This is a genomic window from Haloferax marisrubri (assembly GCF_001469875.2).
Taxonomy (GTDB): domain Archaea; phylum Halobacteriota; class Halobacteria; order Halobacteriales; family Haloferacaceae; genus Haloferax; species Haloferax marisrubri.
Window position 1 is genome coordinate 55,262 of record NZ_LOPW02000001.1, and the last position, 54,504, is coordinate 109,765.

60 protein-coding genes (2 of these 60 only partly in view) are annotated in these 54,504 nt (G+C 67.6%); 29 read left to right on the forward strand and 31 right to left on the reverse strand.

Annotated elements, in window-relative coordinates; genetic code table 11:
* The 6 genes from AUR65_RS00270 to metG all read right to left on the reverse strand — a co-directional run.
* Positions 1-673, reverse strand: partial view of a DUF7282 domain-containing protein gene (locus tag AUR65_RS00270; protein WP_058565821.1) — the 5' end (the start) only. 1,085 nt of this gene lie to the left of the window's left edge; the window shows 673 of its 1,758 coding nt (coding positions 1-673); the start codon lies at positions 671-673; its stop codon lies off the left edge, out of view.
* A 139-nt stretch (positions 674-812) separates the two neighbouring features.
* A complete protein-coding gene (locus AUR65_RS00275) occupies positions 813-1,049 on the reverse strand; it encodes a DUF7312 domain-containing protein (RefSeq protein WP_058565822.1) in 237 nt (78 codons plus the stop codon).
* Positions 1,050-1,090: 41 nt separating this feature from the next.
* A complete protein-coding gene (gene pyk, locus AUR65_RS00280; protein ID WP_058565823.1) occupies positions 1,091-2,851 on the reverse strand; it encodes a pyruvate kinase in 1,761 nt (586 codons plus the stop codon).
* 114 nt (positions 2,852-2,965) lie between these two features.
* Positions 2,966-3,253, reverse strand: a complete 288-nt coding sequence (locus tag AUR65_RS00285; protein ID WP_058565824.1) for a hypothetical protein — start codon at positions 3,251-3,253, stop codon at positions 2,966-2,968.
* Between the two features lie 71 nt (positions 3,254-3,324).
* The gene (locus AUR65_RS00290; protein WP_058565825.1) at positions 3,325-3,630 is read right to left on the reverse strand and encodes a hypothetical protein; all 306 of its coding nucleotides are present in this window, start codon (positions 3,628-3,630) and stop codon (positions 3,325-3,327) included.
* Between the two features lie 129 nt (positions 3,631-3,759).
* Positions 3,760-5,931, reverse strand: coding sequence for a methionine--tRNA ligase (metG, locus tag AUR65_RS00295; protein WP_058565826.1), 2,172 nt, complete (start codon positions 5,929-5,931; stop codon positions 3,760-3,762).
* Between the two features lie 347 nt (positions 5,932-6,278).
* Here metG and AUR65_RS00300 point away from each other — a divergent pair, with 347 nt between their 5' ends.
* Positions 6,279-6,632, forward strand: a complete 354-nt coding sequence (locus tag AUR65_RS00300; protein WP_058565827.1) for a hypothetical protein — start codon at positions 6,279-6,281, stop codon at positions 6,630-6,632.
* A gap of 18 nt (positions 6,633-6,650) precedes the next feature.
* On the opposite strand, the gene AUR65_RS00305 is transcribed toward AUR65_RS00300, so the two are convergent.
* The 4 genes from AUR65_RS00305 to AUR65_RS00320 all read right to left on the reverse strand — a co-directional run bounded on the left by AUR65_RS00305 (position 6,651) and on the right by AUR65_RS00320 (position 11,112).
* Entirely contained in the window at positions 6,651-7,217 is a 567-nt protein-coding gene (locus AUR65_RS00305) for a YqaA family protein (protein ID WP_058565828.1), read from the reverse strand.
* A 49-nt stretch (positions 7,218-7,266) separates the two neighbouring features.
* Positions 7,267-8,340 carry a tyrosine decarboxylase MfnA gene (gene mfnA / locus AUR65_RS00310; RefSeq protein WP_058565829.1) on the reverse strand — a complete coding sequence of 358 codons (1,074 nt, stop codon included), beginning with the start codon at positions 8,338-8,340 and terminating at the stop codon, positions 7,267-7,269.
* 129 nt (positions 8,341-8,469) lie between these two features.
* Entirely contained in the window at positions 8,470-10,746 is a 2,277-nt protein-coding gene (ppsA, locus tag AUR65_RS00315; protein WP_058565830.1) for a phosphoenolpyruvate synthase, read from the reverse strand.
* A gap of 117 nt (positions 10,747-10,863) precedes the next feature.
* Positions 10,864-11,112 (reverse strand): hypothetical protein, encoded by a 249-nt coding sequence (locus AUR65_RS00320; RefSeq protein WP_058565831.1) that lies wholly within the window; start codon positions 11,110-11,112, stop codon positions 10,864-10,866.
* 77 nt (positions 11,113-11,189) lie between these two features.
* On the opposite strand from AUR65_RS00320, the gene AUR65_RS00325 reads away from it, so the two are divergent.
* Complete coding sequence (locus AUR65_RS00325) at positions 11,190-11,789, forward strand: J domain-containing protein (protein ID WP_058565832.1); 600 nt, start codon at positions 11,190-11,192, stop codon at positions 11,787-11,789.
* A gap of 38 nt (positions 11,790-11,827) precedes the next feature.
* Here the strand turns inward: AUR65_RS00325 and AUR65_RS00330 are convergent, their stop codons facing one another.
* Complete coding sequence (locus AUR65_RS00330; RefSeq protein WP_058565833.1) at positions 11,828-12,607, reverse strand: DUF7839 domain-containing protein; 780 nt, start codon at positions 12,605-12,607, stop codon at positions 11,828-11,830.
* A gap of 141 nt (positions 12,608-12,748) precedes the next feature.
* Here AUR65_RS00330 and AUR65_RS00335 point away from each other — a divergent pair, with 141 nt between their 5' ends.
* The gene (locus AUR65_RS00335; RefSeq protein WP_058565834.1) at positions 12,749-13,441 is read left to right on the forward strand and encodes a metallophosphoesterase; all 693 of its coding nucleotides are present in this window, start codon (positions 12,749-12,751) and stop codon (positions 13,439-13,441) included.
* A 46-nt stretch (positions 13,442-13,487) separates the two neighbouring features.
* Here the strand turns inward: AUR65_RS00335 and AUR65_RS00340 are convergent, their stop codons facing one another.
* Positions 13,488-14,765, reverse strand: a complete 1,278-nt coding sequence (locus tag AUR65_RS00340) for an NAD(P)/FAD-dependent oxidoreductase (RefSeq protein ID WP_058565835.1) — start codon at positions 14,763-14,765, stop codon at positions 13,488-13,490.
* A gap of 94 nt (positions 14,766-14,859) precedes the next feature.
* On the opposite strand from AUR65_RS00340, the gene AUR65_RS00345 reads away from it, so the two are divergent.
* The 4 genes from AUR65_RS00345 (at position 14,860) to AUR65_RS00360 (ending at position 18,305) form a co-directional block, all read left to right on the forward strand.
* Positions 14,860-16,029 (forward strand): threonine synthase, encoded by a 1,170-nt coding sequence (locus AUR65_RS00345; protein WP_058565836.1) that lies wholly within the window; start codon positions 14,860-14,862, stop codon positions 16,027-16,029.
* Positions 16,030-16,113: 84 nt separating this feature from the next.
* Positions 16,114-16,809 carry a metal-dependent transcriptional regulator gene (locus tag AUR65_RS00350; RefSeq protein WP_058565837.1) on the forward strand — a complete coding sequence of 232 codons (696 nt, stop codon included), beginning with the start codon at positions 16,114-16,116 and terminating at the stop codon, positions 16,807-16,809.
* Entirely contained in the window at positions 16,806-17,507 is a 702-nt protein-coding gene (locus tag AUR65_RS00355; RefSeq protein WP_058565838.1) for a TMEM165/GDT1 family protein, read from the forward strand. The genes AUR65_RS00350 and AUR65_RS00355 overlap by 4 nt, the downstream gene beginning before the upstream one ends.
* Positions 17,508-17,657: 150 nt before the next feature.
* Positions 17,658-18,305 carry a LysE family translocator gene (locus tag AUR65_RS00360; RefSeq protein WP_058565962.1) on the forward strand — a complete coding sequence of 216 codons (648 nt, stop codon included), beginning with the start codon at positions 17,658-17,660 and terminating at the stop codon, positions 18,303-18,305.
* 27 nt (positions 18,306-18,332) lie between these two features.
* Here the strand turns inward: AUR65_RS00360 and AUR65_RS00365 are convergent, their stop codons facing one another.
* The gene (locus tag AUR65_RS00365) at positions 18,333-19,205 is read right to left on the reverse strand and encodes an alpha/beta hydrolase (RefSeq protein WP_058565839.1); all 873 of its coding nucleotides are present in this window, start codon (positions 19,203-19,205) and stop codon (positions 18,333-18,335) included.
* A 187-nt stretch (positions 19,206-19,392) separates the two neighbouring features.
* Between AUR65_RS00365 and AUR65_RS00370 the strand changes: the two genes are divergently transcribed.
* The 3 genes from AUR65_RS00370 to AUR65_RS00380 all read left to right on the forward strand — a co-directional run bounded on the left by AUR65_RS00370 (position 19,393) and on the right by AUR65_RS00380 (position 22,514).
* On the forward strand, positions 19,393-20,439 hold the full coding sequence (locus tag AUR65_RS00370) for an NAD(P)-dependent glycerol-1-phosphate dehydrogenase (RefSeq protein WP_058565840.1): 1,047 nt from the start codon (positions 19,393-19,395) through the stop codon (positions 20,437-20,439).
* Positions 20,440-20,708: 269 nt separating this feature from the next.
* Positions 20,709-21,350: a DUF420 domain-containing protein gene (locus tag AUR65_RS00375; protein WP_058565841.1), complete on the forward strand. Its 642-nt coding sequence runs from the start codon at positions 20,709-20,711 to the stop codon at positions 21,348-21,350.
* Positions 21,351-21,455: 105 nt separating this feature from the next.
* Positions 21,456-22,514, forward strand: a complete 1,059-nt coding sequence (locus tag AUR65_RS00380; RefSeq protein ID WP_058565842.1) for a glycosyltransferase family 4 protein — start codon at positions 21,456-21,458, stop codon at positions 22,512-22,514.
* A gap of 90 nt (positions 22,515-22,604) precedes the next feature.
* Here AUR65_RS00380 and AUR65_RS00385 read toward each other — a convergent pair whose 3' ends face one another.
* Positions 22,605-23,228, reverse strand: coding sequence for a halocyanin domain-containing protein (locus AUR65_RS00385; protein WP_058565843.1), 624 nt, complete (start codon positions 23,226-23,228; stop codon positions 22,605-22,607).
* 144 nt (positions 23,229-23,372) lie between these two features.
* Positions 23,373-24,419 (reverse strand): M42 family metallopeptidase, encoded by a 1,047-nt coding sequence (locus tag AUR65_RS00390; RefSeq protein WP_058565844.1) that lies wholly within the window; start codon positions 24,417-24,419, stop codon positions 23,373-23,375.
* 152 nt (positions 24,420-24,571) lie between these two features.
* Here AUR65_RS00390 and AUR65_RS00395 point away from each other — a divergent pair, with 152 nt between their 5' ends.
* The 7 genes from AUR65_RS00395 (at position 24,572) to AUR65_RS19810 (ending at position 30,238) form a co-directional block, all read left to right on the forward strand.
* A complete protein-coding gene (locus tag AUR65_RS00395; protein WP_058565845.1) occupies positions 24,572-24,829 on the forward strand; it encodes an MTH865 family protein in 258 nt (85 codons plus the stop codon).
* A gap of 13 nt (positions 24,830-24,842) precedes the next feature.
* A complete protein-coding gene (locus AUR65_RS00400; protein WP_058565846.1) occupies positions 24,843-25,565 on the forward strand; it encodes a hypothetical protein in 723 nt (240 codons plus the stop codon).
* A gap of 39 nt (positions 25,566-25,604) precedes the next feature.
* Positions 25,605-27,431 (forward strand): S9 family peptidase, encoded by a 1,827-nt coding sequence (locus AUR65_RS00405; RefSeq protein WP_058565847.1) that lies wholly within the window; start codon positions 25,605-25,607, stop codon positions 27,429-27,431.
* 58 nt (positions 27,432-27,489) lie between these two features.
* On the forward strand, positions 27,490-27,909 hold the full coding sequence (locus tag AUR65_RS00410; protein WP_008092303.1) for a cobalamin B12-binding domain-containing protein: 420 nt from the start codon (positions 27,490-27,492) through the stop codon (positions 27,907-27,909).
* 2 nt (positions 27,910-27,911) lie between these two features.
* A complete protein-coding gene (gene meaB / locus AUR65_RS00415; RefSeq protein WP_058565848.1) occupies positions 27,912-29,024 on the forward strand; it encodes a methylmalonyl Co-A mutase-associated GTPase MeaB in 1,113 nt (370 codons plus the stop codon).
* Positions 29,025-29,126: 102 nt separating this feature from the next.
* Positions 29,127-30,053 (forward strand): alpha/beta fold hydrolase, encoded by a 927-nt coding sequence (locus tag AUR65_RS00420; protein WP_058565849.1) that lies wholly within the window; start codon positions 29,127-29,129, stop codon positions 30,051-30,053.
* Positions 30,054-30,094: 41 nt separating this feature from the next.
* On the forward strand, positions 30,095-30,238 hold the full coding sequence (locus AUR65_RS19810) for a hypothetical protein (protein ID WP_004064320.1): 144 nt from the start codon (positions 30,095-30,097) through the stop codon (positions 30,236-30,238).
* 14 nt (positions 30,239-30,252) lie between these two features.
* On the opposite strand, the gene AUR65_RS00425 is transcribed toward AUR65_RS19810, so the two are convergent.
* Both AUR65_RS00425 and AUR65_RS00430 read right to left on the reverse strand, forming a co-directional pair.
* A complete protein-coding gene (locus AUR65_RS00425; RefSeq protein ID WP_058565850.1) occupies positions 30,253-30,633 on the reverse strand; it encodes a Zn-ribbon domain-containing OB-fold protein in 381 nt (126 codons plus the stop codon).
* Positions 30,630-31,796 carry a thiolase domain-containing protein gene (locus AUR65_RS00430; RefSeq protein WP_058565851.1) on the reverse strand — a complete coding sequence of 389 codons (1,167 nt, stop codon included), beginning with the start codon at positions 31,794-31,796 and terminating at the stop codon, positions 30,630-30,632. Before AUR65_RS00430 ends, AUR65_RS00425 begins: the two co-directional genes overlap by 4 nt.
* Before the next feature lie 201 nt (positions 31,797-31,997).
* On the opposite strand from AUR65_RS00430, the gene AUR65_RS00435 reads away from it, so the two are divergent.
* Positions 31,998-33,305 (forward strand): M28 family peptidase, encoded by a 1,308-nt coding sequence (locus tag AUR65_RS00435; protein WP_058565963.1) that lies wholly within the window; start codon positions 31,998-32,000, stop codon positions 33,303-33,305.
* 135 nt (positions 33,306-33,440) lie between these two features.
* On the forward strand, positions 33,441-34,172 hold the full coding sequence (locus AUR65_RS00440) for an NAD(+)/NADH kinase (RefSeq protein ID WP_058565852.1): 732 nt from the start codon (positions 33,441-33,443) through the stop codon (positions 34,170-34,172).
* A gap of 116 nt (positions 34,173-34,288) precedes the next feature.
* Here the strand turns inward: AUR65_RS00440 and AUR65_RS00445 are convergent, their stop codons facing one another.
* The 8 genes from AUR65_RS00445 to AUR65_RS00480 form a co-directional block, all read right to left on the reverse strand.
* Positions 34,289-34,732 carry a DUF7313 family protein gene (locus tag AUR65_RS00445; RefSeq protein ID WP_058565853.1) on the reverse strand — a complete coding sequence of 148 codons (444 nt, stop codon included), beginning with the start codon at positions 34,730-34,732 and terminating at the stop codon, positions 34,289-34,291.
* A 140-nt stretch (positions 34,733-34,872) separates the two neighbouring features.
* Positions 34,873-35,154, reverse strand: a complete 282-nt coding sequence (locus AUR65_RS00450; protein WP_058565854.1) for a DUF7314 family protein — start codon at positions 35,152-35,154, stop codon at positions 34,873-34,875.
* A complete protein-coding gene (locus tag AUR65_RS00455) occupies positions 35,147-35,536 on the reverse strand; it encodes a DUF7315 family membrane protein (RefSeq protein ID WP_058565855.1) in 390 nt (129 codons plus the stop codon). Before AUR65_RS00455 ends, AUR65_RS00450 begins: the two co-directional genes overlap by 8 nt.
* 39 nt (positions 35,537-35,575) lie before the next feature.
* Entirely contained in the window at positions 35,576-36,340 is a 765-nt protein-coding gene (locus AUR65_RS00460) for a cytochrome b family protein (protein ID WP_058565856.1), read from the reverse strand.
* A 10-nt stretch (positions 36,341-36,350) separates the two neighbouring features.
* Positions 36,351-37,145, reverse strand: a complete 795-nt coding sequence (locus AUR65_RS00465) for a cytochrome b (protein WP_004044094.1) — start codon at positions 37,143-37,145, stop codon at positions 36,351-36,353.
* A 3-nt stretch (positions 37,146-37,148) separates the two neighbouring features.
* Positions 37,149-37,538, reverse strand: a complete 390-nt coding sequence (locus AUR65_RS00470) for a DUF7318 family protein (protein ID WP_058565857.1) — start codon at positions 37,536-37,538, stop codon at positions 37,149-37,151.
* Entirely contained in the window at positions 37,538-38,176 is a 639-nt protein-coding gene (locus tag AUR65_RS00475) for a halocyanin domain-containing protein (protein ID WP_058565858.1), read from the reverse strand. Before AUR65_RS00475 ends, AUR65_RS00470 begins: the two co-directional genes overlap by 1 nt.
* A gap of 86 nt (positions 38,177-38,262) precedes the next feature.
* A complete protein-coding gene (locus AUR65_RS00480) occupies positions 38,263-39,093 on the reverse strand; it encodes a DUF7319 domain-containing protein (RefSeq protein ID WP_058565859.1) in 831 nt (276 codons plus the stop codon).
* 240 nt (positions 39,094-39,333) lie between these two features.
* Here AUR65_RS00480 and AUR65_RS00485 point away from each other — a divergent pair, with 240 nt between their 5' ends.
* On the forward strand, positions 39,334-39,816 hold the full coding sequence (locus tag AUR65_RS00485; RefSeq protein ID WP_058565860.1) for a DUF7321 family protein: 483 nt from the start codon (positions 39,334-39,336) through the stop codon (positions 39,814-39,816).
* Between the two features lie 4 nt (positions 39,817-39,820).
* Here AUR65_RS00485 and nth read toward each other — a convergent pair whose 3' ends face one another.
* Positions 39,821-40,504: an endonuclease III gene (gene nth / locus AUR65_RS00490; protein ID WP_058565861.1), complete on the reverse strand. Its 684-nt coding sequence runs from the start codon at positions 40,502-40,504 to the stop codon at positions 39,821-39,823.
* 144 nt (positions 40,505-40,648) lie between these two features.
* Between nth and AUR65_RS00495 the strand changes: the two genes are divergently transcribed.
* Together AUR65_RS00495 and AUR65_RS20415 are read left to right on the forward strand one after the other, a co-directional pair.
* Positions 40,649-41,389: a DUF998 domain-containing protein gene (locus AUR65_RS00495; protein WP_084816374.1), complete on the forward strand. Its 741-nt coding sequence runs from the start codon at positions 40,649-40,651 to the stop codon at positions 41,387-41,389.
* 78 nt (positions 41,390-41,467) lie between these two features.
* Positions 41,468-41,602 carry a hypothetical protein gene (locus tag AUR65_RS20415; protein WP_269844085.1) on the forward strand — a complete coding sequence of 45 codons (135 nt, stop codon included), beginning with the start codon at positions 41,468-41,470 and terminating at the stop codon, positions 41,600-41,602.
* Between the two features lie 79 nt (positions 41,603-41,681).
* On the opposite strand, the gene pan1 is transcribed toward AUR65_RS20415, so the two are convergent.
* Positions 41,682-42,899: a proteasome-activating nucleotidase Pan1 gene (gene pan1 / locus AUR65_RS00500; RefSeq protein ID WP_058565862.1), complete on the reverse strand. Its 1,218-nt coding sequence runs from the start codon at positions 42,897-42,899 to the stop codon at positions 41,682-41,684.
* A 171-nt stretch (positions 42,900-43,070) separates the two neighbouring features.
* Between pan1 and AUR65_RS00505 the strand changes: the two genes are divergently transcribed.
* Positions 43,071-43,340, forward strand: coding sequence for a helix-turn-helix domain-containing protein (locus AUR65_RS00505; protein ID WP_004972579.1), 270 nt, complete (start codon positions 43,071-43,073; stop codon positions 43,338-43,340).
* Here AUR65_RS00505 and AUR65_RS20140 read toward each other — a convergent pair.
* Positions 43,337-43,591 (reverse strand): hypothetical protein, encoded by a 255-nt coding sequence (locus tag AUR65_RS20140; RefSeq protein ID WP_233194304.1) that lies wholly within the window; start codon positions 43,589-43,591, stop codon positions 43,337-43,339. The two genes, AUR65_RS00505 and AUR65_RS20140, sit on opposite strands and share 4 nt — an antisense overlap.
* 185 nt (positions 43,592-43,776) lie before the next feature.
* Here AUR65_RS20140 and mre11 point away from each other — a divergent pair, with 185 nt between their 5' ends.
* Complete coding sequence (gene mre11, locus AUR65_RS00515; RefSeq protein ID WP_058565864.1) at positions 43,777-45,156, forward strand: DNA double-strand break repair protein Mre11; 1,380 nt, start codon at positions 43,777-43,779, stop codon at positions 45,154-45,156.
* Positions 45,153-47,834, forward strand: coding sequence for a DNA double-strand break repair ATPase Rad50 (rad50, locus tag AUR65_RS00520; RefSeq protein ID WP_058565865.1), 2,682 nt, complete (start codon positions 45,153-45,155; stop codon positions 47,832-47,834). The genes mre11 and rad50 overlap by 4 nt, the downstream gene beginning before the upstream one ends.
* A gap of 36 nt (positions 47,835-47,870) precedes the next feature.
* On the opposite strand, the gene AUR65_RS00525 is transcribed toward rad50, so the two are convergent.
* Genes AUR65_RS00525 through AUR65_RS00535 form a run of 3 tightly spaced genes read right to left on the reverse strand, consistent with a single transcriptional unit; the run spans position 47,871 to position 49,124 of the window.
* Positions 47,871-48,299: a DUF7346 family protein gene (locus tag AUR65_RS00525; RefSeq protein WP_058565866.1), complete on the reverse strand. Its 429-nt coding sequence runs from the start codon at positions 48,297-48,299 to the stop codon at positions 47,871-47,873.
* A gap of 27 nt (positions 48,300-48,326) precedes the next feature.
* Entirely contained in the window at positions 48,327-48,890 is a 564-nt protein-coding gene (locus AUR65_RS00530; protein WP_058565867.1) for a DUF7322 domain-containing protein, read from the reverse strand.
* Positions 48,891-48,938: 48 nt separating this feature from the next.
* Complete coding sequence (locus AUR65_RS00535; protein WP_058565868.1) at positions 48,939-49,124, reverse strand: DUF7331 family protein; 186 nt, start codon at positions 49,122-49,124, stop codon at positions 48,939-48,941.
* Between the two features lie 105 nt (positions 49,125-49,229).
* On the opposite strand from AUR65_RS00535, the gene AUR65_RS00540 reads away from it, so the two are divergent.
* From AUR65_RS00540 to sufD, 4 genes are all read left to right on the forward strand, one after another.
* Positions 49,230-51,926: a DNA-directed DNA polymerase gene (locus AUR65_RS00540; RefSeq protein ID WP_058565869.1), complete on the forward strand. Its 2,697-nt coding sequence runs from the start codon at positions 49,230-49,232 to the stop codon at positions 51,924-51,926.
* 218 nt (positions 51,927-52,144) lie between these two features.
* Positions 52,145-53,050 (forward strand): Fe-S cluster assembly ATPase SufC, encoded by a 906-nt coding sequence (sufC, locus tag AUR65_RS00545; protein WP_058565870.1) that lies wholly within the window; start codon positions 52,145-52,147, stop codon positions 53,048-53,050.
* Positions 53,051-53,062: 12 nt separating this feature from the next.
* Complete coding sequence (gene sufB, locus AUR65_RS00550; protein WP_008577757.1) at positions 53,063-54,493, forward strand: Fe-S cluster assembly protein SufB; 1,431 nt, start codon at positions 53,063-53,065, stop codon at positions 54,491-54,493.
* Positions 54,494-54,496: 3 nt separating this feature from the next.
* Positions 54,497-54,504, forward strand: the start of a protein-coding gene (sufD, locus tag AUR65_RS00555) for a Fe-S cluster assembly protein SufD (protein ID WP_058565871.1). Its footprint extends 1,201 nt past the window's final position; 8 of the gene's 1,209 nt are visible here — the first part of the coding sequence; the start codon lies at positions 54,497-54,499; the stop codon falls past the right edge of the window.

Sequence of the window (54,504 nt, forward strand, 5' to 3'; positions counted from 1 at the left end):
GGTTCGGTCGGACTTCGAGCTGATTCAGCGTGATTTCGATGCCGTTAGCGTTCGCGCCGCCGGTCACGTCCTCCGGGTTCAGCGCCGATTCGAGCCCGCTCTCGTTGAGGCGGATGACCGCGAGGTCGCCCTTGGCGACGGTCGTTCGCTCTGTGACCACGTCCCGGATGTCCCCGGGCGACAGCGACGAGTCGGAGTCGTTCAGGCTCGCGGGCGCGACGTTGGTCGTCGCCGACGTGTTCCCGCGCTCCGCGACGTCGAGTTGGCCGATGGCGCGCTCGACGCCGTCGATGGTGACGTTCATCATGTACGTCGCCGGCTCGATTGGCTCGCTGAGTTGGCCGGTGTGGAGCGTTTTGTTGCCGCCGCCGGAGACGTACGTCTCGGGCGCGCCGGTCGAGTTGTAGGTGTCGATGGTCAGGGTGGTCGTCCCCGACCCGACGAGGGCGACGCTCAGGTGGTAGCCGTAGCCGTCGCCGCCGATGTGGAGCGTGCCCGGTTGGGAGTGCTGGACACGTATCTCGACGACGTCGCCGCGGGTGACGGTGGTGACGTCCTCGCCGAACGACGCGGTCGGCTCGTCGGCGGCGACTGCGGGCGTCGGAACCCAGAGCGCCGCGAGGAGAATCGACGCGGCGAGCAACACGGAGGGTGCGCGGACTGCGTAACTCATTTCGTATGTCCCGGTCGGGGGGTTGACGGTGGTTCCCCTCGGGGTCACATAAATCAACAGTCCCGATTATCAAAACGGAAAGTCGGACGGGTCGAAATCGGTCCTCGCGGCGGGTCGCGGTCGGCGTGTGGCGAGGCGGTCAGAACGCGCCCGGGAACACGGTGACGGCGATGAGCCCGACCGCGAGGAGGACGCCGAGGAGGACGAACGCGATGTTCTCCGCCCGCGGCGACTCGGGCTCGATGGGGAGCTGTTCGATCTCGGGCTCGTCGTCGATGATGCCGTCGGGACCGACGTCGTCGACGCCGAAGCGCCACTCGCCGTCGCCGTCACCATCGCGGTCGTCTTCGGCCTCGGGAGAGGGTGCGCGGGACATCGATTCGTGACTAGGCGTCGCGGCGGGAAAGGGCTACCGCACTACTGCCGGTTGCCGCGGTCGTGGCTGATGACGTCGCCCTCGTAGACGATGCCGCGCTCGGCGTGGAGCGTGACGGTCGCGCCCTCCGCGATGGTTTTCGGGAGCGGCGCGCCCGACACCATCGGGATGTCGAGTTCGCGCGCGACGAGCGCCGGGTAGCCGGTCATGCCCGCGCGGGCGTCGACGATGCCGGCGAGCTTGTCGGCGTCGCCGTTGAACTCGCCGTCGAACTCGGCCGACAGCGCGAGAATCGCGCCCTCGGGGACGTCCGTGAGGTCGCCGTCCTCGGTGCGGTAGAGGGGGCCGGCGACGCGGCCGCTGACGATTTTCCGGCCCGTGGCGACGGGCTCGGCGGCGACGTGGACCTTGAGCATGTTCGTCGTGTTCGTGCCTTCGAGCTCCGTCATCATGCCGGAGAGGACGACGATGGTGTCGCCGGACTCCGCGACGCCGGCGTCGAGCGCGGCGGTGACGGCGTCGTCCATGACGCCCTCGACGCTCGGGCTGTAGTCGGCGTACTGCGCCGAGACGCCCCACGAGACGGCGAGCTGGCGGCGCGTTCGGTCGTTCGGCGTGACGGCGACGACGGGGACGCCGGGGCGGAACTTCGCGGTCTTCCGGGCGGTGTAGCCGGACTCGGAGACGGCGACGACGGCCGCGGCGTTCACGTCGCGGGCGAGGTAGCGCGCCGAGCGGGCGAGCGCCTCCGTGCGGGAGCCCTCGTCGGCGGTCGGGACGCGCTGTTCTTGACTCTCGTCGTACTCGGGGCTTTCCTCGACTTCCTCGACGATGCGGGACATCGTCTCGACGACGCGGACGGGGTGGTCGCCGACGGCGGTCTCGCCGGAGAGCATCACGGCGTCGGTGCCGTCGAGGACGGCGTTGGCCACGTCGGACGCCTCCGCGCGGGTCGGGCGGCGCGAGCGGACCATCGAGTCGAGCATCTCGGTCGCGGTGATGACCGGCACGCCCGCGGCCTGCGCTTTGCGGATGGTGCGCTTCTGGATGATGGGAACCTCTTCGAGGGGGCACTCGACGCCGAGGTCGCCGCGGGCGACCATCACGCCGTGGGCCGCCTGGATGATTTCGTCGAGGTTGTCGACCGCGCCGGCGCGCTCGATTTTGGCGATGATGGGAATCTCCGCGCCGAGGTTCTCGAGGGTGTCGCTGATGGTGTAGACGTCCTCCGCGTCGCGGATGAACGAGGCGGCGACGTAGTCGACTTCCTTCTCCGCGGCGAGCTTCAGGTTCTCGTAGTCGGAGTCGGTGATGAGGTCGATATCGAGGTCGACGCCGGGGACGTTCACGCCCTTGCGCGAACTGAGCTTCCCGCCGGAGACGATGGTCGCGTGGACCGCGTCGTCTTCGACGTACTCGACGGTTGCCTCGATGCGGCCGTCGTCGAGGAGGATGGTGTCGCCGGCCTCCGCGGCGGTGATGGAGTACGACAGGCCGACGGCCTCGGGCGTGGCGTCGTCGCCCTCGTAGAAGCGGACCTCGCTTCCGGTTTCGAGGTAGATGTCCTCGTCGATGTCGGCGGTTCGTACCTCGGGGCCCTGCAGGTCGAGCATGGCCGCGAGCGGTTCGTCGGTCGCGTCGTCGACGGCGCGAATGCTGTCGATGACGTCGGACCGGTGTTCGACGTTGCCGTGGCTCGCGTTCATCCGAGCGACGCTCATGCCGGCGTCGGCGAGCCCGCGAATCGTCTCTCGGTCGAAGGACGCGGGACCGAGGGTGCAGACGATTTTTGCGTTTCTCATGGCGTCGCCTACGAGTGACTGATAAAAAAGCCCGATGATGAACTCGGTGCCGAGTAACGGGTTCGCATACGTACTCTCTATAGTTCGCCTATCGAACTGACCGCTCGGTCGGCCTCACGGAACTATAATGGTTGTTTGGTAAATTTTGCCGTCGTACCGGACGTAACCGGGGTCGCGGAACTCGTTTCTGTCCGTTCCCTCCCGAAGCGTCACGGTCTCGCCCCCGAGCGCCTCCCGAAACGCCGACTGCTGGGCCGGCGCGAGATTCTGGTACGAGACGGCCCCCTCGCCCTTCGGGAGGTCGTCGACTTGGGTGACGCTCAGCCTCGCGGTCCCGCTTCCGCCGCCGAGACAGCCCGTCGAGACGACGAGCGCCACGGCGAGTAGCACGCTGGCTCGCATGGGCGGCGCTCCAGCGTCACCGCTCAAATCGACTCCGATTACGGCGCGGGATTCGAGCGTCGAACGCCGGTTCAGTCGGAGACGGTCGTCCGGTAGATGCCGCCGTCGTACCGGACGTAGCCGGGGTCGACGAACTCGTTTCTCGCGGCTTCGTTCGGTATCGCCGTCGGTTCGCCGGTCGAGACTGCCTCCTCGAACGTCTCGCGCTGGTCGGGGTCGAGGTTGCCGAAGGCGACCGCGCCCTGTCCCTGCGGGAGTTCGTCCACGCGTTCGACGGTCAGCGTGCCCGCGCCCCCGCCGGTGACCGCGGCGACGACGCCCGCGAACACCGCGAGCGCGACGACGATGCCGACCGCTTCCCGTCTTCCGATTCGCATGGGCGACGCTCGGGGGTCGGCGCAGTTAGGCGCTGTGGTCCGCGTCTGACACGGGGACGGTGTGGGGTGAAAACAGCGCGGCGAAAAATAGGGTCGTGGGGAGTCGTTTATCGGGTCACGGGCGGCCGTCTACTGAACTTTCGTGCCGGGGACGGCGTCGCCGTGGGTCGTCAGGATGTCGGCCTCGTCGCCCGCGGCCAACAGCATCCCGTTGGACTCGACGCCGAACAGTTCGGCCTTCTCGAGGTTGGCGACGATGATGACCTTCGACCCGGCGAGCGAGTCGAGGTCGTGGAGCTGTTTGATGCCGGCGACGATTTGGCGCTCTTCGACGCCGATATCGACGGTGAGCTTGGCGAGTTTGTCCGCGCCGTCGATGCCCTCGGCGGCGACGATTTCGCCCACGCGGATGTCGAGTTCCTGGAAGTCCTCGAAACTGATGCGGTCGTCGGCGATGGGTTCGAAGTCGATGTCGGCGTCGGTGTCAGCGTCCATATCTTCCTCCGCGTCCTCGTCGGACTCGTCGCTTTCGGATTCCGTCTCGGCCACGCGCGCTTCGAGCTTCTCGTTGAGTTCCTCGACGCGCTCGTCTTCGATTTTCTCGAACAGCGCCTCGGGCTCGCCGAAGGACGCCGGCGGGGCCTCGAAGGCGGCGTCGACGCCGGTGCCGGCCACCGAGCCGTCCTCGCCGAGTTGCTCCCAGAGCGCCTGCATCTTGCCCGGCGCGACGGGGAAGAACAGCACGGCGATGGCCTTCGCGATTTGGACGCAGTCGCGGATGACCTGCGCCGCGGCCTCGGGGTCCTCGTCGGTGAGCTTCCACGGCTCGTTGCGCTGGATGTACTCGTTGCCGAACTGCGCGAGGCGGACGGCGGCGTTGCCGGACTTCCGGACCGAGTAGTCGTTGATACCGGCTTCGAACTCGTCGATAGCCTCCTCGATGCGGGCTTCGACTTCCTCGGACACCTCGGCGTCCGGCGTCCCCTCGAAGTTGCGGTACGCGAAGAGCATCGACCGGTAGAGGAAGTTGCCGACCGTGCCGACGAGTTCGCTGTTCACGCGGTCTTTGAACTTCGACCACGAGAAGTCCACGTCCTGCTGGAACCCGCCGTTGGTGGCGAGGTAGTACCGCAGCAGGTCGGGGTGGAAGCCCTCGTCGAGGTACTCGTCGGCCCAGACGGCGCGGTTGCGCGAGGTGGAAAAGCCCTTGCCGTTGAGCGTGATGAAGCCGGAGGCCATGACCGCGCGCGGTTCGACGTAGCCCGCGCCGCGGAGCATCGCCGGCCAGAACACGGTGTGGTGCTGGATGATGTCGCGGCCGATGATGTGGACGATGTCGCCGGACTCCTTCCACGCGGCCTCCCAGTCGAACGTGTCGGCGCCGACGCGCTCTGTGTACTGCTTGGTCGAGGAGACGTACTCGATTGGCGCGTCGACCCAGACGTACAGCACGAGGTCGGAGGTGTCGGACGGCGACGAACTGCCGTCCGACTCGTCGCCCTCGTCACGCCCAGACTCCGTCCGGTCTGCCTCCGAATCCTCGGCGGATTCGGAGACGCCGGGGTAGTCGATGCCCCAGTCCATGTCGCGGGTGATACACCAGTCCTGCAGTTCGCCCTCAATCCACTCGCGGGGCTGGTTCTGGGCGTTCGAGGTGCCTTCGAGGCGGTCGATGAACTCCTGGAGGTAGTCCTGGAGGTCGGAGACGGCGAAGAACTTGTGCTCGCGCTCGCGGTACTCCGCGGCGTTACCGGTGAGCGTCGAGGTCGGGTCTTCGATTTCGCCGGGTTCGAGGTGGCGGCCGCACCCCTCGTCGCACTCGTCGCCGCGGGCGTGCGCGCCGCAGTACGGACACGCGCCCTCGACGAAGCGGTCGGGGAGCCACTGGTCCGCGTCGGGGTCGTAGGCGACCGGAATCTCCTTCTCGTAGACGTAGCCCTCGGCCTCGAGCGTGCGGACGATTTCCTGCGTCAGTTCGGTGTTCGTCTCGTCGTGGGTGTGGCCGTAGTTGTCGAACTCGATGTTGAAGCGGGGGAACGTCGCCTCGTACTTCTCGTGGTGGCGGAGCGCGAACTCCTCGGGCGTGACGCCCTCCTTCTCGGCGTTGACGGCGACGGGCGTGCCGTGCATGTCCGACCCGCTGACGAAGGCCGTCTGCTGGCCGAGTGCTCGCAGCGAGCGACTGTAGATGTCGCCGCCGACGTACGTTCTGAGGTGGCCGATGTGGAGGTCGCCGTTCGCGTACGGCAGTCCACACGTCACCACCGCTGGGTTCTCCGTGGGGAAGTCCTCGTGACTCATATATGTCGTGTATCTCGGAAGCGGGCCTAAAGCCCGCCGCTTCGGATGCGTCTGTCTGGCGGTGCGATTCTGCCCCGAGGTTCGCCGGGTCCGACCGTCGTCTCACGTTACCGAGGCGACGGCCGAAGGCGGGTCCACCCGCGGCTAAAAGGGAGCGCGCATACGCATGTTGTCGGGGAGACCCGTCGCGGTCACACCGGTACTGAAGCCGAGCGGGCGTATAAATTATCGGGACCGCTCGGGCCCGCCCGGTCCCGTCGCCCCGGACCGACCGCGGGAACCCGCGGCGGCGACGCGCCAGCACGAGTCACGGAATCGCTATCTCGTCGGCCGACGCTCTCTCCGTCGTGACTACGACCACCGCCTCCTCGCCCGCTCGGAGCGTCGGCCTCGCCGCCGTGTTCGCCGTCCTCGTCGGACTGTTCGTCGCCGGCTACGGCCTCCTCGTCGTCCCGCAGTCGCCCCTCGGCGGCGGTTGGATTCTCGCCATCGGCGTCTCGCTCGCGCTCGCCGGACTCTTCGCAATCGAGTCGGTCGGCCGACGCCTCGGGCTGTCCGCGGCCACGTGCCGGACGCTCTCGCTGTCGTTCGCGGCGCTCGCGGTCGTTCTGTTCGTCGCGTTCGTCGTCGTCAACTACGCGTCTTTCGAGTCGTTCGAAGCGACGTCGGAGACGGCGACGGGTTCGGAAACGAGCGGCTGACCCGCGCGAGCGCCCCGCTCAGAGGAACGCCAGCGCGGCCTCGATACCGATGACCGTCACGACGAGTCGGCCGCAGGAGCCGACGAACGTCGCGGCGGCGAACTTGAGGTAGTCGTCTTCGAGGACCGAAAACGCGTAAATCGAGAGCGTGTCGGGGAACCCCGGCACGCAGAGCGCGGCCGCGAGCCCGGCGAAGCCCCAGTTCTGTGCGATTTGGACGGCCTTGCGCTCGGTCCAGCCCATCACGTCGACCGGAAGCCGTTCGAGCGCCCGCTCGACGTAGCCCGACTCCTTCGTCTGTCGGCCGATGTGGAACGCGAAGACGCTCCCGGCGGCCTTGCCCGCGCCGCTGACGAGGATGATGACCGCCAACTTCGCGCTGTAGGGGAGCCCGAGGTCGAGCGGCGCGGCGAGGACGATTTCGCTCACGCCCGGGAGGGCGAAGGCGATGAGAAACGAGTAGGCGAAGATGATGACCAGCCCGACCCAGCCGGTGGCCGTCTCGACGAGCGACGAGAGCCACGAGAAGTCGGGGTACAGACTGAGCGTCAGGTCTGCGAGCGATGCGAACGCGGTGAGAGACACACGAGAGGGTCGAAGCCAGTCGATTGTAAGTTTTCAGGTTCGGACCGGCTCAGTTGCGCGCCGGTCCCGACCGGAGGTCGTCGAGGTCCGAGAGGAACGCCCGGAGCGACTCGCGGGAGACGTGCGGCATACAGACGATGCGGAGTTCGCCGCTCGCGGTCCGCGAGATGCGCCAGCCGAGGTCCCGAAGGGACTCGAACTGCCCGTCGGGGACGCTCGCGGCGACCAGCGGAAGTTCGGGCTCGACGGCGTCGTAGCCCCGAGAGCGGAGTTCGTCGTAGAGCCAGTCGGCGTTCGCCTGCTGGCGCTCGTAGACGTCGCGGTAGCCGTCGGGCCAGAGTTCGCGCATCGCGGCGGCCGCGGAGGCGACGCCCGCGCCGCTTCGGGTCCCGGTGAGGCTCGCCTGCGACGCGGATTCGAGGTATGGCGTATCGACCGCCAGCGAGTCCACGACCGACTTCTCGCGGAACAACAGACCGCCGGCGGGGACGACCGCCTGCCCGTACTTGTGGGGGTCGATGGTCATCGAATCGACGGGGGCGTGGGCGAACGACCACTCGTGGTCGGTGAAGGGGAGGATGAAGCCGCCCCACGCGGCGTCGACGTGCATCAGCGCGCCGGCGTCGTGGGCGACCGCCGTCAACTCGGGAATCGGGTCGACGCGGCCGAACTCGGTCGTGCCGGCGACGCCGGCGACGAGGACGGTGTGGTCGTCGACCGCCTCGCGGACGGCCGCGACGTTCGCGCGGTAGTCGTCGTCCACGGGCACGATGCGGAGTTCTACGTCGAGCACGTCGGCGGCCTTCTGGAAGCTGAAGTGGATGCTCTCGGGGGCGACGACGTTCGGGTCGTCGTCGCGGGCGTGGTTTCGCGCGGCGCGGATAGCCTGGATGTTGGCCTCGGTCCCGCCGCTTGTCACGTAGCCGTGGGGGGCCGAGAGGCCGGTGATATCGCCGAGGTACGAGAGTGCGTCTTCTTCGAGGGCGGCGACGGCCTGATAGGTCGCCGGGTCGCCGGGGTTGGTGGCAAAGAACCGCTCTGCGGCCTTCCGGGCGGCCGGGTGCGGTCGGGTGCACATCGAAGAGAGGACGCGGTCGAACTCCTGCGGTGCCGCGCGCTGCATGTATCCCATTATAACCACACCCAGTATATCGGTTCCGCTCCGGTGCGCCGCCGCGCCAAGCCGACGGCTACCGCTACGGAGACGAGAAAAGGCGGAACGCGGGTGGACGGCCCTCGACCTCGACGGACCTCAGCGGACCGAGTCGAGGAGGAGTCGCTGTTCGACGCGCTTGACCTCGTGTTGCACGTCGCGGACGGCGTCGATGTTGGCCGAGATGGAGCTGACGCCCTTGTCGACGAGGAACTGGACCATCTTGGGCTTCGAGCCGGCCTGCCCGCAGATGCTCGTCTTCACGCCGACCTCGCGGCACGTCTCGATGGTGTCGCCGATGAGTTTGAGCACCGCCGGGTGCAGTTCGTCGTAGATGTCGGCGACGTGCTCGTTGTTGCGGTCCACCGCGAGGGTGTACTGCGTCAGGTCGTTCGTGCCGAACGAGGCGAAGTCGATGCCGGCGTCGGCGAGTTCTTCGATGCAGAGCGCCGCGGCCGGCGTCTCTATCATGACGCCCCACTCGCGCTTTTCGGGGTCGATACCCGCCTCGCGCATGTGCTCTTTCGCTCGCAGCACGTCCTCCGCGTCGTTGACGAGCGGGAACATGACTTCGAGGTTGTCGTAGCCCATGTCGAACAGGCGGCGGAACGCCTGCAGTTCGAGGCGGAAGACGCTCGGGTTGTCGAGGCCGCGGCGGATGCCGCGGTAGCCGAGCATCGGGTTGTGTTCGCGCGGCTCGTTCTCGCCGCCTTCGAGCTGTCGGAACTCGTCGGTCGGCGCGTCGAGGGTGCGGACGCGGACCGGCCGCGGGTAGAACTCTTCTGCGGCCTCGCGGACGCCCGAGACGATTTCGTCCACGTAGGCGCGCTCGCCGTTCTGCTCGATGAACCGCTCGGGGGTCTTGCCGAGCGTCAGGACCATGTGCTCGATTCGGAGCAGGCCGACGCCGTCAGCGCCCGTTGCGGCCGCACGCTCGGCCGCCTCGGGGATGGAGACGTTGACCTTGACCTCGGTCGCGGTCATCGGCTTGACGGGCGTCTTGGGGCGGGCCTCCTCGACGGGCTGGCGCTGTTTCTCTTCGGGCTCCTCGCCCTCGCGGATAGTTCCTTTGTCGCCGTCGATGGTGATTATCTCGCCGTCTTCGAGCGTTTTCGTCCCGTCGCCGGTGCCGACGACCGCCGGCACGCCGAGTTCGCGGGAGACGATGGCTGCGTGGGAGGTCATGCCCCCCTCGTCGGTGACGATGCCGGCGGCGCGCTTCATCGCGGGCACCATGTCCGGCATGGTCATCTCGGTGACGATGATGTCGCCCTCGGCGACCTGGTCGAGGTGGTCGAGCTTGGTGACGATGCGGGCGCGGCCGGAGGCGATACCCGGGCTCGCGCCGAGACCGCGGATGAGCACGTCGTCGCCCGTCGCGGCCGCCCGCGAACTCCCGCTGTCGCTTTCGCCTTCCTCGCCGTCGTCGCCCTCTGCGATGGTCGTAATCGGGCGCGACTGGAGCATGTACACCTCGCCGTCGTAGACGGCCCACTCCACGTCCTGCGGCGACTCGTAGTGGTCTTCGACCAGTTCGCCGAGTTCGAGCAGGCGGGACACCTCGTCGTCGGTGAGGACGCGCTCGTGGCGGTGGTCGTTCGGCACGTCGCGCATGACGGTCTCGCCGGTCTCCTCGTCGCGGACGCACATCGTCTTCTTGTCCGCGATGGTCGCCGTCTCGACCTCGCCGGTCTCGCGGCTGACCACGTAGTTGTCGGGCGAGACGGTGCCGGAGACGACGGCCTCACCGAGACCCCACGCCGCCTCGATGATAATCTCTTTCTTGCCGGTCGAGGGGTGACGGGTGAACATCACGCCGGACTTCTCGGCGTCGACCATCTGCTGGACGACCACCGCGATGTCGACCTTGTCGTGGGGGAAGCCCTTCCGGTTGCGGTAGTAGATGGCGCGCTCGGAGAACAGCGAGGCCCAGCACTCCTTGACGCGGTCGAGGAGGTCCTCCTCGGTGATGTTGAGGAACGTCTCCTGCTGGCCCGCGAAGGAGGCGTCAGGCAGGTCTTCGGCCGTCGCGGACGACCGCACGGCGACGAAGGAGTCGCCCTCGCCGACGCTCCGGTAGGCGTCCAGGATTTCCTCCCGAACGTCGTCCGGCATCGGCGTCTCCATGATGAGGTCGTGCGCGGTCTCGTGGGCCGCCTGTAGTGCCGCGGAGTCCTCGTGGTCGACCTCGACCGCGGCGAATAGCTCGTCGTCGATGCCCGCGTCCTCGATGAACGCGCGATACGTGCTCGCCGTCACGACAAAACCCGGCGGGACGGGAAGCCCCGCACCGGTTAGTTCGCCCAGCGACGCGCCTTTCCCACCGACCAAGTCGAGGTCGTCAGCCCGTACGTCGTCCAGCCAGACTACAGCCATGTGATGTTCGTATGGTCCCGCACCCCGATAAAGAAGTTTGCGAACGAAACAAGTATGAATGAAAACTCACTCGAAGGCGAGTATGAAATTGTGTCGTCGTCCCGGAGACGGACGTTCTCAGGCCTCTCGTCGTTCCCGCCCGTGTTCCTCGCAGAGCACCTCGCCGGTGTCCGGGTCGAGGTAGAACGGCGACCCGGCTTCGACCGGCGTCCCGCAGACGGCACAGCCGTCGTCGTGCCGGAGGAAGTACTTCCCTTCCGCGCGGCCCGTCTCCAGTCGCCCGGCGGCGACGGCCGGACGCGTCAGTCCCTCGCCGATTTGCGTGCGCTCCGCGCTGTCGGCCTCCTCGAAGCGAATCGGTCGCATACCGACGCTTGGGCCGCCGCCGGCAAACCATTACGGACAGCGAGGGGTTCATAATCGCTCGCCCCGTGATTTCTAGCGTGCTTCCGGAGTGGGTCTTTCTGCTCCCGCCGTGGCTCCTCGTCGGCCTCGTGGCGGGCGCGGTCGCCTCCGTCGTCGTCGCCGGCGTCTTCGTCGTCGGCGGTCGTGTGTTCCCGGAGCGGCAGGTCTCCCGCGGCCCCCGCGTCAACGGGACGGGTCGCCGTCGCCTCGAAATCCGCGACTACCTCACCTCCATCGACGAGCGGTTCGTCGAGGACCGCCCGGTCCGCGGCGAGACGGTTGCGTTCTTCCTCCCCGACCGCGGCGTCGCCATCACCTTCGACGCGCAGGCGTTCTTCCGCCTCGAACGCGCCGGGGTCTACGCCGTCCTCTGCGAACACGAGATGCCCGGCGGCCAACTCGGGCGACGGCTCCCCTTCGACGTGCCGGACATCGAGCCCGAACTGGCCGACCTCGACGACCCGGTGTCGGCCGCGTTCGACCGCCTCGGCCTCCCCGCGAACGCCTCCTCGGACGCCGTCAGAGACGCCTATCGAGCGCGGGTGAAAGACGTCCATCCCGACCACGGCGGCGACCGAGAGCGCTTCCGCGAGCTACGGGAGGCGTACACGATGGCGCGAGAACACGCCGAGAGCTAAGCGGCGACCTGACTTGAAAAACCGAACCCGGCGCGGAGCTACGGCTCCGTCACTTCGAACAGCACGCCCGCGTCGCGGAGCGCGTCGGTCACGCGTCCGGCGGTGTCGGTGCTGGCGACGACCGCGGCGTCGAGCCCGCGGGCCGCGGCGTCGGCGGCGACCTCGCCCGGCGCGAACCACGTCCGCACGTCGATTTCCGCGTGGCGGCAGGCGACGACCGCCTCGACGCCCGCGGCGACGACGATGTCGGCCTCGTCGCACGCCGCCGCGAGCGCGTCCGAGTCGACCGCGTCGGACTCGGCGAGTCGCGCGGGCGACACCTGCAGGACGCGGACCGAGCCGGGTTCCATCTCGATGACGCCCTCGAAGCCGGTGACGCTGGCCGCGTCGCCCGCCTCGGCGTCGGTGGTGGCGACGCCGATGGCCGGCCCGTCGTCGCCGGGCGTGGCGTGGAGCAGGCCGTCGCGGAGCGACAGCGTCACGGTGTCGCCGGCCGCCACGTCGTCGGTGACGATTGCGGCGTCCTCGTTGACGCTCTCCAGCACGTCGTCGGTGACGTGTTCGGCGAACCGCTGGAGGGCGCGCGCCTCCTGAAACAGCCAGTCGACGCCCTCTTTCGTCACGCGGTAGCGCGACCGGCCCTGCTTTTCGACGAGCCCGTCTTCGACGAGGTCGCGGATGTACTCGGAGACCGCCTGACTCGTCACCCCGACCGCCTCGGCGATTTCGCCCTGACTCACCGCCGGCTGTCGGTCGGCTATCTCGGCGAGGATGCGAAAGCGGGTCGCGGTGCGCTTGTCCTCCAGTGCGCCGCTCATGTGCCGAACGTGGGACGCACCGACTAAAAAGGCCCCTGCTCCGGCGGCGGCACCGGCCCCGGTTTCGCCGCCCGCTCGCCGGCCCGCAGCGCGGCGCGCGCCTCCGGTGGTGATTTGTCTTCGAGGGCCGTCCACTCGGTCGTGACACGCGTCTCCGTCCGCGAGCGCGCTCTCTTTCTCCCCGACGCCGCCGCGCTCGTCCTCGCGGACCTGCACGTCGGCCGAGCCGACGCCTCGGCGGTCGATTTCCCGCTCGGCGAGGGAACCGACCTCGCCGAGCGCCTGCGAGCCTACTGCGGCGAGTTCGCGCCCGACGAGGTCGTTTTCGCCGGCGACGTGCTCCACCGGTTCGACCGCGTCTCGGAGCGCCACGTCGCGGCCCTCGAAACCCTCGCGGAGACGTGCGACGACGCCGGTGCCGACCCGGTGTTCGTCGCCGGCAACCACGACACGATGCTCGCGGAGGTCTGGTCGGGCGACGTGCACGACGAGTACCGCCTCGCCGACGGGACGCTCGTCTGCCACGGCCACCGCGAACCCGACGGCGACGCCGACCGCTACGTCGTCGGCCACGACCACCCGACGCTCTCCATCGAGGGTCGGCGGCGGCCCTGCGTCCTCTACGGCCCCGACGCCTACCGCGGCGGCGACGTGCTGATGCTCCCGGCGTTCACCCGCTTCGCGGCCGGGGTCGAAGTCAATCGAATGCGCGCGTCCGACTTCCAGTCGCCGCTCGTCACCGACGCCGACGACTTCCGACCGCTCGTCCGCGACGTGGAGGCGGCCGAGACGCTCACGTTCCCGCCGTTGGGGGAGCTTCGACGCTTGCTCTGACTGTCGAAGTAGACGATGGACAGAAAAGCGACGGCGAAGCGCGCGATTACGAGAGGTCGTCGCGGACGGCGTCGGCGGCCTCCTTCCCGCTCCGCATCGCGCCCTGAATCGACGACCACGTGGTGTAGTCGCCGGCGAGGTACGCGCGACCGGGGGCGTCGCGGGCGTCCGGAAGCGACTCGTGAACTCCCGGCGGCTGGGCGAACTGCGCGAAGGAGATGTAGTCGGTGTGGAGCAGTTCGAGGTCGTCGAAGTAGCGCTCGGGGTACCACGCTTCGAGCGTCCGGCGGGTCTTCTCGAACAGTTCCTCCTCGGACTCGTCCTGCGCGGCCGCGCCGAGGAACGTCGCGTTCAGGAGTTCCGTTCCCGGCGGGGCGTACTCCGGCGCGACGGTCGATAGGGGAACGACCGTGTTGGGGTCGGGGCTCGGCGCGTTGAGCATGATGCGCTTGCCCGCGTCGAGGCCGCTCCCGCTCGGGAGCGTGTAGTACTGGGTGACACAGCCGTGAGCCTCGGTCGGAATCGACCCGACGCCGGTCAGTCGGCGCGCCTCCTTGGGGTCGGTGGCGACGATGACCGCGTCGGCTTCGAGAGACTCGCGGCCCGTGGTGACGACCGCACCGTCGCCATCGGACTGGACCGACTCGACGCGCTCGCCGAGGCGGACGGTCGCGCCCTCGTCGCGGGCGGCGTCGGCGAGTTGCTCGGGAACCGCCTGCATCCCCGCCGCGGGGACCGCGGTGCTCCCCGTCGAGAGCATCTTGAAGGTGTACTCGAACACCCGCTTCGACGAGGAGAGCGAGCGGTCGAGCGTGATGCCGCCGTAGAAGGGCGCGACGAAGTGCTCGATGTAGTCCTCGGAGAAGCCCCAGTCGCGGAGGTACGACCGGATGCTCCGGTCCGCCGAGGCGAAGGTTTCCTCCTCGTCGCGGGTGCTCACGTCCTGTCTGAGCGCCAGCGTCCGGAGCTTGTCGCTCGTCGTCACCTCGGGGTTGCGGACGGACTCGAACAGGCTCCCGATGTCGCGGAGGGGGTCAGAGAGCACCGCGCGTCTGCTCGGCCGGCAGATGGTCGCGCCGGGCGTGAACCGCCGGAGGTCGAGGGCGTCGAGGTCGAGTTCCCGCCGGACCGCTGGGTAATCGGTGAAGAGGACCTGAAACCCGCGGTCGAGCGTGAAGCCGTCTTTCGTCCGAGTCCGGACCCGCCCGCCGACGTCGTCGCGCCGCTCCACGACGGTCACGTCGGCCCCGTCGGCGGCGAGGTGTCGCGCGGCGACGAGGCCCGCGAGGCCCGCGCCGACGACCGCGATGTGGCTATCGTCCATATCTCGTCTCTCGGACGGGCGACACAAAGCCGCTACGGGTGGCGGCCATCGGCCGACGGGAAGGGCTTAGTCCCTCCCCCCGTAAGCCCCGCCCATGCAGACGTCCGACACCTTCTCCGGGCTGGTGTGTACGGAGACCGGCGACGAGTACGACGCGGACGCAACCGGCGTGAGCGACGCCGACGCGCCGCTTGACCCCACCTACGACCTCGACGCGGTCGAGTGGGACGCCGAGACGCTCGCCGAGCGCCCCTTCGACACGATGTGGCGCTACCGCGAACTGCTCCCCTTCGCGGAGCCGGTGACGGCCAACGAGGGCGCGACGCCCCTCGTCCCGGCCGACGCGCTCGGCGAGGAGGCCGGCGTCGGCTCCTTCCTCATCAAAGACGAGGGCCGCAACCCGACCGGCACGTTCCTCGACCGCGGCTTCTCGCTCGCCGTCACCGCCGCGCGCGAGGCCGACGCCGAGGTCGTCGCGCACGCCTCGCCCGGCAACGGCGCGCAGTCGGCGGCCTCCTACGCGGGCCTCGTGGACGCTCGGTCCTACGGCTTCGTCCCCTCGCGGACGCCGTTCCCGAACAAGGCCATGGTGAACGTCCACGGCGGCCAGATGAAGGTCGTCGGCGGGCGCTACCCTGACGCCCTCTCTGCGCTCCACGAACAGCTCAAGAGCGACTGGTACACCCTACAGGAGTTCGACAACCCCTACCGCCACGACGGCGCGAAGACCATCGCCTACGAGGTCGCAGAGCGCCTCGACTGGTCGGTCCCCGACTGGGTCGTCGTCCCCGTCTCGACCGGCGAACTCGCCTACGGCGTCTACAAGGGCTTTTCCGACCTCGTCGAACTCGGACTGGTCGAGTCGGTGCCCAAGCTCGTCGCGGCGCAGTCCGTCGGTTGCTCGCCGGTCGCCACCGCGTGGGAGGCCGACAGCGACGACCACGAGGCGTGGAACCAACCGGACACCATCGTCGGCGAACTGGAGATTCCCGACCCCGCTGGCGGGTCGCTCGCACTCCGCGCCGTCCGCGAGTCCGGCGGCACGGCCGTCGCCGTCAGCGACGACGACGCGCTCGAATCCGCCGTCACCGCGGCCCAGACCGCGGGCGTCGAAGTCGGCCCCGCGGGCGGCGTCGCGCTCGCCGGCGCGTGGGAACTCGCAGACGAGTTCGACGAGGACGACACGGTCGTCGTCGTCAACACCGAATCCGGGACGAAGAACGCCGACATCCTCCGCAGTCACCTGATGGGACAGGGCGTCTGAGGGCCCCACAACCGGCTGGTTCCTCGCTCGAACGCCCTCATTGCCTCCATCAGACTTTTACTTTAGACGCATCTAATCCGTGGTATGTTGAGCGACGTGATGGAGGACTATCTGAAGGCTATCTACACGCTCCAGATGGAGCAGGGACCGCCGGTTTCGACCTCCGACATCGCGGAGTACCTCGGGAAGACGCCGCCGACCGTGACGAGCATGGTCGGCAAGCTCGAAGACCGCGGACTGGTCGACCGCGAGAAGTACAAGGGCGTCGAGCTGACCACGGAGGGAGAGACCGTCGCGCTCGAAGTCCTCCGACACCACCGCCTCTTGGAGGCGTACCTCACGGAGCACCTCGACTACTCGTGGAGCGAGGTCCACGACGAGGCCGACGCGCTCGAACACCACATCAGCGAGGAGTTCGAAAAGCGGGTCGCGGCCGCCCTCGGCGAACCCGAGGTCGACCCCCACGGCGACCCCATCCCGAGCGCCGACCTCACGCCGCCGGACTCTTCGGGGCTGTCGGTGCTCTCGGACTGCGAGGTAGGCGACCACCTCGTCGTCGCCCGCGTCAGCGACCGCGACCCCGCGGAGTTGGAGTATCTCTCCGAGGCGGGCGTCACGCCCGGCACGACCATCGAAGTGACCGATATCGCCCCCTTCGGGATGGTGACGGTCCGCGTCGGCGACGGCGGCCGCGAGCAGAGCCTCCCGGAGTCGGTGGCCCGAACCATTCGCGTCCGGCCGCCCGACGAGCCGGATAGCGAGGAGGTGTCGCCGGCGTGACCGGCTGGTGGGAGATTCTCGTCATCGCGCTCGTCACCCAACTCGCCGTCCTGCCGGGCGAGAAGGTCCAGTTCATCATCGCGGGCCTCTCGACCCGCTTCGACCCGAAGGTCGTCGTCGCGGCCGCGGGCTCGGCGTTCGCCATCTGGACGGCGCTCGAAATCATGCTCGGGCAGGCGCTCAAGAACGCGCTCCCGCCGGTCGTGCTCGACGCCATCACCGCCGTCCTGTTCGCCACGTTCGCGGTGTTGCTCTATCGCGCTGCACCCGACGCGTCCGCGGAGAGCGAGGCCGCGACCACCGACGGCGGCGTCTCCGCGTTCGACGACACGCCGACGGTGTTCGGCCGCGAGCTATCGACGCAGGGGTTCGGCGGCTTCCTGCCCATCTTCGCCATGATGGCCGCGGGCGAGTTCGGCGACAAGACTCAGCTCGTCACCATCGGGCTGGCCGTGCAGTACGGCGCGACCTCGGCCATCTGGGCGGGCGAGATGCTCGCCATTATCCCGGTGAGCATCGCCAACGCGTACTTCTTCCACCGGTTCTCCCACCGATTCGACACGCGCAAGGCGTACCTCGGCGCGGCCGCCCTGTTCGGCTTCTTCGCGTTCGACACCCTCCTCGCCATCGGAACCGGCTTCTCCATCTGGGAGACGCTCGTCGGCACCGCCAGCGACGCCGTCCTCACGCTGGTCTGACCGGCGGCGGACGGCCCTCCTCGCCCGGTCAGCCGACTCGACGCGGGACGGTCTCACTCCCCCGCGCCGTCGCTTCCGCGCCATTTTTCACGGAATCGAGCCCAAGAGAGAGCCATGTCTACCCTCCTTCCGTCCCTGGGTGCCGGGCTGGTGTTCGGCCTGGCGCTCGCCGCGCCCCCCGGCCCGATGAACGCCGTCATCGCCGAGGAGAGCGTCGTCCGCGGGTGGACCGCGGGCGCTCGCGCCGGCCTCGGCGCGATGAGCGCCGACGCGCTGTTTTTCGTCCTCGCGGCGCTCGGCCTCGTCGCGTTCGTCGAGCAGTTCCCGACGGCGCAGGCCGCCATGGTTGGTGCCGGCGGCGTCCTCATGCTCTACTTCGCCTACGGCGCGGCCCAGGAGACGAGCACCACGTTCCGCGAGGCCGCCGACCCCGACGAGGACAGCGCGGGCTTCACGAAGGCGTTCGTGCTGGCGCTGACGAACCCCTACCAGATTCTGTTCTGGCTCACCATCGGCGTCGGCCTGCTGGAGACCGGCACCGTGGACGTGCTCGCTCACACGCCGTATCTCGGCGCGTCGCTGTCGAACCTGCTCATCGTCGAGACGGGAAGCCCGGCGCTCATCCTCGGCTTCTTCGGCGGCATCGCGCTCTGGGTGACCGGGTTCCCCGCGGCGCTCGTCGCGGCCGAACAGCGCGTCGACTCCTTCGCGCCCGCCGTCGCCGCCGTCAGCGCCGTCGTCCTCGGCGGCTTCGGCGTCGTCTTCATCTGGGACGCGGTGCAGTCGCTCGTGCTCTGACGCGCGAAAAAACGAGATTCTGACCCGCTACATGTCGCCGACGATGTCGTCGGCAATCGTGTTCAGGTAGTTGCTGTGGTCGTCGCCGACCTGCCCCTCCACGTCGTGGTCGGTGTAGTTCGCGGGCGGTGTGTCGCCGTCTTCGAGACCGGTCTCGCCGAGCGCCTGGTCGAACTCGATGGTGTTGTACACCCACTGGAGCACGTCGTCGGCCTCGTTGTAGTAGTTGTGAACGTGGCCGGTTCGGTCGCGGATGGCCTCGTAGGTGGCTCGCCCCTCTTCTTCGCCGGGGACCTCGTTGTCGGTCGCGGCCCCGAACGGGTGGACGGTCGCCACCTCGTGGCCCGGGTCGGTCCAGTCGCTTCGGCCGTCGAGGGTGCGGAGCGCGCTGAAGACGACCTGCGCGCCGAGCGAGTGGCTGGCGAATCGGAGCGTCGCACCCGGGCAGGCCGCCTTGAGGTCGACGGCGAACTGCGCGAGTTTGCGGCCGTTCGCCTGGGCGATGTCCTGCGACTCGCCCCAGCCGTAGTCCCAGCCGCCGCCCTTGTCGTTGTCCCACGTGTATCCGACGACCGTCCCGCCGTAGCCGGCGGCGTCGAGTTCGGCGTCGGCCGTCGCTATCTTGTCGAGGGCGGCCGCTTCGGGGTCGTCGCCGTCCTTGTCCCAGCCGTGGACGAACACGGTCAGGTCGGCGGCGCACCCGGCGTCGACGCCGGGCACGTCGCCGGAGGTGTCGTAGCCGCGGGCGGTGTGGCCGGACGCGAGCGAGCCGTCGTCGTCGAAGTGGTCGCGCGTCGAGACGCGGGGGACCGACGCGGCGGCCGCGGAGCCGCTTCCGAGGGCCGCGAGTCCGGAGAGCGCTGCTGCTGTCGTCGCGAGGAACTGCCGTCTGTGTGCCATGGGTTGTCTACCCGCGCGTCTGCGGGTGTCTTTCGTGCGAAGCGAAACGTGATAAATCAAACTACGGTTCGGTACGTTGAGATATTGTCCCACGAGGCGACAGTCTCGCGGTCGGGGCGGCCGAGCCGGCGGGGTTCGGGCCACCGAGACGAGAAACACTATGAACCGCCGTGGCCGACTTCCGCGTATGTTCGATAAATCGACGTGGATTAAGCTACCGAGGAACGTGCTTCAGGGCCACGGCGTGCTCGACGACCTCTCGGCCGCGGTCGACGAGTTGTACCTCTCTGGCGACCCGTTTCTCGTCACGAGCCCGTCGCCGAACCGCATCGCCGGCGACCGGGTCCGCGACCAGTTCGACGACATCGATTCGGTCTCCTTGGACCGCGCGAGCTTCGAGTCGGTCGAGCGCGTCGTCGACGCGGCGCGCGAGGCCGACGCGGGCTACCTCATCGCCCTCGGCGGCGGCAAACCCATCGACGTGGCGAAGATGGCCTCCGACCGCCTCGACTGCGGCTTCATCTCGGTCCCGACGGCGGCGAGCCACGACGGCATCGTCTCGGGCCGGTCGTCGATTCCCGAGGGCGACACCCGCCACTCGGTCGCCGCCGACCCGCCGCTCGCGGTCGTCGCAGACACGGAACTGCTCGCGGAGGCCCCGTGGGAACTCACGACCGCCGGCTGCGCCGACATCATCTCGAACTACACCGCAGTCAAAGACTGGGAACTCGCCCACCGGCTGAAAAACGTCGAGTACTCCGAGTACGCGGGCGCGCTCTCGCAGATGACCGCCGAGATGCTCGTCGGCAGCGCCGACTCCATCAAGCCGGGGCTCGAAGAGTCCGCGTGGATAGTGACGAAGGCGCTCGTCTCCTCGGGCGTCGCCATGTCTATCGCCGGCTCCTCGCGACCCGCGTCGGGCGCGGAGCACCTCTTTTCGCACCAGCTCGACCGTATCGCGCCCGGGAGCGCCCTCCATGGCCACCAGGTCGGCGTCGGCTCTATCATGACCGAGTACTTCCACAGCGGCGCGCGCGGCGAGTGGACCGACATCCGCGACGCCCTGTCGACGATGGGCGCGCCGACGACCGCGGACGAACTCGGCATCGACGACGAGACGATTATCGAGGCGCTCACGACCGCTCACGAGATTCGCGACCGCTACACGATTCTCGGCAACGGCGTCAGCGAGGAGGCGGCCATCGAGGCCGCGACCATCACCGGCGTCATCTAAGCCCACCGTTTTACGCCTCGGGTCGCGGAGCGACCACTCGGCGCAAAAATCTGGCGGGAAAAGCCGCGAGACTCGGCCTCCGGCCTCCCTCGTGGTACCGCGCTTTCGTGTCACACGACGTGGTACTCTCCGAACTCTGTGACACGGGGTTCCGACAGAAGCCAGTCGACTTCGCACAGCTCTTGGACTGAGTCGAGCCTTGGTAGTACCATTCTCAAACGCCGTCCGGAACCCGAAGACGGAATACGCCGTCTTCCCAACCCCCGCCCATGGCAACTGCGAGCGCAGACAACCCCCTGAAGGAACACCCCGCGGCCGCGACCGCCGTCCTCTCGGTCGTCGGGTACGCCCTCGTCATCGGGACCTTCCTCGGCGTCGTCCCCGGCAGGGTCTTTCCCGACCTGTCGCTCCCACAGGTGAACCTCCTCTCCGACGCCATCGCCGTCGTGAACACGGTGAACGTCCTCGTCATCGCGGCGGGGTGGCGCTGGATTCGCCGCGACGAGGTCCGAAAGCACGCGGCCGCGATGGTCACGTCGTTCGGTCTCATCCTCGTCTTCCTCGTGATGTACCTCACGAAAATCGGCGGCGGCGGCACCAAGGAGTTCGTCGGCCCCGCGTTCGCGTACTACCCGTATCTGGCGATGCTGGCGATTCACATCATCCTCTCTATCGTCTCGGTGCCGGTCGTCCTCTACGCGCTCATCCTCGGGATAACCCACTCCGAGCGCGAACTCCGGACCGAGACGCCCCACCGGAAGGTCGGCCGTATCGCGGCGGGCGCGTGGCTCGTCTCGCTCGCCCTCGGGGTCGTGACGTACCTGCTTCTCAACCACATCTACAGTTGGGAGTACACGGTCACCGCCGTCGAGTCCGCGGGCGCGCTCGTCGCCCCCGCCGTCGGGTTCTGAATCGCGTCGCCGGACCGCGCCCCGTTCCCTCGACGCTCCGGCGGCCGCCCGAGTCACGTCCTCGAAAACTGTGGATTTTTATTGCGCGGCGTAGTGGCGGCGAATATGCGAGTCGCGCTCGTCTCGATGTACACGACGCACCACGAGGAGACGGGAGCGACCAGACGGCTCCGACGGACGGCGGAACTCCTCGCCGAGCGCGACCACGAGGTCACGGTGCTCTGTGCGAAGTGGTGGGACGGCGACGTCGTCGAGTTCAAGCAGAACGAGGTGACCTATCACCGCGTGACCGACGCGCCCTCCGTCGGCGGCTTCGCCTCCCGCGTCCCCTTCGCCCTCCGCGAGGTCGCCCCCGACGTGATTCAGGTCGCGAGCTACCCGCCGTCGCACGTCACGGCGGTCAGGACCGCGGCGCGGTTCCTCCGGACGCCGGTCGTCGCCGACTGGTGGACCCGCGACGACCGCGGCGGCTCGCGGGCCTACCGGCGGGCGGCGAAGGCCCCGAACGCCGTCTTGGTCCCCTCCGAGATGGTCCGCACGCAGGTCCGCGAACTCGGTACGTCGGTCGACGCGACCCATCTCGTCCCCGAGCCCATCAGCATGGACCTCGTCCGGAGCGCCGACGCCGAGGAGCGCGCGGACGTGGTGTACGCCCGCGACCTCGACGAGCACGCGAACGTCGAGAGCTTCCTCCTCGCGCTCGCGGAACTCCGCGACAAGGACTGGTCCGCCGCCGTCATCGGTGACGGCCCGGAGCGCTCGACGGCCGAACAGACCGCCCGCGACCTCCGCATCGACGACCGCGTGGAGTTCCTCGGCGAACTCCCCGCGGACGAGGCGGTGCCCATCATGAAGGGCGCGCACGTCTTCGCACAGACCGCGACGGTCGAGCCCTTCGCGACGAACCTGCTGTGGGCGCTCGCCTGCGGCTGTGTGTCTATCGTCGAGTATCAGGCTCGGTCGTCGGCCCACGAACTCGTCGAGGGCCGCGAGCGCGGGTCGCTCGTCACGAGTCCGCAGGAACTCGCGGACGAAATCGTCGCCGCCCGCCGGTACGACCACGAGACGGTCGACGACGACTTCGCGAGCTACGACTACCGGCGGGTCATCGAGCAGTACGAGTCGGTCTACGAGACCGAGCGCGACGACTACGGTTTCTTCTGACTCGGCCGGCGCGGCGGCGACCGGCGCGACCGAAGCCGGCCGAGCGCGGCCGCTCCGGGCTGGTGAAAATCGAGAGGAGTGACGACCGCGTCAGTCCTGGACGTCGTAGTCGCCGCCGTACTTCATGAAGAAGTACGCGAGGCCGAGCGTCGCGACCATGGCGAACGTCGTCGCCACGCCGAGGGACTTCGCGCTGTCGGGGACTTGGGGGAGGCTCGAACCGCCGCCGCCGCCGGTGCTGACGGTCGGCACGTCGCTGCCGACGGCGACCGCACCGAGCATGCCGAGCGCCTCGTGGGGCACACAGTGGTACTTCGTGATGCCCGCGTCGCCCTCTTCGAAGGTGTACTCGTAGGTGCTTCCGGCCTCGGAGACGGCCGCGCCGGAGTCGAGCGACGCGCCCTCGCTCGCAACGACGTTGTGGCCGCCGCCCTCGCCGGTCCACTCCCACGTCACGGTCGTTCCGGCGTCTATCCAGACGCCGGCGGGCGAGAACGCGAGTGCGCCGCCGTTACCTTCCGCGCCCACTTCGATGGTGACCTCGCTTTGGCCGCGGAGGTCTTCATAGCCTCCGTCGATGCCGTCGAGGTGGCCGCCGAAGTCTGGTTCTTCCGTCTGCGCCGCGGCCGTTCCGGAAGTGGCGGCGACCGCCGCGCCGCCAGCGGCCGCCCCGAGGAACGCCCGCCGAGACATATCCACGTTGCCGTCGGTCATGTCCGCCGCTTGGTGTGGGCCTGTAGTGAATACTTTGGTTCTCGTCCGCCGGTCGGGGGTGCCGCGCCTCGATATAGGGGGGTGTCCACCCGATGTCGGGCGCGCCGCTGGGGGTCGCCTCCCGTGGGCGTCTTCCGGGGTCGCTTACAGCGTGTAGTCGAACTCGCCCGTCTCGCTCTCCAAGAACGCCGTCAGGAGGTCGATGTAGGCGACCACGTCGTCCTCGTGGACGCTCTCGGTGACGGTGTGGAGGTAGCGCGTCGGCATCGAAATCGCGCCGACGGGCTTCGCGCCGTAGGTGTTCTGGAAGCCGCCGGTGTCGGTGCCGCCCGCGGGGAGCAGTTCCATCTGGTAGGCGATGTCGTTGTCCTCGGCCACGGCGCGGAGGCGGCGGTGGACTTTCGGGTTGGCGATGGCGCTGGAGTCCTTGAGCTTGATCCCCGCGCCCTCGCCGAGTTTCGTGACGTGGTCCGCGGGGTCGAAGCCGGGTACGTCGTTGGCGACGGTGGTGTCGAGGCCGAGCGCGAGGTCGGGGTCGAGGTCGACGCCGAGCGCCTGCGCGCCGCGGAGGCCGACTTCCTCTTGGACCGTCGCGGCGAAGTGGACGGTCACCTCGGGGTTCTCGATGCGCCGGGCGGCCTCCAGCATGGCGAACAGGCAGACGCGGTCGTCGATGGCCTTGCCCGTCACGTGGTTCCCCATGCGGACGGTCGTCTGTTCCATCGTCACGAGGTCGCCGACGGAGACGGTCTCCTCGACGGTCTCGGCGGGCAGGCCGAGGTCGACGTACACGTCCTCGACCTTCGGCTCTTTCTGCTTCTGTTCTTCAGTCAGCGTGTGCGGGGGGACCGAGCCGATGACGCCGGTGAGGTCCTCGTCTTCGGTGTGGACCGTCACGCGCTGGGCCTTCAGGACGCGGGGGTCCCAGCCGCCGAGGGCGTCGAGCTGCAGGAAGCCTTCGTCGTTGACGTGGCGGACCATGAAGCCGATTTCGTCCATGTGGGCGGCGACGGCGACCTCGTAGTCGCCCTCGCCCTCGATGGTGCCGACGACGTTGCCCATCGCGTCGATCCGGACGGTGTCGGTCGTCTCCTCGAGGTCCTCGCGGACGAGCGCGCGGATTCGGTCCTCGTAGCCGGGGACGCCGCTGGTCTCCGTGAGTTGCTTCAGGCGGTCGAAGTCGAAGTCCATGCGAGTGCATGAATTGCCGTTGTAGATAAGTCCATCAGTCCCGGGCGACCGTGCCGACACTCGACCGCCCGCCGCGCCGTCTCGCAAAGAACCCTAAATATATTCATTATTGTTCCGGAACCCTTTTCCACCTCTCTACGTAGGTACACGGTATGTCCGACACCGAATCTCAGCTCCGCGAGCAGTTCATGGACGCCTTCGCGAACGCCGACTTCCCCGTGAAGAACCAGATGTCTCTCGTCCCCGCGCTCCCGAACGGTCCGGGCACGAAGTTCAAGGCCGACGACGTGACTATCACGGCGATGGAGCTGGCCGCCAAGCTCGGCAAGCACCAGGACTTCCCGTACGAGGACCCCGAGAGCCTCGTCGACGACATCATCGCCGGCCTCAAGGCCGAAGACATGATCTGAGTTCGGTCGTCGCGTGACCGAGACGAAACGCGCGCTCTGGGACCGCTTCGTCGACCGCTTCGTCGACGCCGCGGACCCGATTTCACTTTTCGAGACGGACGCCGACGGGACCGTCGAGACCGTCGCGTACGGTCGCTCCGGCCGGCGGACGCTCCGCCGCGGCGAGCGCATGGAGCGTCGGCTCCGCGAGGCCGGGGGTCGCGTCGTCGCCGACTACGACCGCCGCGAGGGCCGCTACGAGGGGCTCGTCTACATGATGTACACCCTCGACGGCGACGAGGTCGTCCCCCGATATCTCGGCAAGTGCGGGAAGTTCGGCGCGTCCGGCACCGACCTCAACAGCAACCTGAAGAACGTCGATACCAACGACGGCAAACTCGCGCGCTGGGGCTACGGGAACTACTACCACTTCGGTGACCTCTCGTCGGCCGCCTTCCGCGACGACGGGCCGGGGAAGTACGACCGCTGGCTGGACGCGCTGTTCGATTCGACCGACCCGCCGCGGCTCCGCGAACCGGTGTACTTCTGGGTCGAGCCGTGGGGGGTCGGCACCGAGGGGCCGTACCCCGACACGCGGCCGTACCTCGAAGAACTGGAGTACCAACTCATCGGCATCGCCTTCGAACTGTACCCCGAGCGCCTGCTCAACACCGAGGGCGTGCCGACGAACCCCGAGGCCTACGCGAAGATGCGCGGCTGGACCGACCGCGAGGACACCCGACTTTCGGACTTCTGACACCCAAACCGATTTCTCGTCGCCGGGGCAATTCGAGGTATGCGAACGTACGACATCGAGCGCTACCTGAACATCAGGAGCGCCTACGGCGCGTCCTTCTCGGCCGACGGCGAGCGCCTGTCGTTCCTCATGGACACGACGGGCGTCCCGCAGGTCTGGACGGTCGATTCGCCCGGCGCGTGGCCCGAACAGCGGACGTTCTACGAGGAGCGCGTCACCTTCGCCTCGTGGTCGCCCGAGCGCCCCGAACTCGCCTTCGGCATGGACAAAGGCGGCAACGAGCGCGCGCAGTTGTTCCGACTCGAACCCGACACCGGCGTCATCGAGAACCTGACCGAACACCCGGACGCCAAGCACCGCTGGGGCGGCTGGAGCCACGACGGCGAGCGGTTCGCGTTCACCTCGAACCGCCGCGACAACGCCGTCTTCGACGTGTACGTGCAGGCCCGAGACGGGAGCGGCACCGACGCCGAACTCGTCCACGAGGGCGACGGCTGGCTCACCGTCGGCGGCTTCTCGCCCGACGACTCGAAGCTCATCGTCCAGGAGGCGTACTCGAACTTCGACCAGGACGTGTCGGTCCTCGACCTCGCCACGGGCGAGTTGACCCACCTCACGCCGCATCAGGGGACAGTCCGCTTCCAGAGCCCCGAGTGGGGTCCCGACGGCGAGAACGTCTACATGGTGACCGACCGCGGGAGCGACACGCTCGAACTCGTCCGATACGAACTCGCCTCCGGGGAGTTCACGACCGTCGAGACCGGCGGCGACCACGAACTGGAGGGCATCAGCATCGACCACGACTCGCGGCGACTCGTCTACTCGCGGAACGTCGAGGGGTACACCGAACTCACCTTCGGCGAACTCACCGCGCCCGACCGCATCGACGCGCTCCCCCAACCCGACCTGCCGAACGGCGTCGCTGGCGGCGTCTCGTTCTCCCCGGACGGCGAGCGCGCCGCGGTCACCGTCACCGCCAGCGCCGACACCGCCAACGTCTACGTGGTCGAGTTGGCCACGGGCGACGCCGAAAGGTGGACGCTCGCGGCGACGGCGGGCATCCCCCGCGATACGTTCGTCCCGCCCGAACTCGTCCGGTACCCGACGTTCGACGGCCGCGACATCCCGGCGTTCTTCACGCTCCCCGAGGAGTCGCCCGAGGGCGAGACCCCCGTCATCGTGGACATCCACGGCGGACCCGAGTCCCAGCGCCGGCCGTCGTTCTCGTCGGTCAAGCAGTACTTCCTCTCGCGGGGCTACGCCTACTTCGAGCCGAACGTCCGCGGCTCCGCGGGCTACGGGAAGGCCTACGGCCACCTCGACGACGTGGAAAACCGGATGGACTCCGTCGCCGACATCGAGGCGGCCGTCGAGTGGCTCCACGACCACCCGGCTGTCGACCCGGACAAAATCGTCGCCATGGGCGGCTCGTACGGCGGGTTCATGGTCCTCGCGGCGATGACCGAGTACCCCGACCTCTGGGCCGCCGGCGTCGATATCGTCGGCATCGCCAACTTCGTGACGTTCCTCGAAAACACGGGCGACTGGCGGCGCGAACTCCGCGAGGCCGAGTACGGGTCGCTCGAAGACGACCGCGAGTTCCTCGAATCCATCTCGCCCATCAACAACGTCGAGAAGATTCGCGCGCCGCTTTTCGTCCTCCACGGCGAGAACGACCCGCGGGTGCCGGTCAGCGAGGCCCACCAACTCGTCGAGGAGGCGAGGGAACACGCCCACGTCCGCGAACTCATCTTCGACGACGAGGGTCACGGCTTTTCCAAACTGGAGAACCGCATCGAGGCGTACTCCCAGATAGCCGACTTCCTCGACGAGTACGTCCGGAGCGCGCCCGCCGCGGACGACTGAACTCGGACCTGCCTTATTTTCCGTTAGAGTCAAAGCGCGGGACATCGAATCCCCGTCTATGAGCGCGGACTCCGAACAGCGAACGATCCGGTGTCTCATCGCCAAGGTGGGACTGGACGGCCACGACCGCGGTGCACACGTCATCTCTCGCGCCTTCCGCGACGCGGGATTCGAAGTCATCTACTCGGGACTGCATCGCGCTCCGGACGAGATTATCCAGGCGACGGTCCAAGAGGACGTGGACGTGCTGGGCATCTCCATCCTCTCCGGCGCGCACAACACGCTCGTCCCGAAGGTGATGGCCGGCCTCGAAGAGTACGGCGCGCTCGACGACACGCTCGTCATCGTCGGCGGCATCATCCCCGAAGAAGACCGGCCGGGGCTCCTCGAACAGGGCGTCGACGCCATCTTCGGCCCCGGGACGCCGATGCAGGAGACCATCGACTTCGTGAAGGAAAACGCGCCCGAGCGAGCGTGACGATGAGTCGGGCGGTCGAATCCGACCTCGTCGAGCGCCTCCTCGACGGCGAGCACCGGGCGCTCGCGCGGGCCATCACGAAAATCGAGTCGCAGTCGCCGGGCTACCGAGACATCGTCTCGGAACTCCACGCCCACACGGGCGACGCGTCCGTGGTCGGCATCACGGGCAGTCCGGGTGCCGGCAAATCGACGCTCGTGGACAAACTGGCGAAGTACTACCGCGACCAGGGCGAGACGGTCGGCGTCATCGCCGTGGACCCCTCCTCGCCGTACACCGGCGGGGCCGTCCTCGGCGACCGCATCCGCATGGCCTCGAACGTCGGCGACATGGACGTGTTCTTCCGGTCGATGAGCGCCCGCGGCCAGCTCGGCGGCCTCTCGACCGCCACCGCGGACGCCGTGAAGGCGCTCGACGCCTTCGGGAAAGACCGCATCATCATCGAGACGGTCGGCGCGGGACAAAACGAGGTGGACGTGGTGAAGACCGCGGACACGGTCATCGTCCTCGTCCAACCCGGCAGCGGCGACGACGTGCAGATGCTCAAGGCGGGCATCCTCGAAATCGGCGACCTGTTCGTCGTCAACAAGGCCGACATGGAGGGCGCGTCGCGCACCGTCGCCGAACTGCAGGAGATGATTCACCTCCGCGACGACCCGCGGGCGAACCTCGATACGGGCCACCACGGGGTCGAGGCGTTCGACGACGCTGGGCACGGACACGGCGGGCACGACGGGCACGGTCCCGACGACGCCGACGCTGACGCCGACACCGACGCCGACACCGACGAACCGCCAGTCTGGACGCCGCAGGTCCTCGAAACCGTCGCCACGACCGGCGAGGGAATCGACGAGTTGGTCGAGACGCTGGACGACCACCGCGACTACCTCGACGCCTCCGGCGAGTTGGCGGAGAAGGCTCGCAAGCGCGCGGGAGAGGAGATTCGACAGCTCCTCCGAAGCGACGTGAACCGACTCCTCGAAGCCGAACTCGACCGACGCGGCGGGGTCGAGGAGTTCGCCGAGGCCGTCGTCGAAAAGGAGACGGACCCCTACGCGGTCGCCGAGGACGTGCTCGAACCGCTTCGGGAGTGTCTGGACGACCGAGACGACTGACGCCGAGGCGACTGCGGCGGCCGCGGTTCGGGCGGGACGCCCGCCGCCGACCACCCCGCCACGGGCGGGCGAATTAAGGCCACCGCGCACCATCTACGTGACATGAAACTCCGACGAGCCATCGGACTGGCCGCCGCCGGTGTCGGTCTCACCGCCGCGACCAACGCCGCCCTCTCGAAACGCGTGGGTCCGCTCGAACCGCCGCTCTCCGGAGCCCACGGGACGTATCGCTGGCGCGGCATGGACGTGTCGTACGTCGAGGCCGGAACCGAGGACGACCCGACGCTCGTCCTCCTCCACGGCATCAACGCCGCGGGGTCGTCCGGCGAGTTCCGCGAGGTGTTTTCCGACCTCGCCGAGGACTACCACGTCGTCGCGCCCGACCTCCCCGGGTTCGGCCTGTCGGACCGACCGGCGCTGTACTACTCGCCCGCGCTCTACGAGGACTTCGTCGGCGACTTCCTCGCCGAATACGACGACCCGGCGGTCGTCGCCTCGTCGCTCACCGCGGCCTACACCGTCGCCGCCGCGGAGCGAGACGACGTGTCGGTCTCGCGGTTCGTCCTCGTCTGTCCCACGTCGCGCGGCGGGCCCGACCCGAAGGAGTGGCTCCGCGAACTCGTCCGCGCGCCGGTCGTCGGCGAGGCGCTGTTCAACGTCATCGCCTCCCGGCCGTCGATTCGCTACTTCAACGCCGACCACGGCTACTACGACCCCGAGAAGGCGGGCGAGGAGTGGCAGGAGTACGAGTGGCGCACCGCCCATCAGGAGGGCGCGCGCTTCGCGCCGGCGTCGTTCATCTCCGGCTACCTCAACACCGACATCGACCTCGGCGAGGCGCTGTCGGCGCTCGACGTGCCGACGACGCTCGTCTGGGGCCGCGAGAGCGACATCACGCCGCTGAAGCGGGGCCGCGACCTCGCGGACGCGGCCGACTGCACGCTCGTCGTCTTCGACGACGCGATGTTGCTCCCGCACGTCGAGTTCCCGAACGCCTTCGTCGACACCGTCCGCGACGCCCTCGACTGAGCGACGCGTCCCGACCGCAACACAATCCGTGATTTGAACCGATGCTCGACTCCCTCTCCCTGTTCTCGCTGTTCCTGTACGGAGCCATCGCGCTCCTCGCGGCCGGCTTCTGGGCGTGGCTCCTCGGTTCGTACGTCTTCGGCTGGCGCTCACCGCTGGAGGCCGTCGAGGCGCGCGACGAGTAATTGGCCGCGCGGCGCTACTCGCTCGCGGGCCGGAACACGAGCAACTGCTCGTCGGTCGTCGCGTTCTCGCCCACGCCGACCGAGACGGTCGTGCCGAGGTCCACCTCGTCGGCGGGGAGGTCGCGGACGACGCCCGTGAGTTTGACGGGGCCGAACGACGCGATGGCCGTCACGTAAGGCGCTTCGTCGGCGAAGTTCGGCGCGGGGACGTGCACCTCGGTGAAGGTGAGTATCTCGCCCGTCTCCGGGAGCGGTTCCGCCGTCAACTCGGCCGCGCCACAGTGCGGACAGGAGCGCCGCGGCGGGAGCGAGCCGTGGCCGTCGGGACACGCGAGGTAGTAGCCCTCGCCGTCCGCGATTGCGGCCAGCCACTCGTCGTAGCCGGTTTCGGTCATCGGTCCACCTCCAGGACGTGGACGACCGCGCTGGCGACGGTCCCACCCGCGTTGTGGGTGACGCCGACCCGAGCGTCGGGGACGGCGTCGCTGTTGCCGTGGTCGCCGCGGAGGAGCTTCGTCATCTCGACGATTTGGGCGGTTCCCGTCGCGCCGACGGGGTGGCCCTTCGCCTTGAGACCGCCCGAGAGATTCACCGGAAGGTCGCCGTCGCGGGTCGTCTCGCCGCGGGCGGCCGCGCCGACCCCCTCGCCGTGGTCGTAGAGGCCGAGTGATTCGAGCGCGAGCACCTCGGCGATGGTGAAGCAGTCGTGGACCTCGGCCACGTCCACGTCGTCGGGACCGATGCCGGCGTCCGCGTAGGCGGAGTCGGCCGCTTTCGTCGCGGCGGGCGTCCGCGCGAGGTGGGGTCTGTCTTGGAGCGCGGCCTTGTCGCCGCCCTGTCCCGACCCGGTGACGGAGACGGGCGCGTCGAGGCCGTGGCGCTCGGCGTAGTCGTCGCTGACGAGGACGACCGCGCTCGCGCCGTCGGTGATGGGACAGGCGTCGTAGAGTGTGAGCGGGTCGGCGACGACGGGGCTCTCGAGCGCGTCCTCGACGGTGATTTCGCGGTGGAACTGTGCGTAGTCGTTCTGCATCGCGTTGGCGTGGTTCTTCACCGCGATGTGCGCGAGGTCCTCGCTGTCGCCGCCGAAGGCGTCGAAGTACGCGCGGGCCATGAGCGCGTACGCGCCGGGGAACGTGACCCCCGCGCGGACCTCGAACAACTCGTCCGCGGCGATGGCGAGCGACTGGGTCACCTCGGCGGTCCCGAGGTTGTTCATGCGCTCCATGCCGCCGGCGAGGACCACGTCGGCCGCGCCGCTCCGAATCGTCGCGACTGCCTGCCGGAAGGCGACGCCCGCGGAGGCACAGGCCTGCTCGTAGCGGGTCGCGGGGCAGTCGAGGCCGGCGGCCTCGGCCATGACCGGCCCCTGATGGCCCTGCTTCTCGGCGAGTTCGCCCATGAAGTTGCCGTAGAAGATTTCCTCGTAGTCGTCGCGGGAGACGCCGGCGTCCTCGCGGGCGGCGAGGGCGGCCTCCGCGAACAGGTCGCGGCCGGTTCGCTCGGGGTGACTGCCGAACTTCGTCAGTCCGACCCCGGCGATTCGCACGTCAGTCATGAATGAACGTACGTGATAGATGGTCCTTGAACCTGCCGTTCGCCCGTGGGTCGAATCGCGGTTCGGTCCCGTTCGCTCGCCGTCACGGCCGCGACGCTCCGACGCGAGCGTCTCGCCGGAGTCGGCCGATTTCTCCGCCTCATCACCGCCGTGTTTTCGCCCCATCGCAACGGTTACCACGGCCCCGCGAGACGGTCCACTATGAGTGACTGGATAGGCGACACGTTCACCAGCGAGGTCGGCTGGAACCACCTGGAGACGCTCGTCGACATCGGCAACCGAATGGCCGGTTCGCCCGGCGAGCGCGAGGCGATGGAGGCGACCCGAGACGCCCTCGAACGCGTCGGCGCGCGCAACGCCCGCATCGACCCCTTCGAGATTCAGGGCTGGGAACGCGGCGACAGCGCCCTCTACGCCGCCGACACCACGCAGGACTGCATCGCGCTCCCGCGCAGTCCCGCCGGCACCGCGAGCGGCGAACTGGTCGACCTCGGCTACGGCCTGCCCGAGGACTTCGACCGCGACCTCTCGGGGAAGGTCGTCGTCGTCTCTACGACGGTCCCCGACCACTACGACCGCTTCATCCACCGCCGCGAGAAGTACTACTACGCCGTCGAGGCCGGCGCGGCCGCGTTCGTCTTCGCCAACCACGTCCCCGGCCAACTCCCGCCCACGGGGAGCGTCGGCACCGCGGAGGCCCCCATCGGCGACATCCCCGCGGTCGGCGTGAGCAAAGAGGTCGGCGCGCGCCTCCGCCGCCGGTTCGACGGCGACGAGGTGACCGTCGACGTGACCTGCGAGACGCCCGCGGCCGAAAGCGGGAACGTCCACGCCGAACTCGGTCCCGACACCGACGCAGAGGTGCTCGTCACGAGCCACCTCGACGCCCACGACATCGCCGAGGGCGCGATGGACAACGGCGCGGGCACCGCGATGGTGGTCGAAGTCGCCCGCGCGCTCGCCGCCCGCGAGGACGAACTCGACACCCGCGTCCGCTTCGTCTGCTTCGGCGCGGAGGAAGTCGGCCTCGTCGGCTCCGAGTACGAAGCCGACCGCCTCGGCGACGCCCGAAGCGACGTGAAGGCCATCGTCAACAACGACGGCGTCGTCGCCGGGCGGACGCTCAAGCTCACGACTCACGGCTTCGACGAACTCGGAACCGCCGCCGAGACGGTTGCCGAGCGGTTCGACCACGACGTTTCGACGCTCCCCGAACAGCTCCCACACAGCGACCACTGGCCGTTCGTCGCCCACGGCGTCCCGGCGTACATGGTCGGGAGCGAGAAGGAAGGCCGCGGCCGCGGCTGGGGCCACACCCACGCCGACACCATCGAGAAACTGGAGTCGCGGACGCTCCGCGAGCAGGCGATTCTCCTGACGGAACTGACCGTCGAACTCGCCGACGCAGACCGAGAGATACCCCACGCCGACCCCGCGGACATCGCGGCGGCGCTCGAAGCCGAAGACCAAGCGGAAGGCATGAAAGTCACCGGCGACTGGCCGTTCTGAGGCGTCGGCGACTCACAGTACCCGTCCGGTCCGCCCAGCCCGCGCCGCCCATCGCCGGACCGAACCACGAGGGCTTTTATTCGCGGCGGCGTAGCACGGGACGATGCTACGGGGGCTCGCCGCGGGTGGACGACGATGAGATTCGGTATCGTCGGTGACGACTCGGTCGCCACCGCCGTCAGAGCGGCCGGTGCGTCGGTCGAACCGAAGCCGGCCGACGCGGACGCCGTCGTCGCGGTCGGCGAGTCGGCGCTCTCGACGGTCGCCCTCGGCTCAGAGTGGACGTGTCCGGTCCTTCCCGTCGACTGTGGTGCGCCGTGGGCCACGCCGCGGCACGACCTCGAAGCGCGGTTGTCCGCGGTCGCCGCGGGCGACGGTCGAGTCGTCGACCACCCGACGCTCTCGCTCCGCGTCGGCGGCGACGCGGCAGGCCGCGCGCTCCTCGACGCGATGCTCGTCACGAGCGAGCCGGCGCACATCTCCGAGTACGGTGTCGCCCACGCGGAGGCCGCGGTCCCCTTCTCGTCCGAACCGACCGACGAGTCGCGCGCGGCGGCGCGCTGGACGCCGGTCGACGAGTTCCGCGCCGACGGCGTCGTCGTCGCCACCCCGCTCGGGAGCTCGGGCTACGCGCGCGCCGCGGGTGGCGCGGTCGTCGGCCCGGCCGCCGGGCTCGCCGTCGTACCCGTCTCACCGTACGCGACCCAGACGAACTCGTGGGTCCTCCAGCCGCCCGTCCGTCTGTCGGTCGAACGCGACGACGCGCCCGTCTCGCTCGTCGCCGACGACGAGGTCGTCCGGGAGGTTCCCCCGTCGGAGTCGGTGGTCATCGACCGCGACGGGAGCGTTCCGCTTCTCGTCGAGTGAGCGCCTCGCTCGGCCGTGATTTCGGACTCCGAGCGGCGGCGCTCGACGCGACGGAAAAATACCTGTTCCTCGTGAGCGGTGCGAGACGGCGACGCGGAGAAGAGTGCGTCGCGGGCTTAGACGATGAGGTTCCAGTAGTCCGAGACGAGGAAGAAGAGGCTCTGGAACGCCGCGTACAGGAGCACGAGCGTCGCGGCGACGAGCGAGCCGTTCGGGCGTTCGAGCGGCTTGTCGGTGCGGGCTTCGACCTTGCGCGCTTCGAACTCGAAGAAGTCGGTGACGAACATCCCGACGACCAGCACGGTCAGCACCATGCCGCCGTGCGGCTCGACGAGCAGGTAGAGGAACGAGGTCAGGACGAGCGCGCCCGAACTAATCGAATGCGGGAGATATCGGGAGATGGCCTCCTCTCCGCCTTCCTCGGCCTGCTTGACGTGCGACCGGTGACCGAGGAAGCGCGTCGCGAAGTTCGCAAGCACGAGCACGAGCGCCACGTGCGGGACGACCGGTTCGACCGCCGCCAACTGGTCGAGCGGAACGAGGAACTGTAGTGGGTGCATACAGGACCGTCGGAGCGAGACTCATTAGAGTTTTTCCAATCCGACGCGGCGGGCCGCCCCGAGCGCACCCGCTATCGTGGGGGTCTTTTCGGCGGCTCGAATCGAGATGAGAGGAGAAGCGACCGCGTCGACCGGTCGATTTACTGCGCGTTGCGGCGCTCTTCGAGCGCGGACATGATTTGGTGACCTGCGGGGATGAGCACCCAGAAGGTGAGCGCGCCGAGGAGCGCGAACCAGAGGAACACGTCCATCAGGGTGACGCCGATGATGTTGAACAGTCCCTCGGTCGCACCGGACGACAGCGGCTCGATGAGCTGTTGACTGCTCTCGAAACTGCTCGTCCGGTACCACGACGCGAGCACCAGCCACGCGAGTCCGGACCCGGTCAGGATACCCAGTCCCTTGATGAATTCGTCAGCCATTGTTCGAGTCTTCGCCGGAGTCCTCTTGAGACTTTCCCATTCCTTGGGCGCGAAACCGAGTCCCGAGCGTGTAGACGACCGCGCCGAACGCGATGACGCTCAGTCCGACCACCGCGAGCGCCGTGCTGAGTAGCCCGTCGGCGACGCCGATGCCGAGCGCGCCGAGCGCGCCGGCGACGACCGCGCGGAGAGCGCTCACTTGGAGCGTCGCGGCGTCGAGGAAGACGAAGCCGAGGACCACGCTGACGACGGCGATGAGCGTCGAAAAGACGGTAATCGTCTTGTAGAGTCGCATGGGGACGACGATGTCGCGCCGGCCGCGACGTCCGCGCCGCGCGCCGTCGCGCTCGCCGGTCCGACCGGTTGCGTCGCTGTCTGTCATCAGTGACGCTAAGAAGTGACGGGTGGTAGTGGTTCCGCTCTATTTCGGCGGGCGAAGCCGGTAGTAGCGGCGGTTGAGGTTGTACATGTACCCCTCGCGCATCGTCTTCAGCACCGCGTAGGTGATGGTCCCGAAGACGAACGGCAACAGGAACGTCAGGTCGAACAGCAGGTCGACGTTCATGGGCATGAGGTTCTTGATGGCCAGCAGCGAGATGGTGAATGCGAACACCACGCCGAAGACGCCGACTGCGGACCAGAACGGCTGCTCGACGGGTCGCCGGGCCGAGCCCTTGTTGAGGAAGGGCACGATGGCGATGAAGCCGACGACGACGCCGTTCGCCAGCACGCCGTACGTGCGGTCGGCCATCAGCATCTGATCGCCCAGAATGGCGATTTCGGGGTTGAGCGGACCGAGTTTGAGCAGGCCGAACGACCAGTAGAGATACCAGTCGGGCAGGATGACCGCCGGCGTGGTCGATGGGTTCGCGGGGTTGCCGATGTGCGGCGGCATCGTCGCCGAGAGGAACAGAATCATCCCGACGAAGAACGACGCAATCGAGAGGTTGCGGACGGTCTCGTGAGGCCACGTGGGGAACGCGAGCACGTCGCGTTCGACGTAGTCGGACTCCGTGCGGAGGTCCTGGTCTTCACGACGTGCGCGCTCGAAGTACTCGTAGGTAAGCCGCGAGAGGCCGGTCTTGCGAGCCTTGCGCTCGCTCCACGTCGGCGTCTCGTCGTCCGGGGCCACGATGCCCGCGCCGTCGGATCGAATCTCCTCGTTTTCGGGTTCGTTGTCGCTCATAGTTGTCACCTCAGTGCGGCTCCGCGATGCCCTGCACCCACACGATGCCGATGTGGATCGCGATGAGCGTCGTCACGACGAACGGGAGCAGGAACACGTGAATGATGTACATGCGCTGTAGCGTCGACTGGCCCAGCGAGAAGCCACCGAACAGGAGCTGTGCGACCCACTCGCCGGCGAGCGGGACCGACAGCGCCATCTCGACGCCGATTTGGCCGGCCCAGAACGCGAGCTGGTCCCACGGCAGGAGGTATCCGGTGTATCCGAACACCATCGTCAGGCTGATGAGGACGATGCCGAGGAGCCAGTTCAGCTCGCGGGGTTCCTTGTACGACCCCGTGAAGTAGACACGGAGCATGTGCAGGAACACGGCCGCGACCATGACCTGCGCCGCCCAGCGGTGGACGGAGCGGAGCATGAAGCCGAACTGCAGGTCGCGCATGATGAACTCGATACTGTTGTAGGCCGTGGTCGGGTCGCCGGTCGTCGCGGGGGAGTAGTAGAACCCGAGGAGGGCACCACTAATCGCCGCGACGACGTACGCGAGCGTCGAGAACAAGCCGAGGGTGTACAGGGGGTACCAGTACCAGAACTTGTTGTCGAGGTTGTACTGCTCGGTGTGGCTTTTCGGCATCTGGAGGTTGACTCGGTAGTAGAGCGTCTCCAGAAGCTCCAGATAATCGACGATGCGGAGTCGCTTATCCAGCCAGATGAGCGTGGTGAGGAAGGTGGCCTCGACCGGAGTGAGGTCCTTCTTCTTCATCCAGGCCTTGTGGTCGTAGTCGTCTTTGCGTTCGAGACTCATGGTTTATCGCTTGTAGTAGGGGTACACCGCGCGCTTGACCTGTTCCCACGCGTCGTCGCTGCTGACGGTAACTCCGTCGACGTCTTCCTCGCGGACGTAGAGGTCTTCCCACTTGCGACGCCGCTTTTTGACGATCATCACGTCGGGGAGGAACTCCTTGCGGTACAGCGCGAGGATGAACGCGAGGTCCACGAAGATGACGGCGAGGACGCCGCCGAGGAACATGTTCCCCGTGTCCGTCAGTCCCCAGCCCGAGACGAAGCCGTAGGTGAAGAGGAACACGAACACGACCTCGATAATCGTCAGGAGGACGATTGCGATGGCCGCTGCGGTGCTCTCTCGTGCCGGTTCGTATCGGTGAATGTCGCCGTATGTGCTGCCGGTCGAAGACATTATTCGCCACCTCCGGTGTTACCCGTATTTGGGGACTCGCCGTACTTCAAGATGAAGAACGTGTAGATGATGGTGACGAGGATGCCGAGAATCGTCGCCGAGCCGACCCAGTGGGCCTGAATCGGGACGCCGAGTTCGTGCAGTTCCTTCTCGCCGCCACCGCCGGTGCTGATAGTCGCCACGTCGTCGCCGACGGCGACCGCGCCGAGCATGCCGAGCGCCTCGTGCGGCACACAGTGGTAGTTCGTGATGCCACCGTCCTCGAACGTGAACTCGTAGGTGGTTCCGGCCTCGGAAACGGCCGCGCCGGAGTCGAGCGACGCACCCTCGCTCGCGACGACGTTGTGCCCGCCGCCTTCGCCGGTCCACTCCCACGTCACGGTCGTGCCGGGGTCGATCCAGATGCCAGCCGGTGCGAACGCAAGGTTACCTCCGTTGCCGGACGCGCCAACTTCGATGGTGACCTCGCTTTGGCCGCGGAGGTCTTCGTAGCCTCCGTCGACGCCGTCGAGGTAGCCACCGAAGTCGGGTTGAACCTGCGCTCCACCGCCGCCTTCCTGCGCAGCAGCGGTCCCGGCGGCAGCGGTCGCGGCGGCTGTCGCACCGCCAGCCGTTCGGAGAAACTCCCGCCTTTTCATACGGTCGTTCGTCAGGATGGGATGCGCTTAAACCCACCGACTATGCCGTCACGGAGGGGGTTTCGCGAGGTGGTCGGCCGCCGCTCTCAGCCCTCAGAACTGAGGGCGTCTCCCTCGGGTGGCTCCACCAGGGACGCGACGTTCTCGTCCCCGTCGAACGTCGGGACGAACTCGGGGCGCGACCCGCCTTCGAGACCCATGACGCGGAGCCTGTCTCGGTACTCCTCGGCGCGGAAGCGGTCCGAAAGCCGAGCGTTCGCCACGACGACGAAGAGGAAAAAGCCGATGACGAGGAAGCCCAGGCCGGCCAGCGGCGCGATAATCGACTCGAGGTCGGGGAGGACGAGCCACGCGCCGATGAGCGCGACCCCGCCGAGCAACTGGCCGAACGCGACGATTTGGAGCATCCGATTCCCGAAGTCGCCGGTGCCCTGTGCGACGTCTTCTGGCTCGGGGAGTCTGACGGTCTCGGGCGCGTCGTTCACCTCGAAGTCCTCCATCGAACAGAGCGCGACGGTCGGCTTCACGTCGCGAAGGACGGTCCCTTCGCCCTCGACGCTCCCGTCGGGGTAGACGACGGCGTAGCCCTCGTCGGAGTACGCGAGAATCCGGGGCTCGCCGTCTTCGGTCACGCGTTCGAGGACGGCGAACACCTCGCGAATCGCGACCCGGTAGCGGAGTTCCTGTTCGACGCGGTCGAGTAGCTCCTCGCCGACGATCCACGAGTCGGGGTCGAACGCGGCGTCCCACTCCTCGGGGGTCATCTTCGCCATGTCGGCCGGGCCGAAGTTCTCGAAGTCGTACTTGGCTTCGACCTCCTCGCGGAGGGCCGCGAGCTCCGCGTCGGACATCGCGGCGTCGGCGTCCGCGTCCGGTGACGAGCCGTCGTCGGCCGGGGCGGAAGACGAGTCTGACATCGCCCCGGAGTAGGGTCCACGCCGGTAAACGTGTTCCGACCCCGAGCGCGTTCGTCGCGGGCGACTCGCCGCGCGCCGCTCCGAAACGCGGCGTCAGTTGGTTCGGCGCTCGAAAACTGTGGTTCGAAGCTCGAATTCTAGTTGTCGCGACCGACGTTCGGGGCCCGTCGCGTGGTCTAGCGCTCGAACGGGACGCCGCGCATCGGTCCCTTTAGGCCGGCCGGGTCCTAACGCCGTGCGATGGCAGACGAGACGACGCTCGCCACGCTCGCCGCGATTACCGTCACGGCCAGTTTTCCGTTCTACATCTACGGCGCGTGGATAATGATCGACGCCGAGACGGTGTCGTGGGACGTCCTCGTCTACCACCTCAAAATCATCTTCCCCGGGCTCGTGTTGAACACGGTCCCGGTCGTCACGTGGATGCTCCCGCGGCTCTTTCAGCAACTCAACGGCCTCAGCGCCCTGCACGCGATTCTCGGCCTGCAGGCGTACGCGATGCTCGTCTTCGCGCTCACGGGAATCGTCCGCATCTTCCAGGCCAAGTGGGAGGCCGACCTCTACCGCGACCCGGACCAAGACCTGTCACTCGACGACCTCCACGAGAACATGGGCGCGTGGCGCGGCCGCCTCCGCGTCGGCGTCTTCGGCTACGTCATCTTCTGGGTGTTCGCGTGGCTGCTCGGTATCTACCGCTACCTGAGCGGCTACGTGTTCGTCTGAGCGGTCACCACGCCTCGCCGCTGGCGAGGTCGACGTCGTGGTCGCGCTTCGACGAGGGACAGACGTCTTCGAGCACGCACGCGTCGCAGTCGGGGTTGCGCGCGTCGCAGACGGCCCGCCCGTGGCTGATGAACAGGTGCGTGAACTGCTGCCAGTCGCGCTCGGGGACGACCGGCATCAGGTCCTCCTCGATTCGCTCGGGGTACTCCTCCTCTGTCAGGCCGAGGCGACGCGAGAGCCGCTGGACGTGGGTGTCGACGACGATGCCCTCGACGATGTCGTGGCCGTGCTGGAGGACGACGTTCGCGGTCTTCCGGCCGACGCCGGCGAGGTCGGTCAGCGCGGACATGGTGTCCGGAACCTCGCCGTCGTGCTTTTCGATGATGTCCGCGCACGCGGAGCGGATGTACTTCGCCTTGTTGTTGTAGTAGGTGATGGAGCTGATGTCGTCGGCCAGCTCCTCTTGGTCGGCGGCGGCGTAGTCCGCGGCGTCGTCGTACTTCTCGAACAGCTCCGCGGTGACCTTGTTGACGCGCTCGTCGGTACACTGCGCCGAAAGCATGACGGCGATGAGCAGTTCGAGGCGATTCGAGTAGGAAAGCGAGATGGTGGTGTCGGGGTACTCCTCGTACAGTCGGTCGAGGACCTCCTCGGCTTGCGCCTCGCGGCTTTCGAGTGGCGTGCCCATACCTGTGGGTGCGACCCGGTCGGTTTCAGTCGTTCGGGTTGGGGCGAGGGGTGCGGATTCCTGACTCTCCGGATTCTCGCGGTCTAAGAGCCAGCGGTCGGTGTTATCGACGCGTCAAGCGTCTCAAAGAACGGAGTGAGTACGATGACACCGACCACCGAGTCCCGACGGGACGGCAGTCCGCCGACCGAGACGCGAACCGAACGAATCACCGAGACGCCGGGCGCACACGGCTCCCAGCGCGAGCGGTACGTCGCCGGCGCGATGCTGTTCGCGTTCGGCCTGCTCGCGCTCATGGGAATCATCACCGCCGAGGCGTTCTACCCCAGCTACAACGCGGGCGTACAGGAGATAAGCGACCTCGGCGCGACGAGGCCGCCCAACAGCGTCATCCTCCAGCCGTCGGCGACGATTTTCAACGCGACGATGATACTTTCGGGGCTGTTGGTCCTCGGCGCGAGCTACTTCGCACACCGGGCGTTCCGCGACCGTGTCGTCACCGCCGCCATCGCCGCGCTCGGCCTCGGCGTCCTCGGCGTGGGTATCTTCGACGGGAGCGAAGCCCCGATGCACGGGCTGTCCGCGCTCCTGACGTTCTTCGCCGGCGGTCTCTCGGCGGTCGTCGCCGCGCGGGTCATCGAGACGCCGTTCCGCTACCTCTCGGTCGCGGTTGGCGGCTTCGTCCTCACCCTCTTGGTGAGTATCTTCGCGTTCGGCCTCCTCGGTCTCCCGCACCCGCTTTCGTTCCTCGGCGCGGGCGGTATCGAGCGCTACGTCGCCTACCCGGTACTTCTGTGGTTCATCGGGTTCGGCGGCTACCTGATGGGGCCCGCGTCGGAGACGACACCCGCCGAGCCGAGCGATTCGACCGACTCGGCCGCCTGACCGACGCCGCCCGGTGAGGCGTCCGACGCGGCCGCGTGAACCCGACGATTTATGATACACGACCGCGACCGACCGAGCATGTCCACGCTCGAACTTCCCGGCCGGCGCGAATCGTGGCTGACCGCGGCCGCGACGCTCGGCGGGTACGGTCTCATCCTTACTGCGATGTTCCTCGCGTTGTTCGTCCTTCCGTACGTCGCGTTCGCCGCGTAGTCACTCGGCGGTCGGCGTCGCGCGAAAAGTGAGATACGGAATCGAAAGCCGAAACGGAACGAATCGCGACTCGCGTCGATTACGCGAACGCGCGGGAGACTTCCGTCTCGTCCGAGGCTTCCTGCTGAATCTTCTCCCAGGCGTCGAGGAAGTCCTGCATGTATATCTCCGTGCGGTCGTCGCGGATGGCGAACATCCCGGCCTCCGTACAGATGGCCTTGATGTCGGCACCGGAGGCGTTGTCGGCCATCTCGGCGAGTTCGACGAAGTCCACGTCGTCGGAGACGTTCATCTTCCGGGTGTGAATCTGGAAGATTATCTCGCGGCCGTCCTCGTTCGGCTTGGGAACCTCGATGAGGCGGTCGAACCGGCCGGGGCGGAGAATCGCGGGGTCGAGCATGTCGAAGCGGTTGGTCGCCGCGATGATGCGGATGTTCCCGCGTTCGTCGAAGCCGTCCATCTCGGCGAGCAGTTGCATCATCGTGCGCTGGACCTCGGCGTCGCCGGAGGTCTTCGAGTCCGTGCGCTTCGAGGCGATGGCGTCGATCTCGTCGATGAAGATGACGGCGGGCTCGTTCTCGCGGGCGACCTCGAACAGGTCGCGGACGAGCTTCGCGCCCTCGCCGATGAACTTGTGCACAAGCTCGGAGCCGGCCATCTTGATGAACGAGGCGTTCGTCTGGTTGGCGACGGCCTTGGCGAGCATCGTCTTCCCGGTCCCCGGCGGGCCGTAGAGGAGCACGCCGGACGGCGGGTCGATGCCCACCTTCTCGAACATCTCGGGGCGGTCGAGCGGCATCTCGACCGTCTCGCGGACCTCCTGCATCTGCTCTTCGAGTCCGCCGATGTCCTCGTAGGTCACGTCGGGGCTGTGTTCGACCTGCATCACGCGCGCCCGGACGTCCGTCTCCTTGTCGAGTCGCTTGACGATGGAAAGGGAGTTGTTCACGGCGACGCGCGCGTCGGGTTCGAGCTCCTCGCGCATCTCGTCGGTCACTTCGGTGAGGGCCTCTTGGTTATTACCGTGCTGCTTGATGATGACCCCCTCGTCGGTGATTTCCTGAACCGTCGCAACGAAGAGCGGCGACTGCTTGAGCTTCTTGTTCTCGTGGGTAAGCCGCTCGAGCTTCTGTTGATACTTGTTGTTCTCGGCGTTCGTGTCGAGGAGCTTGTCGCGCATCTCCTCGTTTTGCGTTTCGAGAACTTCGAGCCGCTCTTGAAGGGCGGTGATCTTCTCCTGCTGCGACGCCGAGTCCTTATCGTAGGGGAGATCGACGTCGTCCACAGTATCGGTCATCATCCGGCATAGGGTGCAGGTTCATAAGAGGCTTCGGGTGTGTGAGGGATTCGCCGCCTAGGGGGCGTCTCCCGCCCGGATGACGAGTCTGACGTGCGTCACATAAATTTCTCACAGTAATAAATCTGGATAGCAAATATTATCTAATAGCATTGCATGGTGTCTCGTACGATGAGCACTACGGAAGCAGTCGAACGCGAGTCCGAGCCCCAGTCAGACGACCGGTGGGAATCGGTTCGGGACATGCCCCCGAGCGCGAAGTTGGTCGCGAAGATTCTCGACTACGAGGACACGCTCACCCAGAGCCAAATCGCCGAGGAGTCACTTCTGCCCCCGCGCACCGTCCGCTACGCGCTCTCCCGGCTGGAAGACGAGGGCGCGGTCGACTCCCGGTTTTCGTTCTCCGACGCGCGCAAGCGCCTCTACACGCTCAACATTTAAATCCGAACGCGCGGCCACGTCGTCGCATGTCTTCGCCCGCTCCCGACGACGTCGGCCGCGCCCTCTCCGCGCTCGCCGACGCTGACGCCGATGCCGATGTCGACGACCGGTCCGGGTCGCGCCCGCCCGCCGAGGTCGTCGCCGACGCGCGAAGCGCGTTTCAATCGCTCCACTCTGCCGCGCGATTTCTCTCCGATGGTGGCGAACTGACGCTCCGTCGAGCGGTCGGCGAGGCCGCGCGACGCGGACACCACGACTGCGCGCGTAGCGGGCGGTCACTCCTCGCAGCCCTCGACCGGCTACGCGGCGCGCTCGGCGGCGCGGCCGACGAGTCGGCGCGGGGTTTCCGCGCCGCTCGGGGACGACCGCGGGACGCAGACCACTTTCGCTCCGGTCGCACAACCGTTTTCAGCGGCGGTGGCGAACCGGTTGATAGATGACACGGGTGATACACACCGGCGACACCCACATCGGGTATCAGCAGTACCACTCGCCGGAGCGCCGCCAGGACTTCCTCGACGCCTTCGAACGGGTCGTCGCGGACGCGCTCGACGGGGACGTGGACGCCGTCGTCCACGCGGGCGACCTCTACCACGACCGCCGTCCCGAACTCCCGGACCTCCTCGGGACGCTCGCCGCGCTCCGCCGCCTCGACGACGCCGGGATTCCCTTCCTCGCCATCGTCGGCAACCACGAGTCGACCCGCGGGGGCCAGTGGCTCGACCTCTTCGAGCGCCTCGGACTGGCGACGAGACTCGGGCGCGACCCGCACGTCGTCGGCGACGTGGCGTTCTACGGCCTCGACCACGTGCCGCGCTCCCGACGCGACGAACTCGACTACCAGTTCGACCCCGTCGACGCCGAGCGCGCGGTGCTCGTCGCCCACGGCCTGTTTACGCCCTTCGCGCACGCCGACTGGGAGACGGAAACCGTTCTCGCCGAGTCGAACGTCGACTTCGACGCGGTCCTCCTCGGCGACAACCACGTCCCCGACACCGCCGAACTCGACGGGACGTGGGTGACCTACTGCGGGTCGACCGAGCGCGCGAGCGCGAGCGAGCGCGAACCGCGCGGGTACAACCTCGTCCAGTTCACGCCCGACGAGGTCGATATCCGCCGTCGAACCCTCGAAACGCGCCCGTTCGCCTTCGTCGAGGTCGACCTCGCCGGCGACGAGGGCATCGAGCGCGTCCGCCAGCGCGTCCGCGAGTTCGACCTCGAAGACGCGGTCGTCATCGTCGAACTGCGGGGCGAGGGCGAGACCGTCACCCCCGCGGCGGTCGAGTCGTTCGCCGTCGAGGAGGGCGCGCTCGTCGCCCGCGTCAACGACAAGCGCGACATCGACGACGACGGCGAACTGGCAACCGACGTGACCTTCGCCGACCCCGACGACGCGGTGCGCGAGCGGGTCCGCGAGATGGGTCTGTCGAGCGCCGCCCTCGACGTGGACGAGACGGTCCGCGCGAGCAAGGTCGCCGACTCGAACGTCCGCGACGAAGTGAGCGAGCGCGTCGCGTCGCTTCTCTCGGACGACCCCGACGCCTTCGTCGCCGCCGAGCGCGACGGCGACGCCCAGGGCGAGGACGAGAATTCGGAGGGCGTCGAAGACGCGGCGGTCGCTGAAGACGTTGAAGCTGCCGAAGAAGTGTCCGAGTCTGGGACCGAGACGACGACCGAATCCGACGCCGAGACGACGACCGAATCCGACGCCGAGACGACGGCCGAATCCGACGCCGAGACGACGACCGAATCCGACTCGGAGGCCGCCGCGGACCCGGCGGCGAGCCGCGACAGCTCGCTGGGTGATTTCGCGTGAGATTCACCCGCGTCGCCATCCGGAACTTCAAGCCCTACGAGGACGCCGAACTCGACCTCCGAGACGGCGTCACGGTCATCCACGGCGTCAACGGCAGCGGCAAGTCGTCGCTCCTCGAAGCGTGCTTCTTCGCGCTCTACGGCTCGAAGGCGCTCGCGGGGACGCTCGAAGACGTGGTGACCACGGGCGCGGACGACGCCGAAATCGCGCTCGAATTCGTTCACGACGGCGGCGAGTACCGCATCGACCGCCGGATTCGCGTCTCCGGCGACCGCGCGACCACCGCCAAGTGCGTCCTCGAAGGTCCCGAGGGAACCGTCGAGGGCGCGCGCGACGTTCGCCGGCACGTCGCGTCGCTCCTGCGGATGGACGCCGAGGCGTTCGTGAACTGCGCGTACGTCCAGCAGGGCGAGGTCAACAAGCTCATCAACGCGACGCCGAGCCAGCGGCAGGACATGATAGACGACCTCCTCCAACTCGGAAAGCTCGAGACGTACCGCGAGCGGGCCGGCAACGCCCGCCTCGGGGTCGAAGACGTGCTGACGAGCAAACGGAGCGTCCTCGAAGACGTCGAGTCGCAAATCGAGGCCAAAGAGGACGCGGACCTCCACGCGACGCTCAACGCGCTCGAATCCGAACTCGACTCCCTCGACGAGCAGATTTCGAACTACGAGGGCCAGCGCGACAAGGCGAAGTCGGCGCTCGACGCCGCCGAGGCGACGCTCGACGAACACGCCGAAAAGCGGGAGCGCCTCGACGAGGTCGAAGCGGCAATCGAGGACCTGACCGCGAAAATCTCCGCCGACGAGACGAAGCGCGACGACCTCTCGGAGCGTATCCGCGAACTCGACGCTGCGGCCGACGACCTCGAATCTGACATCGACGACGCCCTCGCCCGGGCCGACCTCGACGACGCGAGCGACGAGGCGATAGCCGACGCGCGGGAGGCGCTTTCGGAGCGCGAGGCGGAACTCCGCGACGACCTCTCGGAGGCGCGGACGCGGACGCAGGCGTTCGAGACGCAGGCCGAGCGGCTCGCCGAGCGCGCCGACGACCTCGAATCGCGCGCCGAGGAGAAACGCGAGGCCGCCGCCGCCGACGCGGAGGCCGCCGCCGACGCCGAGCGAGAACTCGAATCGTTCCGCGAGACGCGCGCGGAGCTTCGGTCGTCGCTCGACGACGCCGAGGCCCGGTTCGAAGACGCCCCCGTCGAACTCGGCGAGGCGGCAGACCTGCTCGAAAAACGGCGTGAGGCGCGGTCCGACGCCCGCGAGTCGCTCGCGGAGACGGAGACCGAACTGAAGAACGCGCGCGAGCGCCTCGCCGAGGCCGAGCGTCTCCGCGACGCGGGCAAGTGTCCCGAGTGCGGGCAGCCGGTCGAGGGGTCGCCCCACGTCGACGCCATCAGCGAGCGCGAGGCCGCGGTCGAGTCGCTGGAGGCCGACCGCGAATCGCTCGAATCGGACGTCGAGTCACGTTCTGCGGCTGTCGAGGCGGCCGAGGCGCTGGTCGAAATCGAGAACCGCGCGAGCACCCAGCGCGACAAACTCGACCTCGTGGAAGAACGCATCGCCGACCGCGAGGAGACCGTCGAGAGCCGCCGCGAGGCCGCCGAAGAAAAGCGCGAGGCGGCCGCGGAACTCGAAGCCGAAGCCGAGGAGAAACGCGAGGCCGCGACGACGCAGGCCGAGCGGGCCGAGGAAGTCGCTGAGACGGTCGAATCGCTCGAATCAGACCTCCAATCCCTCGACGAGCGGCGCGACCGACTCGACCGCGTCGAATCGCTGGTCGAGACGCGGGCCGAGAAAATCGACGCTCGGGACCGCCTCCGCGAGAAACGCGAGACGCTCGCAGAGGTGAACCGCGAGCGCCGCGAACACCTCCGCGAGCGCCGCGAGCGCCGCGACGAACTCCGCGAGACGGTCGACGAGGAGGCGGTCGAGGGGGCGAAGAAGCGCAAACGGAACGCCGCGGAGTACCTCGAACGGGTCGAAGACGAGGTGTTGCCCGAGTTGCGTGAGAAGCGCGACGACCTCCAGAGCCGCGTCGGTGGCGTCGAGGCCGAACTCGAACAGTTGGGCGACCTCCGAGAGCGCCGCGACGGCCTCGCCGAGCGCGTGGACGCCCTCGAATCGCTCCACGACGAGGTCTCGACGCTCGAATCGACCTACGGCGACCTCCGGGCGGAGCTTCGCCAGCGCAACGTCGAGGTGCTCGAACGGATGCTCAACGAGACGTTCGACCTCGTCTACGCCAACGACGCTTACTCGCGCATCCGACTCGACGGCGAGTACGGCTTGACGGTGTTCCAGAAGGACGGCACCGCACTCGAACCCGAACAGCTCTCGGGCGGCGAGCGCGCCCTGTTCAACCTCAGCCTCCGGTGTGCCATCTATCGGCTCCTCGCGGAGGGAATCGACGGCGCGGCCCCGCTCCCGCCGCTCATCCTCGACGAGCCGACGGTCTTCCTCGACGACGGCCACGTCTCGCGGCTGGTCGACCTCGTCGAGGACATGCAGAACCGCGGCGTCAAGCAGATTCTCATCGTCAGCCACGACAACGAACTGGTCGGCGCGGCCGACGACCTCGTCCGCGTGGAGAAGAACCCGACGACGAACCGCTCGACGGTCGAGCGGACCGACGCGCCGACCGTCGAGAGCGCGCTCGCGGACGACTGAGGTCGCTCGTGTCCGCGGCGATACCCTATTCGCTCGCTATTCGCTCGCCCGCAGTAATTCGACCCCTTCTTTCGCGGCGTCGGTCGCCTCGTAGCCGCGTTCCCCGTAGACCGTGGTCTCGGCGACGAGACCGGCGACTCGGAACTCGGTCAGGAGGCCGTGGAGGTCGCTCTCGCAGAGGTCGTAGGCCCCGAGGAGGTCGACCACGGGAAGCGGCCCGCGGTCGACGAGGTCGACGAGCAGGCCCAGTCCGCGCTCGGTCGGGACCGCGACGAGGATTTTCCGGACCGGTTCGGGGACGGCGCGCGCGGCGGTTTCGAGCGGGGACTCGCCGCTCACGGCTTCGAGGTCGTCGTTCGGCAGGTACCGTTCCTCGCCGGTCTTGGGGTCGCGGACGCGACTGGCGTCGCTCGACTGCTTGACGAGGAGGTACGTCCGGCCGTCTGGCCCGCGGACGGTTCGCATATGTCTCGGCGAAGGGCGCGGCGACTGTTAGCGGTTGCGCTCGGGAGCGTCTTCGTCGGGAGCGCTCACGTCACCGTCGTCCTCGTCGCCGTCGTCACTCTCGTCGCTGTCCTCGCCGTCCCGCCACTCCCCTCGCTTGAACTCCCGATAAATGGAGTAAACGCGGACGAGCACGACCGCGCCGAACAGAAACAGGCCGCCGCCGAGAAGCGTGTCGCCGCGGAAGTAGACGAGCATCGGGCCGACCGTGATTCCCGCGAGGCCGACGTTCGCCAGTACGACGCTCGCCCAGAATAACCGGGCGACCTCGGGGTTCACGTCGGGAGAGAACTCCGGCGCGTCGTCACCATCGCCATCGGGGTCGTCGTCGCCGTCGTCGGCGTCTTCGCCGGGGATGCGGACGCGGGGAATCGTCGGGAGTTCCTTCTCGGGGTTCCCCCAGCGGGTTTCCGGGTCCCAGCGGGCCTCGGGGTCGCCCCACCGTTTTTCGGGGTCGATTTTCGAGGCCATGTCCGACGAGGGACGCTCCGCGTCGTCGTTCCCGTCGGTCGCGTCGGCGGGCGTCCCCTCGCGGCACTCGTCGTCCGTCACGCTCGCGTCGAGACGCCGTGCCGAGAAAAAGTGTCCGTTTCGGCCGAGTCAGGCGCAGTCGTCGAGGCGCATCGAGCGCGAGGCCTCGACCCACGCGAGTGGGTTCTCCGCGTCGTAGAACACCACGCCACCGTCGATATCGTAGGATTCGATCGTCTCGGCTCCTGTCGGACCAGTCGGTCCGTCGCCGTCGATCGTGCCATCCCACCGCTCCGGAGTTGCGTGGTCGGTCATATCGTGTGACAAGGAATGTCACACATGGATAAATGTCTTTCCGTGGTTCGGGGTGCGGTTCGTGGAAACGCCGGGGTTTTTAGCCGCGCCATCGAAGCGACTGGCATGACGCAGACGGGTCTGACCGACTTCGGGGGGAACGACGCCGACGGCGCGGGCGACGCGCGGCCTGACGAGGAGGCCGCCATCGTCGCCGGCGACGCCGGCCAGCACGTCTCCGACGTCATCGACACGGACGAGGTGCGGTTTCCCGACCCGGACGGGACGGTCGAACTGGCCGTCTCGCAGGTCGACTACACCATCGAGGGCGCGGGCCGAGACGAGTACCCGGTGATTCACATCTTCGGTCGGACGGCGGACGACGAGACCGAACACGTCCGCGTGCTCGGCTTCCGGCCGTACTTCTACGCGCCCACCGCCAGTCTCGACGACGATGCGCTCGACAAGGACGTTATCACCGGTACCGAGGACGGCTACGAGAGCATCCGCGGCGAGGAACTGACGAAGATTTTCGGCCGCACTCCCCGCGACGTCGGCCAGATTCGCGACGAGTTCGACCACTACGAGGCGGACATCCTCTTTCCGAACCGGCTACTCATCGACAAGGACATCAAAGGCGGCGTCCGCGTCCCCGAGCGCCGCCTCGACGACGGGACGATTCAGATTCCCCACCAGGAGGTCACGCCCGCGGAGGTCGACGCGAACCTCCGGGTGAACACCTTCGACATCGAGGTCAACGACCGGAACGGCTTCCCCGAAGATGGCGAGGAGCCGATTATCTGCCTCACCAGCCACGACTCCTACCGCGACGAGTACGTCGTCTGGCACGCCGTTGCCGAAGAAGGCCTCGGCAAGCGCCCCGACTCGTTGCCGAACTACGAGTTCCTCGGGGAGGACGCGGGCGTGGAAGTCAGGACGTTCGACGAGGAGGCCGCGATGCTCGACGCCTTCCTCTCGTACATCGAGGAGACCGACCCCGACGTGCTCACGGGGTGGAACTTCGAGGACTTCGACGCGCCGTACTTCCTCGACCGGTTGGAGGAAGTCGACAGGAGGACCGACCTGAACCTCGACTACAACCGCATGTCGCGGCTCGGCGAGGTCTGGCGCGGCGGCTGGGGCGGCCCGGACATCAAGGGCCGCGTCGTCTTCGACCTGCTGTACGCCTACAAGCGCACCCAGTTCACCGAACTCGAGTCCTACCGGCTCGACGCGGTGGGCGAACTCGAACTCGACGCGGGCAAAGAGCGCTACTCGGGCGACATCGGCGACCTCTGGGAGGAAGACCCCGAACGCCTGCTCGAGTACAACCTCCGCGACGTGGAACTGTGCGTCGAAATCGACCGGAAACAGGACATCATCGCCTTCTGGGACGAGGTGCGGACGTTCGTCGGCTGTAAGCTCGAAGACGCGCCGACGCCCGGCGACACCGTCGACATCTACGTCCTCCACAAGGTCCACGGCGAGTTCGCGCTCCCCTCGAAGGGCAAACAGGAGTCGGAAGACTACGAGGGCGGTGCCGTCTTCGACCCCATCACCGGCGTCAAGGAGAACGTCACGGTGCTCGACCTGAAGTCGCTGTACCCGATGTGTATGGTGACTATCAACGCCTCGCCGGAGACGAAAGTCGACCCCGAGAGCTACGACGGCGAGATGTTCCGCGCGCCCAACGGGACGCACTTCCAGCAGGAGCCCGACGGCATGATTCGGGAGATGGTCGACGAACTCCTCACCGAGCGGGAGGAAAAGAAGTCGCTTCGGAACTCCCACAACCCCGGCTCGTCGCAGTACGAGCAGTTCGACCGCCAGCAGGCCGCGGTGAAGGTCATCATGAACTCGCTGTACGGCGTGCTGGGCTGGGACCGCTTCCGCCTCTACGACAAGGAGATGGGCGCGGCGGTGACGGCGACCGGGCGGAAGGTCATCGAGTTCACGGAGCAGGCCGCGAACCAAATCGGCTACGACGTGGCCTACGGCGACACCGACAGCGTCATGCTCGAACTCGGCCCGGACGTGTCGAAAGAAGAAGCCATCGAGCAGTCGTTCGACATCGAGGAGCACATCAACGCCGCCTACGACGACTTCGCGCGCGACGAGTTGGGCGCGGACGAACACCGCTTCCAAATCGAGTTCGAGAAGCTCTACCGGCGGTTCTTCCAGGCGGGGAAAAAGAAGCGCTACGCGGGCCACATCGTCTGGAAGGAGGGCAAAGACGTCGACGACATCGACATCACGGGCTTCGAGTACAAACGGTCGGACATCGCGCAGATAACCAAAGAAGTCCAGAAGAACGTCATCGACATGATCGTCCACGGTGAGGAGACGGAAGTCATCAAGGACTACCTCCACGGCATCATCACGGACTTCGAGGCGGGGAACCTGCCGCTCGAACAGGCCGGTATCCCCGGCGGCATCGGCAAGCGCCTCTCGGCGTACGAGACGCCGACCGCGCACGTCCGCGGGGCGCAGTACGCAAACGCCTTCCTCGGGACGAACTTCGGCCGCGGGTCGAAGCCGAAACGGGTCTATCTCAAGAAGGTCCACCCGTCGTGGTTCCGCGAGATGGAGACCGGCGAGTTCGACCCGCAGGTCGACGACCTCTACCGCGAGTTCAAGCGCGACCCCGACGTCATCTGCTTCGAGTACGCAGACCAGATTCCCGAGGCGTTCGAAGTCGACTGGGACACGATGCTCAACAAAACGCTCGAAGGGCCCATCTCCCGCGTCATCGAGGCGCTCGGGATGTCGTGGGACGAGGTGAAAAGCGGGCAGGAACAGACCGGTCTCGGGAGCTTCATGTGACCGCTCTCGCCGACAACTAACGAAACTATATTCGGTTACATAGGTGGCGGCGCCGTAACGTCGTTCGGCTGTCCGAAACCCGGACGCGCGTCGCGAACCGGCGTGATTTTTTGCGGATTTGAAAACAAATTTTCTTTCTACAAAAGGTGGCGGGGGTGAATGCGCAAGCATTATGGGCGATACTCCCCACCCTTCGAGTACGAGGCAACGAACCAACGATGGCAACTCTCGAGATCAAGAACCTCCACGCACGAGTCGCGGAGGAAGACGGTGAGCAGATTCTGCGAGGTGTCGACCTGGAAGTCAAATCCGGCGAGATCCACGCACTGATGGGTCCCAACGGGTCCGGCAAGTCTACGACTTCTAAAATCATCGCCGGCCACCCCGCCTACGAAGTAACCGACGGCGAAATCCTCCTCCACCTGGAGGACGACGACTTCGGCGACCTCGAAATTCCGGACGACGTCCGCACGTGGAACCTTCTGGAACTGGAACCGAACGAGCGCGCCGCGCTCGGTATCTTCCTCGGCTTCCAGTACCCCGCGGAAATCGAGGGCGTCACCATGACGAACTTCCTCCGCACCGCGCTCAACGCGAAAATCGACGAGCGCGAGGAGCTCCTCTTCGGCGAGGACGACGAGGAAGAAGAAGAGGAAGCCGGCTACGACACCTCCCCGATGGAGGGTAACGTCGACGACGGCGAAGTCGGCGTCGCCGAGTTCCAGAAGCTCCTCAAAGAGAAGATGGAGCTTCTCGACATGGACGAGAAGTTCATGCAGCGCTACCTCAACGCCGGCTTCTCCGGCGGCGAGAAGAAACAAAACGAGGTCCTTCAGGCCGCGATTCTCGAACCGTCGATTGCGGTTCTCGACGAGATCGACTCCGGTCTCGACATCGACCGCCTGCAGGACGTCTCGAAGGGTATCAACGCGCTGCGCGACGAGCAGGGCACGGGTATCCTCCAGATCACTCACTACCAGCGTATCCTCGAATACGTCGAGCCGGACCACGTTCACATCATGCTGGACGGCAAGGTCGTCAAGAGCGGCGACGCGTCGCTCGCGTCCGAACTCGAAGACAAAGGCTACGACTGGGTCCGTGAGGAAGTGTACGAAGCCGCGTAATCCCCCAACATCATGAGTTCCGACCAAGACCACCTCAAAGAGACAGACACGGAAGCTCGCTTCGAGTTCAAGAAGGAGCAGAAGGCCGCGTTCGTGGCCGAGAAGGGTCTCAACGAAGAGACCATCCGCGTCATCTCGGAGGACAAAGACGAGCCCGAATGGATGCTCGAGCGCCGCCTTCGCGCGCTCAAGCAGTACCAGAAGATGCCGATGCCGACCGACTGGCCCGGCCAGCCTGACCTCTCCGAGGTCGACGTGGACGAGATCGTCCCGTACATCCGACCCGACGTGGAAGTCCGCGGCGGCGTCGACGACTGGCGCGACCTGCCGGACGACATCAAGGACACCTTCGACAAACTGGGTATCCCGGAAGCCGAGAAGAACGCCCTCTCGGGCGTCGGCGCCCAGTACGAGTCCGAAGTCGTCTACCAGAACATGCAGGAGCGCTGGGAGGAGAAAGGCGTCGTCTTCATGAACATGGACCAGGCGGTCCAGGAGCACGAAGACATCGTCAAGGAGTACTTCATGACGAAGTGCGTCCCCCCGAGCGACAACAAGTTCGCGGCGCTTCACGGCGCGATCTGGTCCGGCGGCTCGTTCGTCTACGTCCCCGAGGACGTGACGGTCGAGATGCCGGTGCAGGCGTACTTCCGCATGAACTCCGAGGGCATGGGCCAGTTCGAGCACACGCTCATCGTCGCGGAGAAGGGCTCCGAAGTCCACTACATCGAGGGCTGTTCGGCCCCGAAGTACTCCGCGTTCAACCTCCACTCCGGCGGCGTCGAAGTGTTCGTCGGCGAGGACGCCCACGTCCAGTACTCGACCGTCCAGAACTGGTCGAAGAACACCTACAACCTCAACACCAAGCGCGCCATCGTCGAGAAGGGCGGCCGCATGGAGTGGATTTCGGGCTCGATGGGCTCGAAGGCCACCATGCTCTACCCGGCCTCGATTCTGAAGGGCCGCGGCGCCTCCGACAACCACATCACCATCGCCTTCGCGGGCGAGGGTCAGAACATCGACACCGGCGCGAAGGTGTACCACAACGCCCCCGAGACGAAGTCGACCATCGAGTCGAAGTCCATCTCGAAGGACGGCGGCCGCACGAACTACCGCGGTCTCGTCCACATCGCCAACGGCGCGAAGAACTCCTCGACCGCGGTCGAGTGTGACGCGCTCATGTTCGACAACGAGTCCACCTCGGACACGATGCCGTACATGGAGATCAACGAGTCCACGGTGGACGTCGCCCACGAGGCGACCGTCGGCAAGATCGGCGACGAGGACATCTTCTACCTCCAGTCGCGCGGTCTCGACGACGACGACGCGAAGCAGATGATCGTCTCCGGGTTCATCGAACCCATCACGGAGGAACTGCCCATCGAGTACGCGGTCGAACTCAACCGACTCGTCGAACTCGAGATGGAGGGTAGCCTCGGATAACCAATGAGTGC

Excerpts from the sequence above, each read along its gene's own strand:
- AUR65_RS00275 (WP_058565822.1), bottom strand. The coding sequence starts at position 1,049 with ATGTCCCGCGCACCCTCTCCCGAGGCCGAAGACGACCGCGATGGTGAC.
- pyk (WP_058565823.1), bottom strand. The coding sequence starts at position 2,851 with ATGAGAAACGCAAAAATCGTCTGCACCCTCGGTCCCGCGTCCTTCGAC.
- AUR65_RS00285 (WP_058565824.1), bottom strand. The coding sequence starts at position 3,253 with ATGCGAGCCAGCGTGCTACTCGCCGTGGCGCTCGTCGTCTCGACGGGC.
- AUR65_RS00290 (WP_058565825.1), bottom strand. The coding sequence starts at position 3,630 with ATGCGAATCGGAAGACGGGAAGCGGTCGGCATCGTCGTCGCGCTCGCG.
- metG (WP_058565826.1), bottom strand. The coding sequence starts at position 5,931 with ATGAGTCACGAGGACTTCCCCACGGAGAACCCAGCGGTGGTGACGTGT.
- mfnA (WP_058565829.1), bottom strand. The coding sequence starts at position 8,340 with ATGCAGCGCGCGGCACCGCAGGAGTTCGACCGCGTCCTCTCTTCGATG.
- ppsA (WP_058565830.1), bottom strand. The coding sequence starts at position 10,746 with ATGGCTGTAGTCTGGCTGGACGACGTACGGGCTGACGACCTCGACTTG.
- AUR65_RS00320 (WP_058565831.1), bottom strand. The coding sequence starts at position 11,112 with ATGCGACCGATTCGCTTCGAGGAGGCCGACAGCGCGGAGCGCACGCAA.
- AUR65_RS00330 (WP_058565833.1), bottom strand. The coding sequence starts at position 12,607 with ATGAGCGGCGCACTGGAGGACAAGCGCACCGCGACCCGCTTTCGCATC.
- AUR65_RS00340 (WP_058565835.1), bottom strand. The coding sequence starts at position 14,765 with ATGGACGATAGCCACATCGCGGTCGTCGGCGCGGGCCTCGCGGGCCTC.
- AUR65_RS00345 (WP_058565836.1), top strand. The coding sequence starts at position 14,860 with ATGCAGACGTCCGACACCTTCTCCGGGCTGGTGTGTACGGAGACCGGC.
- AUR65_RS00350 (WP_058565837.1), top strand. The coding sequence starts at position 16,114 with ATGTTGAGCGACGTGATGGAGGACTATCTGAAGGCTATCTACACGCTC.
- AUR65_RS00365 (WP_058565839.1), bottom strand. The coding sequence starts at position 19,205 with ATGGCACACAGACGGCAGTTCCTCGCGACGACAGCAGCAGCGCTCTCC.
- AUR65_RS00370 (WP_058565840.1), top strand. The coding sequence starts at position 19,393 with ATGTTCGATAAATCGACGTGGATTAAGCTACCGAGGAACGTGCTTCAG.
- AUR65_RS00375 (WP_058565841.1), top strand. The coding sequence starts at position 20,709 with ATGGCAACTGCGAGCGCAGACAACCCCCTGAAGGAACACCCCGCGGCC.
- AUR65_RS00380 (WP_058565842.1), top strand. The coding sequence starts at position 21,456 with ATGCGAGTCGCGCTCGTCTCGATGTACACGACGCACCACGAGGAGACG.
- AUR65_RS00385 (WP_058565843.1), bottom strand. The coding sequence starts at position 23,228 with ATGACCGACGGCAACGTGGATATGTCTCGGCGGGCGTTCCTCGGGGCG.
- AUR65_RS00390 (WP_058565844.1), bottom strand. The coding sequence starts at position 24,419 with ATGGACTTCGACTTCGACCGCCTGAAGCAACTCACGGAGACCAGCGGC.
- AUR65_RS00395 (WP_058565845.1), top strand. The coding sequence starts at position 24,572 with ATGTCCGACACCGAATCTCAGCTCCGCGAGCAGTTCATGGACGCCTTC.
- AUR65_RS00405 (WP_058565847.1), top strand. The coding sequence starts at position 25,605 with ATGCGAACGTACGACATCGAGCGCTACCTGAACATCAGGAGCGCCTAC.
- AUR65_RS00410 (WP_008092303.1), top strand. The coding sequence starts at position 27,490 with ATGAGCGCGGACTCCGAACAGCGAACGATCCGGTGTCTCATCGCCAAG.
- meaB (WP_058565848.1), top strand. The coding sequence starts at position 27,912 with ATGAGTCGGGCGGTCGAATCCGACCTCGTCGAGCGCCTCCTCGACGGC.
- AUR65_RS00420 (WP_058565849.1), top strand. The coding sequence starts at position 29,127 with ATGAAACTCCGACGAGCCATCGGACTGGCCGCCGCCGGTGTCGGTCTC.
- AUR65_RS19810 (WP_004064320.1), top strand. The coding sequence starts at position 30,095 with ATGCTCGACTCCCTCTCCCTGTTCTCGCTGTTCCTGTACGGAGCCATC.
- AUR65_RS00425 (WP_058565850.1), bottom strand. The coding sequence starts at position 30,633 with ATGACCGAAACCGGCTACGACGAGTGGCTGGCCGCAATCGCGGACGGC.
- AUR65_RS00430 (WP_058565851.1), bottom strand. The coding sequence starts at position 31,796 with ATGACTGACGTGCGAATCGCCGGGGTCGGACTGACGAAGTTCGGCAGT.
- AUR65_RS00435 (WP_058565963.1), top strand. The coding sequence starts at position 31,998 with ATGAGTGACTGGATAGGCGACACGTTCACCAGCGAGGTCGGCTGGAAC.
- AUR65_RS00440 (WP_058565852.1), top strand. The coding sequence starts at position 33,441 with ATGAGATTCGGTATCGTCGGTGACGACTCGGTCGCCACCGCCGTCAGA.
- AUR65_RS00445 (WP_058565853.1), bottom strand. The coding sequence starts at position 34,732 with ATGCACCCACTACAGTTCCTCGTTCCGCTCGACCAGTTGGCGGCGGTC.
- AUR65_RS00450 (WP_058565854.1), bottom strand. The coding sequence starts at position 35,154 with ATGGCTGACGAATTCATCAAGGGACTGGGTATCCTGACCGGGTCCGGA.
- AUR65_RS00455 (WP_058565855.1), bottom strand. The coding sequence starts at position 35,536 with ATGACAGACAGCGACGCAACCGGTCGGACCGGCGAGCGCGACGGCGCG.
- AUR65_RS00460 (WP_058565856.1), bottom strand. The coding sequence starts at position 36,340 with ATGAGCGACAACGAACCCGAAAACGAGGAGATTCGATCCGACGGCGCG.
- AUR65_RS00465 (WP_004044094.1), bottom strand. The coding sequence starts at position 37,145 with ATGAGTCTCGAACGCAAAGACGACTACGACCACAAGGCCTGGATGAAG.
- AUR65_RS00470 (WP_058565857.1), bottom strand. The coding sequence starts at position 37,538 with ATGTCTTCGACCGGCAGCACATACGGCGACATTCACCGATACGAACCG.
- AUR65_RS00475 (WP_058565858.1), bottom strand. The coding sequence starts at position 38,176 with ATGAAAAGGCGGGAGTTTCTCCGAACGGCTGGCGGTGCGACAGCCGCC.
- AUR65_RS00480 (WP_058565859.1), bottom strand. The coding sequence starts at position 39,093 with ATGTCAGACTCGTCTTCCGCCCCGGCCGACGACGGCTCGTCACCGGAC.
- AUR65_RS00485 (WP_058565860.1), top strand. The coding sequence starts at position 39,334 with ATGGCAGACGAGACGACGCTCGCCACGCTCGCCGCGATTACCGTCACG.
- nth (WP_058565861.1), bottom strand. The coding sequence starts at position 40,504 with ATGGGCACGCCACTCGAAAGCCGCGAGGCGCAAGCCGAGGAGGTCCTC.
- AUR65_RS00495 (WP_084816374.1), top strand. The coding sequence starts at position 40,649 with ATGACACCGACCACCGAGTCCCGACGGGACGGCAGTCCGCCGACCGAG.
- AUR65_RS20415 (WP_269844085.1), top strand. The coding sequence starts at position 41,468 with ATGTCCACGCTCGAACTTCCCGGCCGGCGCGAATCGTGGCTGACCGCG.
- pan1 (WP_058565862.1), bottom strand. The coding sequence starts at position 42,899 with ATGACCGATACTGTGGACGACGTCGATCTCCCCTACGATAAGGACTCG.
- AUR65_RS00505 (WP_004972579.1), top strand. The coding sequence starts at position 43,071 with ATGAGCACTACGGAAGCAGTCGAACGCGAGTCCGAGCCCCAGTCAGAC.
- mre11 (WP_058565864.1), top strand. The coding sequence starts at position 43,777 with ATGACACGGGTGATACACACCGGCGACACCCACATCGGGTATCAGCAG.
- AUR65_RS00525 (WP_058565866.1), bottom strand. The coding sequence starts at position 48,299 with ATGCGAACCGTCCGCGGGCCAGACGGCCGGACGTACCTCCTCGTCAAG.
- AUR65_RS00535 (WP_058565868.1), bottom strand. The coding sequence starts at position 49,124 with ATGACCGACCACGCAACTCCGGAGCGGTGGGATGGCACGATCGACGGC.
- AUR65_RS00540 (WP_058565869.1), top strand. The coding sequence starts at position 49,230 with ATGACGCAGACGGGTCTGACCGACTTCGGGGGGAACGACGCCGACGGC.
- sufC (WP_058565870.1), top strand. The coding sequence starts at position 52,145 with ATGGCAACTCTCGAGATCAAGAACCTCCACGCACGAGTCGCGGAGGAA.
- sufB (WP_008577757.1), top strand. The coding sequence starts at position 53,063 with ATGAGTTCCGACCAAGACCACCTCAAAGAGACAGACACGGAAGCTCGC.